At 37.4% G+C, this 57671-nt stretch carries 55 protein-coding genes and 7 pseudogenes (1 of these 62 running past the window's edge); 17 read left to right on the top strand and 45 right to left on the bottom strand.

The window, feature by feature from the left end; translation table 11 throughout:
- The 20 genes and pseudogenes from QZ114_RS08875 to QZ114_RS08780 all read right to left on the bottom strand — a co-directional run.
- Positions 1-329: the start of an ABC transporter ATP-binding protein gene (locus QZ114_RS08875; RefSeq protein ID WP_295502384.1), read on the bottom strand. 391 nt of this gene lie to the left of the window's left edge; only the first 329 of its 720 coding nucleotides appear in the window; the start codon lies at positions 327-329; the stop codon falls past the left edge of the window.
- A 134-nt stretch (positions 330-463) separates the two neighbouring features.
- Complete coding sequence (locus QZ114_RS08870) at positions 464-1204, bottom strand: ABC transporter permease (protein WP_295502382.1); 741 nt, start codon at positions 1202-1204, stop codon at positions 464-466.
- A gap of 170 nt (positions 1205-1374) precedes the next feature.
- The gene (locus tag QZ114_RS08865; RefSeq protein ID WP_295502380.1) at positions 1375-2010 is read right to left on the bottom strand and encodes a TetR/AcrR family transcriptional regulator; all 636 of its coding nucleotides are present in this window, start codon (positions 2008-2010) and stop codon (positions 1375-1377) included.
- A 156-nt stretch (positions 2011-2166) separates the two neighbouring features.
- Positions 2167-2508, bottom strand: a complete 342-nt coding sequence (locus tag QZ114_RS08860; RefSeq protein ID WP_295502378.1) for a GntR family transcriptional regulator — start codon at positions 2506-2508, stop codon at positions 2167-2169.
- Positions 2505-2726, bottom strand: a complete 222-nt coding sequence (locus QZ114_RS08855) for a DUF1648 domain-containing protein (protein ID WP_261041967.1) — start codon at positions 2724-2726, stop codon at positions 2505-2507. Before QZ114_RS08855 ends, QZ114_RS08860 begins: the two co-directional genes overlap by 4 nt.
- Before the next feature lie 18 nt (positions 2727-2744).
- Complete coding sequence (locus tag QZ114_RS08850; RefSeq protein WP_295502374.1) at positions 2745-4313, bottom strand: hypothetical protein; 1569 nt, start codon at positions 4311-4313, stop codon at positions 2745-2747.
- Entirely contained in the window at positions 4306-5016 is a 711-nt protein-coding gene (locus QZ114_RS08845; protein ID WP_295502373.1) for an ABC transporter ATP-binding protein, read from the bottom strand. The genes QZ114_RS08850 and QZ114_RS08845 overlap by 8 nt, the downstream gene beginning before the upstream one ends.
- Before the next feature lie 109 nt (positions 5017-5125).
- Positions 5126-5743 carry a TetR/AcrR family transcriptional regulator gene (locus QZ114_RS08840; protein ID WP_001205792.1) on the bottom strand — a complete coding sequence of 206 codons (618 nt, stop codon included), beginning with the start codon at positions 5741-5743 and terminating at the stop codon, positions 5126-5128.
- Positions 5744-5889: 146 nt separating this feature from the next.
- On the bottom strand, positions 5890-6669 hold the full coding sequence (locus tag QZ114_RS08835) for an alpha/beta fold hydrolase (RefSeq protein ID WP_295502370.1): 780 nt from the start codon (positions 6667-6669) through the stop codon (positions 5890-5892).
- 197 nt (positions 6670-6866) lie between these two features.
- Positions 6867-7496: a DUF6037 family protein gene (locus QZ114_RS08830; protein WP_295502368.1), complete on the bottom strand. Its 630-nt coding sequence runs from the start codon at positions 7494-7496 to the stop codon at positions 6867-6869.
- A gap of 149 nt (positions 7497-7645) precedes the next feature.
- Entirely contained in the window at positions 7646-7954 is a 309-nt protein-coding gene (locus tag QZ114_RS08825; RefSeq protein ID WP_295502366.1) for a phage head closure protein, read from the bottom strand.
- Positions 7954-8232 (bottom strand): head-tail connector protein, encoded by a 279-nt coding sequence (locus QZ114_RS08820; protein WP_295502364.1) that lies wholly within the window; start codon positions 8230-8232, stop codon positions 7954-7956. The genes QZ114_RS08825 and QZ114_RS08820 overlap by 1 nt, the downstream gene beginning before the upstream one ends.
- Before the next feature lie 21 nt (positions 8233-8253).
- Positions 8254-9430: pseudogene (locus tag QZ114_RS08815) on the bottom strand (phage major capsid protein).
- A 4-nt stretch (positions 9431-9434) separates the two neighbouring features.
- Positions 9435-10118, bottom strand: coding sequence for a head maturation protease, ClpP-related (locus tag QZ114_RS08810; RefSeq protein ID WP_295502362.1), 684 nt, complete (start codon positions 10116-10118; stop codon positions 9435-9437).
- A gap of 7 nt (positions 10119-10125) precedes the next feature.
- Positions 10126-11418 (bottom strand): annotated as a pseudogene (locus QZ114_RS08805) (phage portal protein).
- Between the two features lie 110 nt (positions 11419-11528).
- Positions 11529-12362: a nucleotidyl transferase AbiEii/AbiGii toxin family protein gene (locus QZ114_RS08800; RefSeq protein WP_295502360.1), complete on the bottom strand. Its 834-nt coding sequence runs from the start codon at positions 12360-12362 to the stop codon at positions 11529-11531.
- Positions 12355-12951, bottom strand: a complete 597-nt coding sequence (locus QZ114_RS08795) for a type IV toxin-antitoxin system AbiEi family antitoxin domain-containing protein (protein ID WP_295502358.1) — start codon at positions 12949-12951, stop codon at positions 12355-12357. Before QZ114_RS08795 ends, QZ114_RS08800 begins: the two co-directional genes overlap by 8 nt.
- Before the next feature lie 63 nt (positions 12952-13014).
- Positions 13015-13323: pseudogene (locus QZ114_RS08790) on the bottom strand (terminase TerL endonuclease subunit); the annotation flags it as partial.
- The gene (locus QZ114_RS08785) at positions 13280-13804 is read right to left on the bottom strand and encodes a hypothetical protein (RefSeq protein ID WP_295502356.1); all 525 of its coding nucleotides are present in this window, start codon (positions 13802-13804) and stop codon (positions 13280-13282) included. The gene QZ114_RS08785 and the pseudogene QZ114_RS08790, both read right to left, overlap by 44 nt.
- A 12-nt stretch (positions 13805-13816) precedes the next feature.
- On the bottom strand, positions 13817-14041 hold the full coding sequence (locus QZ114_RS08780) for a hypothetical protein (protein WP_295502354.1): 225 nt from the start codon (positions 14039-14041) through the stop codon (positions 13817-13819).
- Positions 14042-14427: 386 nt separating this feature from the next.
- Between QZ114_RS08780 and QZ114_RS08775 the strand changes: the two are divergent.
- The 11 genes and pseudogenes from QZ114_RS08775 to QZ114_RS08725 form a co-directional block, all read left to right on the top strand.
- A pseudogene (locus tag QZ114_RS08775) lies at positions 14428-14721 on the top strand (conjugal transfer protein); the annotation flags it as partial.
- Positions 14705-17152, top strand: coding sequence for an ATP-binding protein (locus QZ114_RS08770; protein WP_000331160.1), 2448 nt, complete (start codon positions 14705-14707; stop codon positions 17150-17152). The pseudogene QZ114_RS08775 and the gene QZ114_RS08770, both read left to right, overlap by 17 nt.
- Positions 17153-17154: 2 nt before the next feature.
- Positions 17155-19338: pseudogene (locus QZ114_RS08765) on the top strand (CD3337/EF1877 family mobilome membrane protein).
- The gene (locus tag QZ114_RS08760) at positions 19335-20336 is read left to right on the top strand and encodes a lysozyme family protein (protein ID WP_295502352.1); all 1002 of its coding nucleotides are present in this window, start codon (positions 19335-19337) and stop codon (positions 20334-20336) included. Before QZ114_RS08765 ends, QZ114_RS08760 begins: the two are co-directional and overlap by 4 nt.
- Positions 20333-21265 carry a conjugal transfer protein gene (locus tag QZ114_RS08755; RefSeq protein WP_001224318.1) on the top strand — a complete coding sequence of 311 codons (933 nt, stop codon included), beginning with the start codon at positions 20333-20335 and terminating at the stop codon, positions 21263-21265. Before QZ114_RS08760 ends, QZ114_RS08755 begins: the two co-directional genes overlap by 4 nt.
- Positions 21266-21578: 313 nt before the next feature.
- Positions 21579-21626 (top strand): annotated as a pseudogene (locus QZ114_RS09865) (hypothetical protein); the annotation flags it as partial.
- A gap of 15 nt (positions 21627-21641) precedes the next feature.
- A complete protein-coding gene (gene tet(M) / locus QZ114_RS08745) occupies positions 21642-23561 on the top strand; it encodes a tetracycline resistance ribosomal protection protein Tet(M) (protein ID WP_061364406.1) in 1920 nt (639 codons plus the stop codon).
- Between the two features lie 363 nt (positions 23562-23924).
- The gene (locus QZ114_RS08740; RefSeq protein ID WP_001813542.1) at positions 23925-24170 is read left to right on the top strand and encodes a hypothetical protein; all 246 of its coding nucleotides are present in this window, start codon (positions 23925-23927) and stop codon (positions 24168-24170) included.
- On the top strand, positions 24167-24502 hold the full coding sequence (locus tag QZ114_RS08735; protein ID WP_000806926.1) for a hypothetical protein: 336 nt from the start codon (positions 24167-24169) through the stop codon (positions 24500-24502). The genes QZ114_RS08740 and QZ114_RS08735 overlap by 4 nt, the downstream gene beginning before the upstream one ends.
- A gap of 12 nt (positions 24503-24514) precedes the next feature.
- Positions 24515-24883 carry a hypothetical protein gene (locus tag QZ114_RS08730; RefSeq protein WP_000567222.1) on the top strand — a complete coding sequence of 123 codons (369 nt, stop codon included), beginning with the start codon at positions 24515-24517 and terminating at the stop codon, positions 24881-24883.
- Positions 24870-25169, top strand: coding sequence for a DUF5960 family protein (locus tag QZ114_RS08725; protein ID WP_001072467.1), 300 nt, complete (start codon positions 24870-24872; stop codon positions 25167-25169). Before QZ114_RS08730 ends, QZ114_RS08725 begins: the two co-directional genes overlap by 14 nt.
- Before the next feature lie 117 nt (positions 25170-25286).
- Here the strand turns inward: QZ114_RS08725 and msr(D) are convergent, their stop codons facing one another.
- The 3 genes from msr(D) to QZ114_RS08710 all read right to left on the bottom strand — a co-directional run bounded on the left by msr(D) (position 25287) and on the right by QZ114_RS08710 (position 28643).
- Positions 25287-26750: an ABC-F type ribosomal protection protein Msr(D) gene (msr(D), locus tag QZ114_RS08720; protein WP_000420313.1), complete on the bottom strand. Its 1464-nt coding sequence runs from the start codon at positions 26748-26750 to the stop codon at positions 25287-25289.
- A 119-nt stretch (positions 26751-26869) separates the two neighbouring features.
- On the bottom strand, positions 26870-28087 hold the full coding sequence (gene mef(A), locus QZ114_RS08715) for a macrolide efflux MFS transporter Mef(A) (protein WP_000417519.1): 1218 nt from the start codon (positions 28085-28087) through the stop codon (positions 26870-26872).
- 385 nt (positions 28088-28472) lie between these two features.
- Positions 28473-28643 (bottom strand): hypothetical protein, encoded by a 171-nt coding sequence (locus QZ114_RS08710; protein ID WP_000873143.1) that lies wholly within the window; start codon positions 28641-28643, stop codon positions 28473-28475.
- A 521-nt stretch (positions 28644-29164) separates the two neighbouring features.
- Here QZ114_RS08710 and QZ114_RS08705 point away from each other — a divergent pair.
- Complete coding sequence (locus QZ114_RS08705; RefSeq protein WP_001860868.1) at positions 29165-29356, top strand: cysteine-rich KTR domain-containing protein; 192 nt, start codon at positions 29165-29167, stop codon at positions 29354-29356.
- 59 nt (positions 29357-29415) lie between these two features.
- Here QZ114_RS08705 and QZ114_RS08700 read toward each other — a convergent pair whose 3' ends face one another.
- Complete coding sequence (locus tag QZ114_RS08700) at positions 29416-29769, bottom strand: helix-turn-helix transcriptional regulator (RefSeq protein ID WP_001227347.1); 354 nt, start codon at positions 29767-29769, stop codon at positions 29416-29418.
- Between the two features lie 504 nt (positions 29770-30273).
- On the opposite strand from QZ114_RS08700, the gene QZ114_RS08695 reads away from it, so the two are divergent.
- Positions 30274-30696 carry a sigma-70 family RNA polymerase sigma factor gene (locus QZ114_RS08695; protein WP_000804885.1) on the top strand — a complete coding sequence of 141 codons (423 nt, stop codon included), beginning with the start codon at positions 30274-30276 and terminating at the stop codon, positions 30694-30696.
- Complete coding sequence (locus QZ114_RS08690) at positions 30693-30923, top strand: helix-turn-helix domain-containing protein (protein WP_000857133.1); 231 nt, start codon at positions 30693-30695, stop codon at positions 30921-30923. Before QZ114_RS08695 ends, QZ114_RS08690 begins: the two co-directional genes overlap by 4 nt.
- Positions 30924-31148: 225 nt before the next feature.
- Here the strand turns inward: QZ114_RS08690 and QZ114_RS08685 are convergent, their stop codons facing one another.
- Positions 31149-31400, bottom strand: coding sequence for a hypothetical protein (locus QZ114_RS08685; RefSeq protein WP_001845478.1), 252 nt, complete (start codon positions 31398-31400; stop codon positions 31149-31151).
- On the opposite strand from QZ114_RS08685, the gene QZ114_RS08680 reads away from it, so the two are divergent.
- Together QZ114_RS08680 and QZ114_RS08675 are read left to right on the top strand one after the other, a co-directional pair.
- Complete coding sequence (locus QZ114_RS08680; protein ID WP_000814511.1) at positions 31384-31587, top strand: excisionase; 204 nt, start codon at positions 31384-31386, stop codon at positions 31585-31587. The genes QZ114_RS08685 and QZ114_RS08680 overlap by 17 nt on opposite strands.
- 81 nt (positions 31588-31668) lie before the next feature.
- The gene (locus tag QZ114_RS08675; protein ID WP_001291561.1) at positions 31669-32886 is read left to right on the top strand and encodes a tyrosine-type recombinase/integrase; all 1218 of its coding nucleotides are present in this window, start codon (positions 31669-31671) and stop codon (positions 32884-32886) included.
- A 161-nt stretch (positions 32887-33047) separates the two neighbouring features.
- On the opposite strand, the gene QZ114_RS08670 is transcribed toward QZ114_RS08675, so the two are convergent.
- The 7 genes and pseudogenes from QZ114_RS08670 to eno all read right to left on the bottom strand — a co-directional run bounded on the left by QZ114_RS08670 (position 33048) and on the right by eno (position 38734).
- Positions 33048-33650, bottom strand: coding sequence for a CPBP family intramembrane glutamic endopeptidase (locus tag QZ114_RS08670; protein ID WP_000821271.1), 603 nt, complete (start codon positions 33648-33650; stop codon positions 33048-33050).
- Positions 33651-33652: 2 nt separating this feature from the next.
- Positions 33653-33886, bottom strand: a complete 234-nt coding sequence (locus tag QZ114_RS08665; RefSeq protein ID WP_000840776.1) for a hypothetical protein — start codon at positions 33884-33886, stop codon at positions 33653-33655.
- A 65-nt stretch (positions 33887-33951) separates the two neighbouring features.
- A pseudogene (locus QZ114_RS08660) lies at positions 33952-34257 on the bottom strand (replication initiator protein A); the annotation flags it as partial.
- Positions 34254-34427 (bottom strand): hypothetical protein, encoded by a 174-nt coding sequence (locus QZ114_RS08655; protein ID WP_295502314.1) that lies wholly within the window; start codon positions 34425-34427, stop codon positions 34254-34256. The gene QZ114_RS08655 and the pseudogene QZ114_RS08660, both read right to left, overlap by 4 nt.
- 207 nt (positions 34428-34634) lie before the next feature.
- Positions 34635-35996: a 23S rRNA (uracil(1939)-C(5))-methyltransferase RlmD gene (rlmD, locus tag QZ114_RS08650; protein ID WP_295502307.1), complete on the bottom strand. Its 1362-nt coding sequence runs from the start codon at positions 35994-35996 to the stop codon at positions 34635-34637.
- A 74-nt stretch (positions 35997-36070) separates the two neighbouring features.
- Positions 36071-37045 (bottom strand): DUF1002 domain-containing protein, encoded by a 975-nt coding sequence (locus QZ114_RS08645; RefSeq protein WP_295502300.1) that lies wholly within the window; start codon positions 37043-37045, stop codon positions 36071-36073.
- 384 nt (positions 37046-37429) lie between these two features.
- On the bottom strand, positions 37430-38734 hold the full coding sequence (gene eno, locus QZ114_RS08640; protein WP_000022813.1) for a surface-displayed alpha-enolase: 1305 nt from the start codon (positions 38732-38734) through the stop codon (positions 37430-37432).
- 163 nt (positions 38735-38897) lie between these two features.
- On the opposite strand from eno, the gene QZ114_RS08635 reads away from it, so the two are divergent.
- Positions 38898-39344: a DUF1694 domain-containing protein gene (locus QZ114_RS08635; protein ID WP_295502293.1), complete on the top strand. Its 447-nt coding sequence runs from the start codon at positions 38898-38900 to the stop codon at positions 39342-39344.
- Here QZ114_RS08635 and QZ114_RS08630 read toward each other — a convergent pair.
- From QZ114_RS08630 to QZ114_RS08570, 13 genes are all read right to left on the bottom strand, one after another.
- Complete coding sequence (locus QZ114_RS08630) at positions 39341-40456, bottom strand: glycerate kinase (RefSeq protein WP_295502289.1); 1116 nt, start codon at positions 40454-40456, stop codon at positions 39341-39343. The two genes, QZ114_RS08635 and QZ114_RS08630, sit on opposite strands and share 4 nt — an antisense overlap.
- A gap of 8 nt (positions 40457-40464) precedes the next feature.
- On the bottom strand, positions 40465-41109 hold the full coding sequence (gene serB, locus QZ114_RS08625; RefSeq protein ID WP_295502282.1) for a phosphoserine phosphatase SerB: 645 nt from the start codon (positions 41107-41109) through the stop codon (positions 40465-40467).
- A 58-nt stretch (positions 41110-41167) separates the two neighbouring features.
- Positions 41168-42601, bottom strand: a complete 1434-nt coding sequence (gene glgA / locus QZ114_RS08620) for a glycogen synthase GlgA (RefSeq protein ID WP_295502276.1) — start codon at positions 42599-42601, stop codon at positions 41168-41170.
- Positions 42598-43737 carry a glucose-1-phosphate adenylyltransferase subunit GlgD gene (glgD, locus tag QZ114_RS08615; protein WP_295502270.1) on the bottom strand — a complete coding sequence of 380 codons (1140 nt, stop codon included), beginning with the start codon at positions 43735-43737 and terminating at the stop codon, positions 42598-42600. The genes glgA and glgD overlap by 4 nt, the downstream gene beginning before the upstream one ends.
- On the bottom strand, positions 43727-44869 hold the full coding sequence (locus QZ114_RS08610) for a glucose-1-phosphate adenylyltransferase (RefSeq protein ID WP_295502264.1): 1143 nt from the start codon (positions 44867-44869) through the stop codon (positions 43727-43729). The genes glgD and QZ114_RS08610 overlap by 11 nt, the downstream gene beginning before the upstream one ends.
- Entirely contained in the window at positions 44859-46787 is a 1929-nt protein-coding gene (gene glgB / locus QZ114_RS08605) for a 1,4-alpha-glucan branching protein GlgB (protein WP_295502258.1), read from the bottom strand. The genes QZ114_RS08610 and glgB overlap by 11 nt, the downstream gene beginning before the upstream one ends.
- Before the next feature lie 319 nt (positions 46788-47106).
- Positions 47107-49386 carry a type I pullulanase gene (gene pulA / locus QZ114_RS08600; RefSeq protein ID WP_295502405.1) on the bottom strand — a complete coding sequence of 760 codons (2280 nt, stop codon included), beginning with the start codon at positions 49384-49386 and terminating at the stop codon, positions 47107-47109.
- 66 nt (positions 49387-49452) lie between these two features.
- The gene (gene ligA, locus QZ114_RS08595; protein WP_295502252.1) at positions 49453-51411 is read right to left on the bottom strand and encodes an NAD-dependent DNA ligase LigA; all 1959 of its coding nucleotides are present in this window, start codon (positions 51409-51411) and stop codon (positions 49453-49455) included.
- A gap of 91 nt (positions 51412-51502) precedes the next feature.
- Positions 51503-52681, bottom strand: coding sequence for an MFS transporter (locus QZ114_RS08590; RefSeq protein ID WP_295502244.1), 1179 nt, complete (start codon positions 52679-52681; stop codon positions 51503-51505).
- A 79-nt stretch (positions 52682-52760) separates the two neighbouring features.
- Entirely contained in the window at positions 52761-53624 is an 864-nt protein-coding gene (locus QZ114_RS08585) for a MutR family transcriptional regulator (protein WP_295502229.1), read from the bottom strand.
- A gap of 1 nt (position 53625) precedes the next feature.
- Positions 53626-55527: an ABC-F family ATP-binding cassette domain-containing protein gene (locus QZ114_RS08580; protein WP_295502222.1), complete on the bottom strand. Its 1902-nt coding sequence runs from the start codon at positions 55525-55527 to the stop codon at positions 53626-53628.
- A gap of 161 nt (positions 55528-55688) precedes the next feature.
- Entirely contained in the window at positions 55689-56624 is a 936-nt protein-coding gene (locus QZ114_RS08575) for an Rpn family recombination-promoting nuclease/putative transposase (RefSeq protein WP_295502216.1), read from the bottom strand.
- A 402-nt stretch (positions 56625-57026) separates the two neighbouring features.
- Positions 57027-57671 (bottom strand): LPXTG cell wall anchor domain-containing protein (locus QZ114_RS08570; protein ID WP_295502209.1); only part of this gene is annotated, 645 nt, incomplete at its 5' end.

The following is a 57671-nucleotide window of genomic DNA, read 5'->3' as shown; positions in this document are numbered from 1 at the left end:
ATAATATTTTTCCCCATATACTGAGCGTGAATTTCTAAAATTTCTTTTCCTGTGAGGTTTTCATAAAAAATTGGTGTTTCAATAACACTTCCAACTTGACTTAGAATCTCCTCTCTGTGATCTTGTAAATTTTTTCCAAAGATTTCAATACTACCAGATGTAACAGTTGATAAGGATAACATGCATTTCATTAAAGTTGTTTTCCCTGCGCCATTTGGTCCTAAAAATCCATAGATTTCTCCTTCAGCAATTTGAAGGTTGATACCACTTAAAATTTCTTCTTTATCAATTGTTTTAAAAACTTCTTTTACTTCAACAATATTTTTCATTTCTATCTCTCTTTCTATATCTAGCTTTAAATGCAAGAATTTTTCTTCAGGAGCATAACTACCAACTTATACAACTCTTCTTTTAAAGTAATCATCAAAGAATTATCACTTTCCTTCCATTAAATTCAACTATACTACTTGATACTAATATCTGATTTTGAAATAGTATAAATTGAAAACGAAACAATCATTAAACTTATGAAACTTGCAAATATCAAAAAGAATAAGTTATCAGCAATATTATTAGATAAACTTCCTGGACTTACATTTGAAAGTAATGCTGCTAAACCAAGTCCTGTAAGCATTGTTATAGCTGTTGAATGCTTAATCATGCCTAAAACAAATGGTAGTATTCCGATTAATACCGTCCCAAACGTAATTCCAGCTAAGTCAATCATTTGATTAGCTACTGGGATATAATTTGATTCGGTTAAAACTGCTACTAATTTAATTAATAATTGAATCACTAAATGTGCAGTAAAATGAGCAATAAATGATATCAGAATTACTGTAAGCACTTTTCCCCATAGTAACTTTATTTTAGAAACAGGGTAGGAAAACAGCTGAAAAATTGTTCTTCGTTTAAATTCATCAATAATAATCGTAGACAATAAATAAGATTCAAAAATCAAAAATGCTGCTTTTGTAAATAAAGATGAAAACAATGAAGCTACAATCGCCCAACCTTCCCATTTACCAGTAACTCTAATAACATTAGAATCCTGTCCAGTGAATTCTCCTAGTTTATTGTCAGTACCTAATCCCATAATAATGATTGCTGTAATACCTAACACTATCAATATAGTACACAACCAGGCTAAAAATAATTTTGATTTTGAAACTTTATTTAATTCAATTTTAATAAGCGACAACATAGATTTTTCCTCCAAAAAATTTTGTTAATATTAATGACGCTAGTCAAAAAGCACTTTACATACTTATGGTATGTAAAAACTAAAAAAGAAACATACTAAAGGTATGTATAATAGTATTTTTAATACCATATCTAGAGTATGGTATTTTTTAAAATATCAATACTTAAAATTTATTTGGCACTTTTTAAGTGATCAAATAAGTTGAAAATTACTTCCATCATTTCATCAGAAATCAACTGCACCCCTAGTCCTTCAAAAGTAAGTTTAATGAAATTCATTTTACGCTTTAATTCTTCTACTGAATAAATAGAAATTTGGAACCCAATCCAAATATTCAATGTTAAAACAATCAAATCAGCTAGCTCTTCTGGATATTCTGTTTTAATTGATTTATCTTCAACACCTTCGAAAACTTTTTCTCTAATCCCTGGTAAAAAATCAGAAAATAAATTTAGATACTGTTCACCTAATAAACGTGGGCTTCTTAACATAATTGAAGCTGAGTATACAAGCCTTTGTTGTTCAAAATCAGAGAAAGCATCCATCAAAGAATTTTGTATTTTTTCTAATGCAGTATCTCCTCTCCAATTATAATTTAGAATTTCTTGATTATTTTCGCTAAGGATTGATTGCAATATTTCATCTTTAGAGTCAAAATGATGATAAATAACACCTTTTGTCAACCCACCTAACCCAGCTATTATATCTTGTATTGAGGTATTATCAAATCCTTTTTCTAAAAATAAATCTTTCGAAACTTCTAATATTTTCCTTCTTGTTTCTTCCGGATTTCTATTCCTTGCCATTTTAGTCCCTTTCTATCATACCGATGGTATGTATTGTATTATAATGTATTAAACTCATAATGTCAAGTTCTTTGTTGGAAAATGCAAAAAAGCCTTAAAATCAAGGCTTTTCTATACTTTCACAAATAATCCTAATAAATTTCCATTCAATTTCTTCTAAGCATCTTTTCTAAAAAATAAATTGACAATCTCATCTTCTGAAAAGCCTAACTCACCTAGTTTTTCAAACAAAATTTTCACTAGCTTGTTAGATTCTTGATATCTTAACTCCTTTATTTCTTGCTCGCTTGCTATGACAAAATATCCTAATGTTCCACAGCTAATAATCAAATTCTGTTCTTCGAGAACTTTCATTGCTTTTTGAACAGTTGCCGGATTACACTTCTCGTTTTCTGCTAATCTCCTTATTGAAGGAATTTGTTGTTCAGGTGCATAATCACCTCTTAAAATAGTCGTTCTTAATTTTGATGCAATTTGTAAATATAGATGTTGTTTCATTTAATCTTTTTATTATCACTTTCCCTAACAAACTTCCAATATGCAGAATAAGGGATGACTGTAGCTAGTAGAAGATAGTATTTATTTGCAAATATATCTGCTTCTCCTTTTGCATTGAAATGAATCGGAACTTTTTCTGGGAGAAATCTACAAATAACAACTATTATAGCTAGCATTACTAATAACACCAAAATATCTTTTATCAGTCTGTTTTTCATCTTATTTTTCTCCTTTAACTAGATAAAATTTGACTTGGTCATTTTTATATAAACTCTAAACGAAATAGCCAGTAAAATTACTGATACTGCTTGCAAAATAAATATAATCGGAAGATTAAACAACCAATTAAGCAAAATAGGCGTAATAAGCGTAATAAGCGTAATCATACCAATAATTCCAGTTACAATAACAGGAAGACTTTGTTTGACAACTATCATCTCACTGTCCCAATCATAGTTAGGATATTTTTTATTTAATGAAATTCCGATTACCGTTATAAAAAGGGAGTAGCATATAGGAACAATAACTAGATTCATAACTTGAATAGGATTCATATCAAGTTTCAGCATAAATACAGATACAGAAATCATATATCCAATCAAATGAAGTGTAAGGTTGACAGCTATCTTAGCATTTAAAATCATTCTTACTTCAACCGGAGAACTTTTCAAAATCCAAATATTTTTACCTTCTAAAGATATAGATGAAGCTGCTGGACAACTGAGTGAAAGCATAGATGCAATAAAGACGGGAGCTAAATTTGAAAGATACTCATTTATATTTACAATTCCTGCAGAATTTCCTATTTGACCTACAGAATTAAACAGGAAACATATACTAAAGACACATAAAAGAATCACTCCAAGCCCAGCATTCAAGACTGCCATATAAGAACTTAAAAATCGTCCAAGCTCTTTTTGATACAAGGCAAAAAATACCGATTTTCTTTCATAAGATACTTTGTCATTAGCATATCTTAATTTTGTATTGGCAAGTGTATTAAGTAGTCCATACTTCAACGAAGCAATTTTGACAAATAGATAAAAGACGACTATTGAAAGAACTATATAAAATCCCATCCCATAGTACATTGGAAAATTGTAGTATGACATAAATAGTCTAGAAATTGGATACAGTCCAGTAATTTGCTTAGCCAGAGTAACCCCAATACTACTTTCAACACCTGATTGCAAAGCTGATAATGCAAAATATCCAATTATACCTAACATCGCAAATGAAAAAATAAGAGAGATAACATTTTTCCTTTTAAAAAAAGATGAAGCGACAACAATAATGAGTCCCATGCATGCTGCTATACACATGGGGATCAAAGGGGCAAAAATTATAGAAGTAAAATACAATATAATCTGTAGGAGGTTTAAACTTCCGTTCAAGCCCCATACAATTCCACCCGGAAGCATAAACATCAAGCCTATTAAAAAATTCAATAAGTACATAAACATGAACTTGCTGGTGATAATATACGAACTTTTAACAGGTAAGGATAGGAGAATTTCCATATCTCGACTGCCAAATAAAATGCCATTCGAATAAAAGACAGTCAAAAATAATATTGAAAAACTTGATATAGAGACCATATATGCCGGTATCAATCCCCGCTGTCCAACTTGTACCAGTGTTTTGGCTGTCATAATATTATAGACACAGAAAAATATAGCAAGAGTTATTATGCCAAAACTCGCAATAGCCATTGAACTTTGTTTTTTATTTCCTGAATCTCTAATCTCGTTAATAGGAAAGAAATTAATCAATTGCGCTTTAAGCAGTATCCAAATGTTACTCATTGTCCTGCACCTCCATGAAAAATGCCTCCAATGATTCATCACCTTTGACGTCTCCTGTATTGCCACTTGCAATTAACTTTCCATTTTTGATAATGGCAACCTTATTACATAATTTTTCAGCAACATCCAATACATGGGTTGAAAAGAAAATAGCACCTCCATCTGAAACACACTCATGCATAATTTTCTTTAGTAGGAAAGTTGCTTTGGGATCTAGCCCAACAAAAGGTTCATCTAAAATCAACAGTTTGGGAGAATGTACAAGTGCAGAAATAATGGCTGTTCGTTGCTTCATTCCATATGAATATGAGGAAATAATCCCCGAAAGATGCTCAGTCATATCAAATAAATCACCGTATTTTTGGATTCTCTCCCTGCGTATTTCTGTAGGAATTTCAAACAAGTCAGCAATGAAATTAATATATTGAAATCCTGTCATATGTTCATACAAATCTGGATTATCTGGGATATACGCCATCATTTTTTTATAAATAACAGGTTCTTCTTTAATAGAATGACCGTTGATAATTATACTTCCGTCTTCAAAATCATGGATACCGACAACTGCCTTTATCGTTGACGTTTTTCCCGCACCATTTGCTCCAATAAAACCATAAATATCTCCAGGCTGTACTGAAATAGATAGGTTATCCACAACCTTCTTATCCCCATAACTTTTACTAAAATTCTTTATCTCTAACATATTTTCGTCTACATTGACAATTTGTCAGTCATATTTTGAAATAATACCGATAGCTTGTTTTGATTTAGCTATCGGTACATAGTTCTCTTTACAAACATTCTATCTTTTTTTAATTGCTAAAGAGTCCTTTTGTATTTAGATTTTGTTCCAGCATTATCTTAAATGCATTCAAGTAATCTTTGACAGGTTCTTTCTTTGAAGTTATTATACCTATGTTATTTGAAACAAAAACATAGGCTGTCATCAGAAATTCTGCTGTTTCTGATGGATATTTTACAGAAAATACTTTTTCTGAGATGCCTTGATTTATTATCCTATCAAAATATATAGTCAGTTTTTCAATGAGCTTATGAGATAACTTATCTAACATATAACGATTTTCTTCAAGATCAACCGTCTTTTGTAACTCAGTTCCTTCCGCTGAAACGTTATCTGTAGAGATTATTGTGGCATCTATAAAGGCTCTTATTTTTTCAATAGCAGTTTTGTCGTCATCATTGACAATCACATAAATATCTCTCAATAATTTCTCTGAATAACGTTCCACAAGACAATACAGAATATCTTCTTTGTTCTTAAAGTGATAGTATAACAAACCTCGTGATATATTTACCTTATCGACTATATCCTGAGTTGTTGTGTTCGCATATCCTTTCTCCATAAAGAGGAGCATAGCAGCATCCATAATCTCAGCCCGTCGAATTTCCGGATCTTTTACATCTCGCATTTTATTCCTCCTGATTACAAATTATACTACTCTACTGACAAATTGTCAATTGTAAAATTACCTTTTTGAGGATACCAAAAAATCCTTGACACCAAGGCTTTTTCGTCAACATTTTTTTCTAAGCTCGTACAAGCAGTACGACCGCTTCAACGTTGATTGCTCTTTAAAAACGGCTCAACTAAATCAATCCACTCCTGATGTAGGTAAGATGATAAATAACCGTGATTATAACCCTTTGCTTCATACAAAATTGTATTTGAATGTAGCTGATGAAATAATTTCGCTGATTCTTTCACACAGTTCAATTCTTTTTCACCATAGATATACAGAACCTGAGCCTTGCTAGCAGAAATCATATCTTTCAGCTTGTAATGCCCCATATAGGTTTGGTAAATGGTCACCAATGTTTTAACAGGCGTCCTTGGAAGATCCTCCAAATAATAAGCTTTTATTTCCTCTGGATAAGCCAGTTTAGGATAGAGTTTGTTCATCATGCTTAACTGAAGTTTGCAAGAGAATTTATTGAACATCAGTTTACCAAATAGAGACACTAGAAAGATGCTGGTTTTTGATAACCTTGGTTGAGGAATACAGAGGCTTCCGTCTATGATGGCCTTCTCAGCAATTTCACTATCTAAAGACAAAAGCTCCATGGCAATTTGACCACCAAGTGAAACACCACCGATTGCAAACAATTTCCCACCACAGTTTGCTTTGATATAGTCTAGAATCTCCAATGCAGAATCTTCAGTAGAAACATAATCAAGTTGATGTTCCTCGCCGTGTCCATTCAAAGTGGGTAGAATAATACGGTATTTTTCTGACAAGATACGTGCTTGACGAAGATAATTCCACCAAGAACTGCCACCACCGTGTATTAGTAAGATAGGAGGTAAATTCTTATCCCCAAATTCATGGAATTTCATGTTTAAACTCCTTACTGTAGGACTTTCACTAGCTAATTTTCCTTGTTCGATCAGCTCTTAAAAGCAGTACCACACACTCCACATGAAACGAGTGAACACTATGTATGTCAAGTGAACATGTATGTGGGAACATGTCTATAAACCTTTTGACAATAGCATAAGGTTATCGTTAAAAGGTTTAATCCATATATAACAAATCAGTGTCTAGCAGCAACTTGCTTTAGTATTTCCTCATCAGTTCTTTCATCTTCTAATTTATCAGAAAAGAAGAAACTAAGATTTTTATCCTCTTTATATTTTTCATACAAACTTCTTCTTAGAGTATACGCCTTATTACTATTCGCCTTTGATCTGGTATTCTTTCTTCCATTAATCTCTCCACTTCTTCTTACATCATAACAGTATATTGCGTTAGGATTGTTTCCCTCACATCTTGAACCTTGGAGCTGTTTAATTAAACCTTGCTTTTCCTCATACTTTTTATCTGGTATAAATTTTGAAAAAATTTCAGAGAAGTCTACAAATAAATTTCTATTTTCACTACCTTTATTTATATTAAAAAAATCCGCAAATTCATTTAAAGAATTGAAGTGAACCTCGAAAAAATCCGCATATGCTTGTATAGATTCATTAATATTATTAGCCCTAATGAATTCTAATTTTACCTTAGCATATTCAGATGGCTTTCTTTCTGTATCACTATATAACTTTAATATTACAACATAATCCTCATTTTTGTAATTGAATAAAAAGCTATCAATAATCCATTCTTTTTTCTCCATACTACTTAACAACTTAGGTAGATTTTTAAATCTAATTTCAGCCATATAATCACCTCATATTATTTTTATATTCTTTCCATTCTTTATTCTATTATCTACTGGTTTCTATACATCTTTTTTGTATAGCCAGTACAATGTATTATCGCGACAAACAGGAATGTATATAACTAAATGTTCCAAATACCTTCTTGACCTTAGGTCAATCTAAATTTATCAAACTTCTTTCTGCTTAATCTTATTATACCATAAATAGAATTATGAAAGATTACTCTAAAACCTATTGATAAAATATCAGCTACCTCTCTACTGTAGCGAATAGTAAAATCAATCTTGCTTTCATCCCACACAGCACCACTACTTGTTTCCTCCTGCGGACTTTCACTGCTAATGGTTGCATAGCAAGAATAGTATTTACTCCACACATTTTTATGATTTCCTATTTTATCCACTTCAATTTTGCTTTTTTCTATAGTAATGCGTTCATTTAATAGTAAAATTTTCATTAAAATCCCACCTTTCTTGCTCCAAATAGCATAGATCTAAGTGTAATTGTTAACTCATGATGGTCGGCTTCTTCTCTATGTTCATAAAGATAGGCAGCCCCATATAGAACCGCCACCTTATATTCTTCAAAGTTTTCTCTGATGATTTCTTCTTCATTTTTTCTTGCAATAGCAAGGCACATCTTCTCTGCGGACTGGATAAGGGTGCTAATAAGATTATCATCTTCACTGGTATCCACCCTAAGATAGTTTTTCATTTCTTCTAGACTTACAACCATAATCAGCACCCTTTCCATTAATTATGATGTAGCCTTAATTGGTAGAATCTGAACAGCCTCTTTTAATACCAGCTTCCCATAGACTCTCTCCTTAGCCACAAAACCAATCATTCCATTACCTGCAAATAGTTCAGTAAGTTCTTTAAAAGAACGAGCTCCTCTATCACCAATGTTGTAATAGCTAAAGTCAGCGAATGCGATTGCATTTTCTGGTGCAAAGGCAGAAGTCTTAACTGGATAACCAAGAATTCTATCAGGCTCACTATCCTGATAAGATGGCTGCCAAATATATGCACCATTGTTATCTTTAAGCTTTATCACCTGTGCGATTGTCTTATCATTCATGATAAAAGTAGCATTCTTTCTATATGAACGTTTTAATGCATGGATAAGGTCAATCAAATCATCAGATTTTACTGCTGTGACGTCCTTTAGATAAGTTCCTCCATTAGTTTTATTAAAAATACCAGTTGGTTTGCCAGTACCATCACCGTTTAGGAAAGCATCTTCCTCTGCGTTTGCCAGTGCTTTACCAAAAGCAGTCAAGATTATGGTCCTCTAGTTTAAATGCATTATCGTATAATAGCTCTTCTGTTACTTTGATTGCTACATGAAGTTTATGTGCATCAAGAAGCACCTGTGCAAACTTAGAATCTCTAAAGTTAAGTGCTCCACCTTCTTCAATCCAAGCTGCTGCAGGATCTGACATAGCAATATTGATTTTATGCTGACCACTTGTTGTGATAGTTGTTCCAAGAGAACGCATGATATTTTCTTCTTCAAGCGTCTCAATCAATCTGTCATCGTACTCGTCTGGAACCAAATACCCACCATCTGCATCAACACCTTCTTGAAGAACATTTTCTACTCTCTTAAAGTTCGTACGCAGAGCATTTAGCATCGCATTTTTATACTCATCTCTTGCTCTGCCTTCCTTCTCCTCTTTTTCATCTACTTTCATAGGTTTTGTTACAATAGCATTTAATGTAGGTTTGGATAATTCTTTATCTAGTTCTTCCATCTTCTGTAGACGCTCAATCTCTAGGCTAAAATTATGGACCTTCTTTTCCGTTTTGTCATAGACCAAAGCATCTTCTTCAGAAATAAGGCCGTCCTTCTCTCTCTTACTATCAAGGAATGCCTTAGCACCTTCCCAAGCTTTATTACGTTTTTCAATCATCTCTAAAATCTTACTCATTTTTCTACCTCCAATTTTTCATTAAAAAAAGACGGTCCATTAATTCGTCCGCCTTGATGCCTTTGTTTGTTTCTTTATTTTCTATCTTGCATTTAGCAGCTAGCTTATCCATCAGTGAATTTACTACTTGTGCCTCCTGATACATCATTGAAACCTGTGGAATTTCCATGTCATTAGCTTCACTTCTTTTTAAGATGTCATCTGCAAAACCAAGCTCTACAGCTTTATTAGCATCCATCCATGTTTCTGAATCCATTAGATGAGATAGTTTTGCTCTGGACAGTCCGGTCTTAATTTCATAGGCATTGATGATTGACTCTTTCACTTCATCTAGCATTGAGATTGCTTTTTCCATCTCCCCCTTATTTCCAAAAGCAACAGTCATAGGATTGTGGATCATAAGCATGGATACAGGACTCATTAAAACCTTTGTTCCTGCCATTGCAATAACAGATGCAGCACTTGCTACTATGCCATCAATCTTGACTGTGACACCACCCTTATAGTCGATTAGCATATTGTAGATTTGAGCTGCTGCTACACAGTCGCCTCCTGAAGAGTTAATCCAAACAGTAATGTTTCCATTCCCCTTATTTAACTCATCTTTGAAAAGCTGTGGTGTTACATCATCATCAAACCAAGATTCTTCAGCTATCGTTCCATTAAGGAATAAGATTCGTTCTGTCACTTCCTATTCATTTTGGTTTTTCACTTCGTTCTTCCACTTCCAAAACTTCTTCATTTGGTTCTTCCTCCTTCCCTTCATCACCTGCAAATGCTCCGGCACGGTTTAGTGGGAGCATATTTCCATTTATGAGATACAAATCCCTGCCTTCTTCACTAGGAATACGATCAAGGTTTTCTAATTCTCTAATATCATTGGCAGACATCCATCCGTTTTGTCTTCCGATAGCATAGCCATTCATTCTTGATTGGTAATCTCCACGAAGGATTCCATCAACATTGAATTTGATATAGTACTTTTTCTTTTCCTCCTTAGTAAAAAGCCTTCGAACAATGGATTGCTCCCATCTTGCTACCCAATGATCAAGAGTGTACTTCACAAACTCTAGAGATTGCTGCTCGATATTAGAAAAACCAGACTTCTCAAGGTCACCTACCATATGAGGTGGTACTCTGAAAATCCTAGCTATCTCATTGATTTGAAATTTTCTTGTTTCTAAAAACTGTGCTTCATTTGGAGAAATGGAAATCGGCGTGTACTTCATTCCTTCTTCCAAAATCGCTATCTTATGGCTATTTCTTTCCGAAAAACCCTTAGACCAGCTTTCCCTCATAGCCTCAGGATCTTTTACTGTTCCAGGATATTCTAAAATTCCACTTGGTGTTGCCCCATTAGCAAAAAACTTAGCTCCATATTCTTCTGTTGCAATTGCCATGCCTATAGCATTTTTAGCCATTGCAATAGGTGAATAGCCAACAAGACCATCAAAACCAAGTCCTGGAATATGAAGAACATCTGACCCGTTTAACTTAACAATCCCTTGTTTTTATGTTCCTGCATCTGAATCACTTACAAAGTATTCATAACAAATTTGGCCCTTATCATCTCTATCCACTTTCATCCTATCCGATATAAGCGGATAAAGTCCTAAAACTTCACCCTTACCATTTCTGATAATCTGGGCATAAGCATTACCCCAAAGGAGTAAATGTGTCATCATAGTTTCTCTAAAAACGAAACTTGTCATTTCAGGGTTTGGTTCATCGTGCAGCACCTTATATAACGGATGCTCTATTGCTTTTTCAGTTCCTGTATCGCTTCTAAGGTATACATGAAGTGGCAAACTTGCAACTGCTTCAGATAAAATACGAACACAACTATATACTGCGGTCATCTGCATAGCCGAGCATTCATCTACTCTTCTACCAGATGAAGAACCATCCATTAAAAAACTATATGCACTTCCATTTGTTCTATTTGTTGGCTTATCACGACTTTTGAATAATCCACTTAATATTCCCATTCAAATTCCTCCTATTTATTTGCATAGAAAAAGCACCTCCTAAGAGATGCTTTGCTTTAATTTTATCCCTTAAAACAATGGTTGATTTACGGGATTTTTATTTTCATTATTTACATAGACATTTCGACTAAAACGTTTAGACTTTCAGTTATTTCACTAAACTCAATTCCTTTAGAATATGGATTTTTCTTTTGATATCTTATCCATCGTTCTTTAATCAAAGAATCCTCATTAATATGACTAATAATAACTTTTGCTTCATCCTTAGAAATCACAGTCTTTCTATACCTAAATGTCATAGAAACTGCTACTTTAAGTTCTTTCACATTGATATCTTCTATTTTATTTTTCAAAATAGCATAGATATCGTAAAAATCTTTACTTCTACTATTATTTTCCGCTCTTGCAAGTACTGTTTGTAGTTTCTCTGATAGCACAGATTCTAGAGGATAAATCTTCAACTCAATATTATCACCCAAAATTGTGCTATATCTTTCTATCCTTGGGAAAGGATAAATTGGATCACCTGTAGCAATATCAATACTAAACGGAATTTTAATATTAGCTAAGTGACCAATTATGTGAAATCTCAGTCCACCATATTCATCCTCCGCTCTAATGTCTTCAGCATCACCCTTTAATTCAAACCAGATATCTGATTGTTTACCATCTTCAATAATTTCTGCTAAAACTTTTCTCATTTTTACGGGCTCTAATGGACATCCCTTAACTAAAAAATCAATGTCCTGTGTAGCTCTATTTTGAACCCCTAAAGAATACGTTAATAGCATTCCGCCCTTAAGCATAAAATTTTCTCGATGCACACTGTCAGAAAGTAATTTTAGAAATTCATCAAAGAAAAATTTACTCAACACCAAATTATAATTTAAATCAAGTTCCTTTGCTTTATTCCTTAGTTTTTGTGTTATGCTATCTTTATTCATGTACAATCACCTCAAGTATTTCCTCTATTTGCTGTGCTATTCCAAATTCCTTGGCATATTTTCTTAGTTTCCATATATTCTTAGAATCTTTCTTGATATATAGATTCCAAGCCTTTGAAAATATCTCTGTGTCTTGATTTTTTCTATCTCTCACTAAATCACAAATAGTTCTTTCCATATCATATGCATACACAGTATTTCCCATATCAGTTTTGATTTCAGTTTTACCAAGTTCATACCATCCTTTTTTAACTTGATGAACAATCGTAGAATCCTTAATACGCCATGCATTGTAACCTTGCTTTACTGTTACCTCATTAGTAAAAGGCAATCTATCTGTTATTTTATGCAAGTATAGTGCTGTTTGATATGAATAAATACAAGCCTTATTTTGAAGCTGAAAAAAATAAAGTTCATCATAATTTTCAAAATTCGGATCGAAATAAACACCTCTTGCTACTCTTTCAAGTTCTCCTTTTTGCACCATATTTGTAAGATACCAAGAGTCGATTTTATTATATGATACTTCCTTTGCCGTTATTATTCCGTTATTCTGTTTTATAATTTCTCTTATCTTATCCTCATTCATTACTTTTCACTTCCTTTTGTGCTTTATTATATACTAAATAACGCACAAAAGCAAGTCCTATCTTTACATAAATAAAATGCCCCTGCTGTCATATACACTTTCAGTATTAGAATTACCACACCTAATTGCTCTATCAAGTGCCATGATGGTAGCAATCGCACCATCAATTTTTTCTGTGGACTTTTCCTTATCTGCTTTGATATTCCCTGCAGAGTCTGTCCTAATAAATATATTATCCATATTCTATCTAAGAACAGGATTCTCACTGTGGGCTATTTTTTGTTCTAGTGTTAATTTCATAAGTTCTTTCGTTGGTGGTGACATATTCTTAAATCCTTGTCCAAAAGGAACTACGGTAAATCCCATAGACTTTACGCAAGACTTTCTTGAGTTTACGACGCTGGGTTTTACGTTCATCCTTTCCTTTAACGGGTGTCTCCTCAATGTCCTGGTTCAGTTTTTCCAATTCTTCTTCAAGGACTTGAGCGAATGCAAGCAACTGCTCTGAAGAAATTGGTTCTTCTTCATCCAGCTTAATAGCCTGATGGATAAGGGGTGTGATTTCTTCTTGAAAATAGACCTGTATCTGTTCTTGAAGTTTGGCGGAGAATTTCTCTGTCGCTTTCTTCCACACGAAACTATACTTGTTGGCATTGGCTTCAATCCTAGTCCCGTCAATAAACAGACAATCTAAAGTCACTAACTCTTCCATTTTTAAACGAAGATTGAGGTCGATGAAAAGATTACGAATGAGTTCTTCCATCCCTTCAGCGACACGAAACCGATTGATGGTACGGTAGCTGACAACCAACTGTCCTGTTAGGTACTGCATATCCAGATTTTCAATCATCATTTTTTCAATTTTTCAACCAGAGAAAATCCCTTGTGAATAGGCAAATAGAAGAGTAGATACAAGCATTTTGGGGTGATAAGACGGGCGACCACCAAAAGCATGATAGAAGGCGTGGAAATGACTATCCTCCAAGGTATTCACCACTTTTTCAATAGTAAAGACGAGATGGTCTTGTGGCAAGAAGAAACTGATTTCTAGTGGTAAAGTTGTTTGATTTGTGTTATAGTGAATATGCATGGGATAGCCTTTCTAAATGGTTTATTAAGCAATTCTATTTTACCAAGACTATCGTAACCATGCAAAAAAGCAACGGCAAATCCGTTGCTTTTTTTGGAGATAAGAGACTATTGTCCCAGACTCTTCTTAACCCCTTTCGTTACAAGGTTTCTAGACTTTTACCAGCAACACTACACACTAAGCGTCTCGGACTTACCGTATCATTTCGTCGATCCCCCTCCTCACTCTACGAGTCCTATCCCATGGGCGGAGCATCTATTTTTACTTTGCTGATACCTCAGCTCGTACAAGCAGTGCTACCACCTCAACATGATGCGTCTGTGGGATTCAAAAGGTTTGGGGAACCTTTTGAGGATTAACTACGTTTCTCCAACAAGCTTACACATTCGACGTGGTTTGTCGTGTCACTCTTTGCAGTGATGATACTTGGCAACTTGCCCCCTCTTTCCATGATAGAGGGAGCATTTCTCAAATACTTTGGGATTCCTGTGGCTTTCACATGGTTTATGTCTACAAAAACTTTTGATGGTAAAAAGCCTTATGGATTTTTGAAGTCTGTCATTGCTTATGCACTGCGACCAAAGCTGACCTATGCAGGAAAAAAAGTAACGCTTGGCAGAAACCAGCCACAAGAAGCCATTACAGCAGTTAGGAGTGAATTTTATGGCATATCCAATTAAATACATTGAAAACAATCTCGTCTGGAATAAAGACGGGGAATGTTATGCTTACTATGAGCTTGTTCCTTACAATTACTCATTTCTAAGTCCAGAACAGAAAATACAAGTGCATGATTCTTTCAGACAGCTTATCGCACAAAATCGTGATGGCAAAATTCATGCTTTACAAATCAGTACAGAATCCAGCATACGTTCTGCACAAGAGCGTTCCAAAAATGAAGTCACTGGCAAGCTCAAAGCGGTTGCCTATGACAAAATCGACCAACAGACAGACGCTTTAATATCCATGATTGGCGAAAATCAAGTGAACTACCGTTTCTTTATCGGCTTTAAGTTGCTTCTCAACGATCAGGAGTTTTCTATGAAAAGTCTTACCGTTGAAGCAAAAAATGCTTTGTCTGATTTTGTCTATGATGTGAACCATAAGCTGATGGGCGATTTTGTTAGTATGAGTAATGATGAAATCCTGCGTTTTCAGAAGATGGAAAAGCTCTTAGAAAATAAAATCTCTCGTCGTTTCAAAATCCGCAGGTTAGATAAGGACGACTTCGGCTATCTGATTGAACACCTTTACGGACAGACAGGCACTGCCTATGAAGAGTATGAGTACCATCTATCAAAGAAAAAGCTGGATAATGAAACGCTGATTAAATACTATGACTTGATTAAGCCTACTCGCTGTTTGGTGGAAGAAAAACAGCGATATTTGAAAATCCAGCAGGAAGATGAAACCGTCTATGTAGCTTACTTTACCATTAACAGCATTGTCGGAGAACTGGACTTCCCGTCCTCTGAAATCTTCTACTACCAGCAACAGCAATTTACATTCCCGATTGATACGTCAATGAATGTGGAAATTGTAGCGAATCGTAAAGCCCTATCTACTGTCCGCAATAAAAAGAAAGAACTGAAAGACTTGGATAACCACGCTTGGCAAAGTGATAATGAAACCAGCTCCAATGTGGCGGAAGCTCTGGAAAGTGTGAATGAGCTGGAAACCAATTTAGACCAAAGCAAGGAATCTATGTACAAGCTGTCTTATGTGGTAAGGGTATCAGCAAATGATCTTGACGAACTCAAACGTCGTTGTAATGAAGTGAAAGATTTTTATGACGATTTAAGCGTAAAACTGGTACGACCATTTGGGGATATGCTCGGCTTACATGAAGAATTTTTACCTGCCAGCAAGCGTTATATGAATGATTATATTCAATACGTGACCTCTGATTTCCTCGCTGGTTTAGGTTTTGGTGCTACTCAAATGCTGGGGGAAAATGAGGGGATTTATGTTGGCTACAGCTTAGATACTGGACGCAATGTCTATCTGAAACCTGCTCTTGCCAGTCAAGGGGTTAAGGGTTCAGTAACCAATGCGTTAGCGTCGGCTTTTGTTGGTTCGCTGGGTGGTGGTAAATCCTTTGCGAATAACCTTATCGTCTATTATGCGGTGCTTTATGGGGCACAAGCAGTGATTGTAGACCCAAAAGCAGAACGTGGCAGATGGAAAGAAACCTTGCCAGAGATTTCCCATGAAATCAATATCGTCACTCTGACTTCTGATGAGAAAAACAAAGGCTTACTTGACCCTTATGTGATTATGAAAAATCCCAAAGATTCTGAATCACTGGCTATTGATATTCTGACATTCCTTACGGGGATTTCCTCTCGTGATGGGGAACGCTTCCCAATCCTTAGAAAAGCCATTCGTGCAGTAACCAATAGTGAAGTACGAGGGTTGATGAAAGTGATTGAGGAATTACGGGTTGAGAATACGCCACTAAGTACCAGTATAGCCGACCATATCGAAAGTTTTACAGACTATGACTTTGCACATTTATTATTCAGTAATGGTTATGTGGAGCAGTCTATCAGCTTAGAAAAACAACTGAACATTATACAGGTTGCGGACTTGGTACTTCCCGACAAGGAAACTTCCTTTGAGGAATATACCACTATGGAGCTTTTATCCGTTGCTATGCTGATTGTCATTAGTACCTTTGCTTTAGACTTTATCCATACAGACCGAAGCATTTTCAAGATTGTAGATTTAGACGAAGCATGGAGCTTTTTACAGGTAGCACAAGGAAAAACACTATCTATGAAGCTGGTTCGGGCTGGTCGTGCTATGAACGCTGGGGTATATTTCGTGACCCAAAATACAGACGACCTCTTAGATGAAAAACTGAAAAATAACCTCGGCTTAAAATTTGCATTTCGTTCCACTGACCTTAACGAGATTAAAAAGACCTTAGCCTTTTTTGGTGTAGACCCAGAGGACGAAAACAATCAGAAGCGATTGCGTGATTTGGAAAACGGGCAATGCCTTATCAGTGATTTATATGGTCGTGTCGGTGTGATACAGTTCCACCCTGTATTTGAAGAACTGCTCCATGCCTTTGATACCAGACCACCTGTGCGAAAAGAGGTGTAAATGTGAAACCATCAATAGTAAACAGAATAAAATCAAACTGGACGCTGAAACGTCTAGGTAAAGTGGCAATGACAGTGGCTTTCACACTTGTGATTGCCATTTTTCTTTTAGCCATGCTGGGAACGGTGGTTCAAGCTGCGGGCTTGGTAGATGATACGGTCAATGTGGCAAATGAATACAGCCGATACCCACTTGAAAACTATCAACTGGATTTTTATGTGGATAATAGCTGGGGCTGGCTTCCGTGGAACTGGTAGGACGGGATTGGAAAACAGGTCATGTATGGACTATATGCCATTACCAATTTTATTTGGACAATCAGTTTGTATGTTTCCAATGCGACAGGTTACTTAGTACAGGAAGCCTATTCCTTAGACTTCATTTCCGCTACAGCAGATTCCATTGGTAAGAATATGCAGACCTTAGCTGGTGTGAGTGCAAACGGATTTTCAACAGAGGGTTTCTATGTTGGATTCCTCTTACTCTTGATTTTGGTTCTTGGGGTTTATGTTGCCTATACGGGACTGATAAAGAGAGAAACCACAAAGGCAATTCATGCCATTATGAATTTTGTGCTGGTGTTTATCCTATCGGCTTCCTTTATTGCCTACGCTCCCGACTACATTAAAAAAATCAATGACTTTTCATCAGACATCAGTAATGCCAGTTTATCACTTGGCACGAAGATTGTCATGCCCCATTCCGATAGTCAAGGCAAGGACAGCGTGGACTTAATCAGAGATAGCCTGTTTTCCATACAGGTTCAGCAACCGTGGCTACTGCTTCAATATAACAGTTCAGACATTGAAAGTATTGGTATTGACCGTGTGGAAAGCCTGCTCTCAACCAGTCCAGATTCCAACAATGGGGAAGACAGAGAAAAAATTGTTGCGGAAGAAATTGAAGATAGAAGCAATACCAATCTAACCATTACAAAGACGATTAACCGTTTAGGTACAGTCTTCTTCCTATTTGTCTTCAATATTGGGATTTCCATATTTGTATTCCTATTAACAGGAATCATGATTTTCTCGCAGGTACTTTTTATCATCTATGCTATGTTTCTGCCTGTGAGCTTTATTTTAAGCATGATTCCATCATTTGATGGTATGTCAAAACGAGCCATAACAAAGCTCTTTAATACCATTTTGACACGAGCTGGAATCACATTGATTATTACGACAGCATTTAGTATTTCAACCATGCTCTATACCTTATCGGCTGGTTATCCGTTCTTTTTGATTGCTTTTCTACAGATTGTGACCTTTGCAGGAATCTACTTTAAGCTGGGCGATTTAATGAGTATGTTTTCTCTACAGAGTAACGATTCTCAAAGTGTGGGAAGTCGTATGATGAGAAAACCTCGTATGCTTATGCACGCTCACATGCACCGTCTACAGCGGAAACTTGGACGCTCCGTGACTGCTTTAGGGGCTGGGTCTGCCATTGCCAGTGCTACGGGTAAAAAAGGACAGTCGGGTTCGGGAAGTTCTGCGAGTACACAAGCAGATCACTCTCGACCAAACGGGCAGGAAAAATCAACACTAGGAAAGCGTATCGGTCAAACCATCGGTACAGTAGCTGATACCAAAGACAGAATGGTAGATACTGCTGGTAATTTGAAAGAACAGGTTAAGGATTTGCCGACCAATGCAAGATATGCAGTATATCAAGGAAAATCCAAAGTAAAAGAGAATGTCCGTGATTTAACCAGTAGTATTTCTCAAACCAAAGCGGACAGAGCCAGTGGACGCAAGGAACAGCAGGAACAAAGGCGAAAAACCATTGCGAAGCGTCGCTCTGAAATGGAACAGGTCAAACAGAAAAAACAGCCTGCTTCTTCTGTTCATGAAAGACCGACTACAAGACAAGAACAATATCATGATGAACAGACCTCAAAACAGTCTAATATTCAGACTTCATATAAGGAATCTCAACAAGCCAAACAAGAGCGTCCAGCAGTTAAGTCCGATTTTTCAAGTCCAAAAGTGGAACGCCAAGGCAATACCGTTCAAGAAAAAACCGTTCAAAAGCCAGCAACTTCAACCACTACAGCAGATAGAACTTCACAACGTCCAATCACAAAAGAACGTCAGTCTACTGTTCAAAGAGTACCACTACAAAATACAAAAAGTAGACCACCAATCAAAACCGCCACCATTAAGAAAGGCAGTAAGAAACCATGAAGCTGAAAACTTTAGTGATTGGTGGTTCTGGATTATTCTTGATGGTCTTCTCACTGCTTCTGTTTGTTGCCATTTTATTTTCAGATGAACAGGACAGCGGAATTTCCAATATTCATTATGGAGGTGTGAATGTTTCCGCAGAAGTGCTGGCTCATAAGCCTATGGTAGAAAAATATGCCAAAGAATATGGCGTTGAAGAATATGTCAACATACTTCTTGCGATTATACAGGTGGAATCGGGCGGTACTGCGGAAGATGTTATGCAGTCCTCGGAATCCCTCGGTCTTCCACCTAATTCATTGAGTACAGAAGAATCCATTAAGCAAGGTGTGAAGTATTTCAGTGAATTATTAGCCAGTAGCGAAAGGCTCAGTGTAGATTTAGAATCGGTTATCCAGTCCTACAATTATGGTGGTGGTTTCTTAGGGTATGTGGCTAATCGTGGAAATAAATATACCTTTGAACTGGCTCAAAGTTTCTCAAAAGAGTATTCAGGTGGCGAAAAAGTGTCTTACCCCAATCCCATAGCCATACCTATCAATGGGGGCTGGCGATACAACTATGGCAATATGTTTTATGTGCAACTGGTAACGCAGTATCTTGTCACAACAGAGTTTGATGATGATACGGTACAAGCCATCATGGACGAAGCACTGAAATATGAGGGCTGGCGATACGTTTACGGTGGAGCTTCCCCGACTACTTCTTTTGATTGTAGCGGACTGACACAATGGACGTATGGAAAAGCTGGAATTAACTTACCACGAACCGCACAACAGCAATATGATGTGACCCAGCATATCCCACTATCGGAAGCACAAGCTGGCGATTTGGTTTTCTTTCATTCTACCTATAACGCTGGCTCTTATATTACTCATATCGGGATTTATTTAGGCGATAACCGTATGTTTCATGCAGGCGACCCAATCGGTTATGCCGACTTAACAAGCCCCTACTGGCAACAGCATTTAGTGGGAGCAGGACGAATCAAACAATGAGAAAGGAAGATTTAATGATGAAATTTAGAAAAAATCAGAATAAAGAAAAACAGATACCAAAGGAAAAGAAACCTCGTGTCTATAAGGTCAATCCTCATAAAAAGGTTGTGATTGCCTTGTGGGTACTTTTAGGGCTTAGTTTCAGCTTTGCGATATTCAAGCACTTTACAGCTATAGATACTCATACTATTCACGAAACAACTATCATAGAAAAGGAATACGTTGATACTCATCATGTAGAAAATTTTGTAGAGAACTTTGCGAAAGTCTACTATTCATGGGAGCAATCCGATAAGTCCATTGATAATCGAATGGAAAGTCTAAAAGGCTATCTGACAGATGAACTTCAAGCTCTCAATGTTGATACAGTACGCAAAGATATTCCTGTATCGTCTTCTGTAAGAGGATTTCAGATATGGACAGTAGAGCCAACTGGCGACAATGAGTTTAATGTAACCTACAGTGTAGACCAGCTCATTACAGAGGGAGAAAATACAAAGACCGTCCACTCTGCTTATATAGTGAGTGTCTATGTAGATGGTTCTGGAAATATGGTACTGGTTAAGAATCCGACCATTACCAACATACCTAAGAAATCAAGTTATAAACCAAAAGCCATTGAAAGTGAGGGGACGGTTGATTCCATTACAACCAATGAAATCAATGAGTTTTTAACGACGTTCTTCAAGCTCTATCCTACAGCGACAGCCAGTGAACTTTCCTACTATGTGAATGACGGGATATTAAAACCAATCGGAAAAGAGTACATCTTTCAAGAACTGGTAAATCCTATTCACAATCGTAAGGATAATCAAGTCACGGTATCGCTGACAGTGGAGTATATCGACCAGCAGACCAAAGCAACGCAGGTATCTCAATTTGATTTGGTACTTGAAAAGAACGGGAGTAATTGGAAGATTATAGAATAACAAATATTGGTACATTATTACAGCTATTTTGTAATCACGTACTCTCTTTGATAAAAAATTGGAGATTCCTTGACAAATATGCTCTTACGTGCTATTATTTAAGTATCTATTTAAAAGGAGTTAATAAATATGCGGCAAGGTATTCTTAAATAAACTGTCAATTTGATAGTGGGAACAAATAATTGGATGTCCTTTTTTAGGAGGGCTTAGTTTTTTGTACCCAGTTTAAGAATACCTTTATCATGTGATTCTAAAGTATCCGGAGAATATCTGTATGCTTTGTATGCCTATGGTTATGCATAAAAATCCCAGTGATAAGAGTATTTATCACTGGGATTTTTATGCCCTTTTGGGCTTTTGAATGGAGGAAAATCACATGAAAATTATTAATATTGGAGTTTTAGCTCATGTTGATGCAGGAAAAACTACCTTAACAGAAAGCTTATTATATAACAGTGGAGCGATTACAGAATTAGGAAGCGTGGACAAAGGTACAACGAGGACGGATAATACGCTTTTAGAACGTCAGAGAGGAATTACAATTCAGACAGGAATAACCTCTTTTCAGTGGGAAAATACGAAGGTGAACATCATAGACACGCCAGGACATATGGATTTCTTAGCAGAAGTATATCGTTCATTATCAGTTTTAGATGGGGCAATTCTACTGATTTCTGCAAAAGATGGCGTACAAGCACAAACTCGTATATTATTTCATGCACTTAGGAAAATGGGGATTCCCACAATCTTTTTTATCAATAAGATTGACCAAAATGGAATTGATTTATCAACGGTTTATCAGGATATTAAAGAGAAACTTTCTGCCGAAATTGTAATCAAACAGAAGGTAGAACTGTATCCTAATATGTGTGTGACGAACTTTACCGAATCTGAACAATGGGATACGGTAATAGAGGGAAACGATGACCTTTTAGAGAAATATATGTCCGGTAAATCATTAGAAGCATTGGAACTCGAACAAGAGGAAAGCATAAGATTTCAGAATTGTTCCCTGTTCCCTGTTTATCACGGAAGTGCAAAAAACAATATAGGGATTGATAACCTTATAGAAGTGATTACGAATAAATTTTATTCATCAACACATCGAGGTCAGTCTGAACTTTGCGGAAAAGTTTTCAAAATTGAGTATTCGGAAAAAAGACAGCGTCTTGCATATATACGTCTTTATAGTGGCGTACTGCATTTGCGAGATTCGGTTAGAATATCGGAAAAGGAAAAAATAAAAATTACAGAAATGTATACTTCAATAAATGGTGAATTATGTAAAATCGATAAGGCTTATTCCGGGGAAATTGTTATTTTGCAGAATGAGTTTTTGAAGTTAAATAGTGTTCTTGGAGATACAAAGCTATTGCCACAGAGAGAGAGAATTGAAAATCCCCTCCCTCTGCTGCAAACGACTGTTGAACCGAGCAAACCTCAACAAAGGGAAATGTTACTTGATGCACTTTTAGAAATCTCCGACAGTGACCCGCTTCTGCGATATTATGTGGATTCTGCGACACATGAAATCATACTTTCTTTCTTAGGGAAAGTACAAATGGAAGTGACTTGTGCTCTGCTGCAAGAAAAGTATCATGTGGAGATAGAAATAAAAGAGCCTACAGTCATTTATATGGAAAGACCGTTAAAAAAAGCAGAGTATACCATTCACATCGAAGTTCCACCGAATCCTTTCTGGGCTTCCATTGGTCTATCTGTAGCACCGCTTCCATTAGGGAGCGGAGTACAGTATGAGAGCTCGGTTTCTCTTGGATACTTAAATCAATCGTTTCAAAATGCAGTTATGGAGGGGATACGCTATGGCTGTGAACAAGGATTGTATGGTTGGAATGTGACGGACTGTAAAATCTGTTTTAAGTATGGCTTATACTATAGCCCTGTTAGTACCCCAGCAGATTTTCGGATGCTTGCTCCTATTGTATTGGAACAAGTCTTAAAAAAAGCTGGAACAGAATTGTTAGAGCCATATCTTAGTTTTAAAATTTATGCGCCACAGGAATATCTTTCACGAGCATACAACGATGCTCCTAAATATTGTGTGAACATCGTAGACACTCAATTGAAAAATAATGAGGTCATTCTTAGTGGAGAAATCCCTGCTCGGTGTATTCAAGAATATCGTAGTGATTTAACTTTCTTTACAAATGGACGTAGTGTTTGTTTAACAGAGTTAAAAGGGTACCATGTTACTACCGGTGAACCTGTTTGCCAGCCCCGTCGTCCAAATAGTCGGATAGATAAAGTACGATATATGTTCAATAAAATAACTTAGTGTATTTTATGTTGTTATATAAATATGGTTTCTTGTTAAATAAGATGAAATATTTTTTAATAAAGATTTGAATTAAAGTGTAAAGGAGGAGATAGTTATTATAAACTACAAGTGGATATTGTGTGCTGAGAGCTTTCTTCTATACTAATAGACGAAAGGGTGTGAAAATGATTTTTAAATGATACTGTGGAACGGAACAGTAGCCCTAGTATTGACTACTGTCGTTTCTATTCATATTGGCTATTCTAGGACTGAGATGAAAAAATCTATAAATGCTCAGAATAAAATTGAACCCGCAAATCTCCCCAAAACAATGGTGAGTCATGTACTTGTATTATTCCGAAAAAATACACCTCTGGTGCAGTGAGACAAATTGGTGTATCTTATAGTGGCTTCGTAGATGAAAGCTATACTCTACTATCACTCTTTGATGATGTAGAACAAATTGAAAAAGATAATAGACTTCAGACAGCTATTGATGTTGTCAGAGAACAGTTTGGTTTTTTAGCCATACAAAAAGGAACCGTCCTAACTGAAGGTTCCAGAAATATTGAACGCAGTAAACTTATCGGTGGTCATTCCGCGGGTGGATTGGAGGGATTAAAATGAAACAAGAAAAAAATACAGTACAATTTTCAGAAATCCGTAGCAAAGGATGTAATGATATTGAAATGCTTGAAAGATTTTTACATGGAATCGTTGAAACAGCAACTTCAAAACTTCGTCAGAGAAAACTCAAAACAACTGAAATATCGATACGACTAGTACATGCTAAATCTGAAAACCGATTACCATTGGAATTTACATTTAGCATTAAGCCAACAAGCTCATCTGTGATAATCTATACTGAGGTAATCAATCGCTTTAAAGAATGTTACACAGGTGGGGGAATTCAAGGTTTTACGATTCAATTTGATAAAAATACCCTTGCCTCTGCATAGAAAGGATTTGATATGATTGACCGTTCATATTTACCATTTCAATCAGCAAGAGAGTACCAGGATACAAAGATGCAAAAATGGATGGGCTTTTTCCTATCTGAACATGCATCAGCACTCTCTGATGATACAAACAAAGTAACGTACATGTCTGACTTATCACTAGAGAAGAAATTATTACTCCTCAGTCAAGTATACGCCGGGCAGCTACGCACACGCATTCAAGTGATTGAAAAAAACAAGCGTGTTTCCTACACTGGAACAATACCAAGTCTGACCAAAGATTTCATTTTGATAAAAACTACAACAGGTCACATCAATTTGAAATTAAAAGACATTATTAGTATTGAACTTGTCGAGGAGGTGCTCTATGAATCAGCTTGAGTTTCAGCGTAATCACCTACAAATGGACTATTATAGCGAGAGCTACCAAGATTTTGAACGTGACTTCTACCGCTACTCTAACATGAATATTCCATTGACCTTCCTAACTGATGATATCCTAAAAACAATGGCGACTTCACGTAAGAATTACTTTGTCCTCAATAAGGAAAAGTCCAGAGATAACCGCGATCACTTCTTCATATTTGAAGTAAGTACCGTAGATGAGAATCCGCTAATCTATCATTATACATATAAGAAAACTACAATATATTTAGCAGAAAAATAGGAGCAGTTCAATTGACTGTTCCTATTTTTAATATTCATAAAATCTAAAGTCTTTATACTCTTTAACAATGGAGTCGCCAACCAGAACAGACTATACTGATCAGCGACTACCTTAAATTTAATGTTTCAGATTTATTTTCTTATCTCTAATTTCATAAACTACATCTGCTACATTTTCGAGTAATCGTTTATCGTGGGTGATAAACACGATAGTTCCGGTGTACTCCTTCATTAGTATTTCCAAAGCCTCTAAACTTGGTATGTCAAGGAAGTTACTGGGTTCATCCATTATTAGGATGTTATATCTACCCATGAGCATTTTAGCAAGCAACAATTTTATAATTTCTCCACCGCTTAAAACAGATAAACTTTTTCCAATATCGTTCTGTTTGAACCCCATAGATGCTAGCACTGAACGAATTTCTGATATATTGTAGTCACAATCCTTCTGCATAAACTCCATAACATTCTGATTACTGTTGTACTTGTAACCATTCTGTGCAAAGTAACCTATTTTTGCCTTAGGCGAAATAGAAATTCCTTCTTCATGGTTTAAGATCATTTGGATTAAAGTTGTTTTTCCGATTCCATTACCACCAGTTAACGCCACTTTTGCTCCTAACGGAATTTGAAAAGATGCATTTTCAAACAGAGCCTTATCCCCAAATACTTTATTAATTTCTGCACCGACTATAGGGTATGGATTATGGAGCTCCAATGCTTTACTTTGCCTGAAACGAATTCTGCGAATGCCTTCCGGAGCTTCTACTTTTCCTAAGGCCGCAATCCTGTGCTCTAGGGTTTTAGCAGCATTATACATCTTTTTTTCCTTACTTCCTATTGATTTTTGATGAGCTAAACGCCCTCCGTCTTCAGTACTTTTTTTCTTTGAAGAACCTTTTGCCTTCTGTTCTATTTTACGAGCCTGTTTTCGCTTTTCCTCCGCAGCCCTTTCCAATCGGGCACGTTCCGCAATAAATTGTTCGTATTCTGCAGCTTGGCTCTTACGTTCTTCCTCTTTCTGACGAAGATAATCAGAATAGTTTCCCCAATACTCAGTGATTTTGCCATCTTTCAGTTCCCATATTTTATCTACTATTTCATCAAGAAAATAGCGGTCATGGCTAATAACTAACAGTGCACCTGTAAAATATTTTAGCTGTCCTATTAGAAAATCAATTCCTTCACGGTCTAAATGGCTCGTAGGTTCATCCGCTAAAATACCATGAACCTGTGCCGATAAGGCCTGTGCTATTTTAAGCCTTGTTTCTTCACCACCGCTCATAGTCTGTATATTTAATTGCTCAACACCTAGCTTGCCTACAAGTGCAAAATCTTTTTCCTCCTGCAGAGTTACTTCGTCCAACTGGGGAATATAGGCAAGTTCACCCAGACGATTCATTTTACATCCTGGGGGAGTTAATTCTCCTAAAAGTACCCTGAGTAAAGTGCTTTTTCCAGCACCATTTGCTCCTACTAAACCAATACGGTCATAATCATATACTTCTAATTCATTTATATCTAAAACATCGCGTCCTTTGAATTCCACACGAATGTCTTTTGCTTTTAATATTAATTCCATAACATTTCCTCCTGTCTATAATCGCATGCTTTCATTTGCTTGTATGCAGGGAAAACCCTGCGATTTTAGCAGGAAGAGTTACATGAAAATAAGATACATAAATATTCCTCCAATATTGTTTATTTTAAATCTAATTTTCTAACCTCAGTTATCATTTGGCAAACTATAGCAATGCCAATAATTAAAATACCTGATAGTAAAAACCAATGATTTACACCGATTTTATCAGCAAAGAATCCAGAAAGAATTAACCCAATTGGCATAGCAAGTGACATGATACTTCCGATCAAAGAAAATACACGTCCTAAATATTCAGGCTTAATTTTCTCCTGAAAAAGAGCTGTTTGCACACCGCTATAAAATGGCACCGAAAGCCCCATTATTGCACAGCAAACTACGAATATTACAAATCCATTTGGAGGAAGTATTCCCGAAACGGCTAAACTGGTCCCCATTATAAAAAATGAACTTGTTATTAGTAATACATGCTTTTCGAAGCCCCCTAATCTTCCTAATAATAAGCCTCCTGCTAGCATCCCAAATGCAAAGGAAATTTCCGTAATAGAAATATGCACAGGCGTTCCATTAAAGTGTTCCATGCTTATTAAAGGAAATAGTGCATTGATTGGCATATAAACAAAAGTATATAGTGTTCCTAAGAGTAATAAGGCAAACAATCCTTTGTTTTGTCTCAGAACCACAACTCCTTCTTTCATCTCCCTTATGAAATTTGGTTCTAAACTTTGCACTTGATTACCCAGCTTAGGTATACGTACAATTGCTACCGTAATAGATGCAATCACAGCACCCAATACGTCGATGGCAATAATAGCATTTAAATCCCAAACGGAGTATAAGAGTGCTGCAACTGCCGGACTAACAATATAGCTTATAGACTGCAAAGACTGACTATAGCCTGCGCATTTCGTTAGCTGTTCTTCTGGTACTAAAAGTGGTGTAACCGCATTGAGTGCTGGGGTATGAAAAGCTGTTCCAATGCTACGGATAAACAATACTATCATAATCATCCAGACAGGTAGCTCCATACAGAATGCAACAATAGCAAGCACTGCACCAGCTGCTGCGATAATTAAATCGGCACCAATCATTATCTTCTTCCTATCATGACGATCCACTAGCACACCAATGGCAGGTCCCAAAATCGCATAGGGTAAAAAACCTACTAATGAAGCCATAGACAAGACCATCGCAGATCCTGTTTTTTCTGTAAGGTAAAAAATAATCGCCATTTGCAGGATGGCACTAGTGATTAATGATACTGCTTGCCCTGCCCATATTGCATAAAATTTTCGTTTCCAATTGTTGTATTTTTCCATTTATATTATCTCCTGCATATTATTTTGCTTGAATTTCTATTTTGAATAGCATTCTAGGCAATAAAAAATGCAGGCCAAACCCCACAATGTGGCTTTTGGTCTGCATACATACAATTTGGAAACATTCATATTAAAGACATAGTTAAATAAAGGTATAGTTAAATAACCAATATCCTCACCGTAACTAATGAATGCTCAATATCGTATAAATAAGCACAACAAAAAAGCCTATCATCGGGTATAGATTCTGCTTTTTTTATTGCCAGCTTATCTTAAACGCATTGAGGCTGTCATAGTTTCGGTTCCTCCTACATCTTTGTTTATATCAATTTATAGTATAACACAAAAAGATGATATGTTCAATATAAAAGTTATGGAATGAGACTCATACTTCCAATTCGATGCCAGATTTAAAGGATATGACGAAGTTTTCTTCATAGACTGTAACGCTCTGGATTATCTTCCTTAGTAGCAAGCGATTAGCTTTCACAAAATCTTCTGTTTGTAGTTTTAAAAATTCATCAGGATTTTCTAACTCAACCTCAAAATATTTCATTTTACATTCCCTCATTTCATTTATTGATAAATTGAGTTTGCAAAAAAGAGTGGACAATTTTTGTCTACTCTTAACCTTTAAAATAGTTTTTTTTAATCGATTTGAAGTTGCCTAAATTATTACTTATTCGGTAAAATGAAGTATTGCTTTCAACAGATTTCCTTCAACTACACTTCACTTGATTCAAACAAGGTGGGTACATTTCTATTCCCACAAACTCCTTGTCAATGGAAACAAACACGTACCCACAGGGTAAATGGAAATAGAAACTGATAATTTCTAGCTATCACTTCTACTCATTCCAAAAATTTTCTCACTCTGATACTTACCCACCATAAAGCAAAAAGCCTTGCAATCAAGGCTTTCATTATCCCTTTCGTTCAAAGGTTTCTAAGCTTTTACGAGCAGAGCGACACACTCAGCGGTTCGCTATCTCCGTTCTGTCTGCGTGCTAGCACTTGTCAATCACGGACAGCTATCGCATGGGCGGAAGTAAATGCTAATCTTCGTCGTTTTACTCCTTGACTAGCAAACTTACCGCCTCAACATGTCCTGTATGTGGAAATAAAACACGATTAAAGATAAGGGAAGATACTGAATTAAAAAAATTCCCCCTCTATTGTCCGAAATGCAGACAAGAAAATTTAATTGAAATAAAGCAGTTCAAAGTAACTGTGATTACAGAGCCAGACGCAAAGACGCAGAGCCGATAAAATGAGATTAATACAATCTCATTTTATCGGCTCTTTCCGTTATGTATGGATTCTTTTAATTAGTCTTCGATGTTTCTTGCTTCGTTGATACCGCTGGCTAAAGATTCCATTAAGGATAGTTCTTTGTCTGTAAAGCTATCCATGTATTTCTCTATCTGTAATCGTCGGGTGCTTTTTACCAAGTTATTAGCAGGTAAGAAAAATTCATCAACGGAAACATGAAGTAACGATACAAGGTCATAAAGAACTTGTATGCTGGGGTGTTGCCCTTTATTTTCAATATTAGTTAAGTACCGTGGGTCAATTTCAATCAATGCTCCCACTTGTTCACGAGTTAAACCTCGTTTCAATCGAGCTTCTTTAATGGCTAAACCAAAGGCTCTAAAATCATATTTATCTTCTTTTTTACGCATAGTAGACCACCTCTATACATTTTATTGTTCCTACTGAATTAAAAACAGGTATAGAAAAACGTGTTATATGGTTTATAGGTTTATATTTAATAAAAAGCACTACTAAACGCCAATAAAAAAAACCGTTATATGGTAGTGCTATTTACGCTGTTAAAATATTGTATCTTACTTCCAAATGGCGGTTTGTTGGAGGTCAAAGTCGCCATGAAGTATATCACATACAATCAAGTTCCCCACATTGAGTATTTATCAAAAAAAGTCGTCTATCTGCAATAGATAAGTACGTCCACCAATGTGGTTTTATAAATCATATAGATAGAATAACAGAAGCATGTAAACAGAGAAATAAATCTGTTTATATGCTTTTTTGGCTATTCAGAACTTTTTTACAAAGTTTATTTATCAGTAATGCAACAAATCCCCCTTTCACATTGGGACTAAGAGTGAAAGGAGATAAACGAGCAAGGCTCACTTCCTTTCCTAGACAGAAAGGGGGTGAGAAACATGAAACCATCTTCTTTTCAGACCACAATAGAAAATCAGTTTGACTATATCTGTAAACGTGCTATGGAAGACGAGCGAAAGAATTATATGCTTTATCTTTCAAGGATTGCAAAGCGTGAGGTGTCCTTTTCGGATGTTGGCGATTATCTTGTTAGCCAGTTTGCGACAACAGATAACTATTCAACTGACTTTCAGATTTTTACACTCAATGGGTTATCAGTAGGCGTTGAAAATGATTTGTTGAGTGAAGCATTACGTGAGTTGCCAGACAAGAAACGTGAAATTCTACTGCTGTTTTACTTTATGGACATGAGCGATTCAGAAATTGCAGACCTGTTGAAATTGAACCGTTCTACTGTCTATCGGCATAGAACCAGTGGACTAGCCTTAATTAAAAAGTTTATGGAGGAATTTGAAGAATGAAAACACAATATCCTATGATTCCCTTTCCTCTCATTGTAAAGGCAACAGATGGCGATACCGAAGCGATTAACCAGATTCTACATCATTACAGAGGGTACATAACGAAGCGTTCCCTACGACTTATGAAAGATGAATATGGCAATCAAAGTATGGTCGTTGATGAAGTCTTACGTGGAAGAATGGAAACCAGACTGATTACAAAGATTTTGTCATTTGAAATTAAGTAATATCCTCTCTCCTTTCGTGGAAGCGTGCTAAACCATTCCACGCTTCCCGAACAGGGAGGTTTGTTATTCCACCAAAGCATATTGAGCTTTCAATGTGTTTTGATAGGCTAACGAGCCATTGTTCTTTGAAAACTGAATAAAAGTAATCGAATACGTTTCGATAAGAAAAGAGCCAACGGAACTAACCGCCATGACCTATCTTATAAAGATAGCGAGCGATTCATGTTAGTGATCCGAGAAGCAATCTTTAGCAGGATTGCCTGCAACGACATTCTTATCGTGATAATGATACTCCCATACAGTCAATAGTCCGAGCGTGATAAAACCGTCGCAGGCAATGAGTATGGCTACATGAGAACCATGCAGGGGTGGAACTCCCGTGAGCTTTGCTAAAGCTGTTCGATTGCTGGTAAAACAACTTTTATGAAATCCAAATAAGTGATTTGGAAAGGAGGATTTTATGAAGCAGACTGACATTCCTATTTGGGAACGTTATACCCTAACCATTGAAGAAGCGTCAAAATATTTTCGTATTGGCGAAAACAAGCTACGACGCTTGGCAGAGGAAAATAAAAATGCAAATTGGCTGATTATGAATGGCAATCGTATTCAGATTAAACGAAAACAATTTGAAAAAATTATAGATACATTGGACGCAATCTAGCGTCGCCAAAGGGTCTTGTATATGATAAAATAGTATTAAGTCGTATCAAGGCTCTTTCCATAAAGGAAAGGAGCAAATGCCATGTCAGAAAAAAGACGTGACAATAAAGGTCGAATCTTAAAGACTGGAGAGAGCCAACGAAAAGACGGAAGATACTTATACAAATATATAGATTCATTTGGAGAACCGCAATTTGTTTACTCGTGGAAACTTGTGGCTACAGACCGAGTACCAGCAGGAAAGCGTGATTGTATCTCACTTAGAGAGAAAATCGCAGAGTTACAGAAAGACATTCATGATGGTATTGATGTTGTAGGAAAGAAAATGACACTCTGCCAGCTTTACGCAAAACAGAACGCTCAAAGACCAAAGGTTAGAAAAAACACTGAAACTGGACGCAAATATCTTATGGATATTTTGAAGAAAGACAAGTTAGGTGTAAGAAGTATTGACAGTATTAAGCCATCAGACGCTAAAGAATGGGCTATTAGAATGAGTGAAAATGGTTATGCTTATCAAACCATCAATAACTACAAACGTTCTTTAAAGGCTTCATTCTATATTGCTATACAAGATGATTGTGTTCGGAAGAATCCATTTGACTTTCAACTGAAAGCAGTTCTTGATGATGATACTGTCCCTAAGACCGTACTAACAGAAGAACAGGAAGAAAAACTGTTAGCCTTTGCAAAAGCTGATAAAACCTACAGCAAAAATTATGATGAAATTCTGATACTCTTAAAAACAGGTCTTCGTATTTCAGAGTTTGGTGGTTTGACACTTCCAGATTTAGATTTTGAGAATCGTCTTGTCAATATAGACCATCAGCTATTGAGAGATACTGAAATTGGGTACTACATTGAAACACCAAAGACCAAAAGTGGCGAACGTCAAGTTCCTATGGTTGAAGAAGCCTATCAAGCATTTAAGCGAGTGTTAGCGAATCGAAAGAATGATAAGCGTGTTGAGATTGATGGATATAGTGATTTCCTCTTTCTTAATAGAAAGAACTATCCAAAAGTGGCAAGTGATTACAACGGCATGATGAAAGGTCTTGTTAAGAAATACAATAAGTATAACGAGGATAAATTGCCACACATCACTCCACATAGTTTGCGACATACATTCTGTACCAACTATGCAAATGCAGGAATGAATCCAAAGGCATTACAGTACATTATGGGACATGCTAATATAGCCATGACGCTGAACTATTACGCACATGCAACATTCGATTCTGCAATGGCAGAAATGAAACGCTTGAATAAAGAGAAGCAACAGGAGCGTCTTGTTGCTTAGTAGTACAAATGAATTTACTACTTATTTACCACTTCTGACAGCTAAGACATGAGGAAATATGCAAAGAAACGTGAAGTATCTTCCTACAGTAAAAATACTCGAAAGCACATAGAATAAGGCTTTACGAGCATTTAAGAAAATATAAAAAGATAATTAGAAATTTATACTTTGTTTTTATTAAAAAGCAGCAAACTATAAACTAGTAGGTTCCACACTAAATGTAGCCCCATACTGCCCCACAAGTCCGATTTATAGCGTACCATCCCTAAAAACATTCCCAATGAAACATATAAACACCAAGCTAGAATGGTTCCTGGATGATGAGCTAAGGCAAATAAAACACTTGTCAAAGCAACTCGAATATCTAATTTTCTAACCAAGTTCCATAAAATTTCTCTATACAAAAATTCTTCAACCATACTCGCATTGATTAAGAACAATAAAAATGAAAACCAAGGAACTTGATGTTGAAGCCCAATTAAGTTTGCTTGATTTGTGCTTTCTTGAGCATGAATCAGACTAAAATATAGACTGATAATCAGTAGGCTAACGAATCCAATACCAATCCACTTTATCCTAGTTTCCATATTGACCTTGGCCACTTGTTTTCGTTGACCATACATCCATAAAAAAGAAATGAGCGACGCTCCATAGATAATCTGTAGTATAGTTAACTCACCGATACAAAGAAATTTCAGTAAGTATAAGGATACCAATAGGACATTTACTTGTTGGAATATATAAACTGGAATTATTCTTTTCATAGTTACCTCCGAAATAAATCTTCATAATCTAAATCTAATACCTGCACAATCCTCTCTACCCATGGACTTTGAGGCATTCGTTGTTCCATCTTGTAGTGACGAATCTTTTGATACAAACGATTCAATTCACTTGGATAGTGAAACTCTCCCGCAAACATTTTTCTGGTTAACTCAATCCAGCTGATATTTCTTTCAGCCAAAATAATGGACAAGTTCTCCCAAAATCGTTCAGCCATATTGCTTCTCCTTTAGTTAGATAAATAATGTGTTTGTTCCATGTAAATCAATTGTTTCGTATCCCACTTGAAGACTGTTGGACTTCATCAATTAAGTCATATTCTTTAAGAATTTTTTTGATGGTCAGTAATTTCGACTTCGAACAACCTAACAGCTTCATCAGTTTAGAATTGGAAAACACTAAATAGACTGCTCCCTCTTCATCTATCCAACCACGACTGAGAGATCATTCTAAACGATCTTTTAAAATAGAATAAGCCACCTTTACTTCTAGTTTCATATCCATATATTTCTCATCCTCAAAAAGAATTTTAGGTAATTTGTAATACCGTTCTGAAGTTTGGTATTGATTTGCGGTAATTCGTTTCATAGCGCTCCTCCAAGTTCTTTGACTATTAAATCTCCACTTGATTCCAAGCGAACCAAGCCACTTTTTTCTAATTCAGCCATAAGAGAGATGGCTTCAACAATGTCAATTCCTATTTCACGTACTAAATATGAAATGACAATATAGCGTGATGATTGTAATTCTTTTGTCATTTTCCCTCCTGAAAATAAAAAAAGAGAACAATATTCAACTGTTCTCTCGTTAGTTAAATATTTATTGTTGTATTCATTTTTCCGATGCGCAAACGACATCTACAAATACATATACATCTATGTGCCTTTTTAGGACTTTTCTGACGTCAAAATTGCCTTTATCTACAAAGACAAAATGCTTGTAAAATAGCTTAAAATCAAGGATTTTCACCCTATTTTTCGTTGTAGCAACACTACACACTCCACGTGGTGCGTTTGAGGAAAAAGATCAACCGGCTGTACTTTCTTCAATTCATATCCTAATTCTTGGTAGAGTTTGATATCACGCGCCATAGTAGCGACATTGCATGAGATATAGGCAATGCGGTCTGCTCCTGTTTGGCTACTTGCCTTGATAAAGCTTTCTGTGAGACCCTTTCTTGGTGGGTCCACTAGGATAAGGCTTGGTTGAATTCCATCTTTAAGCCAGCTTTTCATGGCATTTTCAGCTGTGTCACAGACATAGTTGGCATTTGTAATATTGTTTAATACAGCATTCTTCTGACTATTCTCAACCGCTTCTGGAATGACTTCAACACCGTAGACTTCCTTGACATGTTTCGCAACAGAGAGGCCAATCGTCCCGATACCAGAATAGGCATCAATGACCACATCATCTGATTTTAATGCAGCAAAGTCAATGGCTGTTTGATAAAGTTTTTCAGCCATTTCTGTATTGACTTGGTAAAAGGCTGGTCCAGAGATTTGGTAGTCATTCCCAAACATCTGGTCAGTAATAAAATCTTGTCCATAAAGAGTGCGCCAATCCTTACCAAAAATTGCATTAGTGTTCTGGTCGTTGATATTTTGCATGACAGACACAATTTCTGGGAACTGCTTGATTAGTTGTTCAATCAATTGCTCTACACGAAAAATCTTCGGACGAGTGGTCACCAAAATAACCATAATTTGACCTGAATAGTGTCCGCGACGCACCACAAGATTACGGATCAAACCAGCTTGCTCTTTCTCATCATAGGGTTTCAAATCATAACGGCGGAGCAAGTCGCGTAGGGCTATAACTACCTCATCAATCACAGGATTTTGGATAAAGAAATCTTCCAAAGGCATGAGGTCGTGGGAATTCTTACGGAAAAAGCCAGTTTCCAAGACACCATTCACTCGACGAACAGGCACCTGCGCCTTATTGCGGTACTTGACTGGATTTTCCATACCAAGCGTTTCTGCTACTTCAATATCAGATATACCAGCCATCTTGTATAGACTGTCCTTGACTTGTTTGGTTTTGAATTTGAGCTGTTCTGGATAGGCAAGGTGTCCTAAATCAGCAATTCCTGAACGCAGATAAGCTAAATCTAGATCTTGATTACGGTGCGGTGACTGGATAAGGTATTCTTCAACTTTACCAAATCCAATCTTTTTATTGACCTTGAGGACTCGCATAAGGATTTTTTCACTCGGTAAGGCATTTTCCACAAAAAATACCAAACCATCTACCTTAGCAACTCCTGCGCCTTCATGGGTCAAATCAACAATTTCAACTTCTACAATATCATTTTTCTTTAACATGTCTTTCTCTTTCTATTGGCCGACAAAAAAAGACGGCAACGTTACGGTTACCATCTATTATACCATGAAATTTCTTAAGAACCAAAACTCTTAAAGAAGTTGACAATGGTTTGCCAGAGGGAGCTTAAGAAATTGCCGCCGTCCTCTAGCGCCTTATCAGCATCAAAGTTAAGGTTGATATTTTTAAAACTGTCGCCAGCTTGTGAAACAATGCTTTGTTTAAGGTCATTCAGGGTTTTAGTGAAGTCTGTATTACTAAGAATATCACTTTTTGATAGATTCAAAGCAAAATTGATGATGATATTGATTTGGTTTCCTGTTATAACCTGATCAAGTTTGTAATTTTTCAAGGTATCTTCAACAATTTTACGGACATCTTCTTCTGTCAGAGCTCCCTTAGATTCTTTAGCTTTAGCAAGGCCTGACTTGATATCAGCTAGTGCAACGTTTAGTTTATTAGCATCAAAACCAGTCTTATCCTTGTTTTCAGCATTAATATCTGATAAAGCTTTGAGCTCTTCTTGCGCCAGGTCTTTATTAGCTTGTGGTACCTTTGCACCATTAGCTTCTAAAGAGTAGTAAATCCCAGCAAGAGCGCTCTCACCTGTTACTGGAATTGGAGCTGCAACTGTAATTTTAGCATGCTCTACACCTAAGGTAACAGCTGCATTTCGATACATATCCTGAGTCACTTTTGTAATATTTTCAGGAGTCTCGATCTTAACCTCTAGTGGCGATTTGTCACCAAGCTTTTGAATCTTGGCTGATGAAAATAGTTGAAGGCTTAAATCATTAGCTACATTCATAATTTTCGAATAGATATTAGGCGTCATTGTTTTGAGCTCTTTTGTATCTGTAGAAGAATTATAGCCAAGTTTTTTCAAGGTTTGATTTTTCTGTTCTTCATTTAGGGAAGAACCAAGAACGTATTCTGGTTGAACATAGGTTTCATCAATTACTTTTTGAACATCAGTTGCTGCATGGACACTAGATATGGCTGTAAAAGCCAACAAAACTGCAGCACTTGTCAGAAAGATTTTCTTTCTCATGGGGGATACCCTCCTTTACATATCTAGAGTAATATAAGTAACTTAAAGAAAACTTATAATTAACTTTCATTCTAAAATGCGGTTGTATAAACTTGTTTCAGAAGAATTTTGGGGTTAGAATTCATACTGTTTCCTCAATTTAATTGCTTAGAGTAAACTACTTTCATTGACTTTTCTATTTTAGCTATCAAAAATAGATATTTTTAAAACCTATAAGTTCATTTTAAACTAGTCTCCCAAATAGATAATACTTATGCCCCTTTTATGCCCCCTGAACACAAAAATAGCCCTTCGGATAAAATCCGAGGGGCTAGAAACGTTGTTAAATCAACGGCCGAACTTTTGAATTTCAAGGTTCGGGATAAAATAGTTCACTGAACTATTTTATTTTTTCAAGTTGTAGAATGATTTCAATCCACGGTATTCAGCTACTTCACCAAGTTGGTCTTCGATGCGAAGCAATTGGTTGTATTTAGCGATACGGTCTGTACGTGAAAGTGAACCAGTCTTGATTTGTCCTGCGTTAGTTGCAACTGCGATATCAGCAATTGTTGAATCTTCAGTTTCACCTGAACGGTGTGATACAACGGCAGTGTAACCAGCTTCTTTAGCCATTTCGATAGCTTCGAAAGTTTCAGTAAGAGTACCGATTTGGTTAACTTTGATAAGGATTGAGTTAGCAGCACCTTCTTGGATACCACGTGCAAGGTAGTCAGTGTTTGTTACGAAGAAGTCGTCACCAACCAATTGAACTTTCTTACCAAGACGTTCAGTAAGAGCTTTCCATCCATCCCAGTCGTTTTCATCCATACCATCTTCGATAGTGATGATTGGGTATTTGTTAACCAATTCTTCAAGGTAGTCGATTTGTTCTGCAGATGTACGAACAGCAGCGCCTTCACCTTCAAATTTAGTGTAGTCGTAAACTTTACGTTCTTTATCGTAGAATTCTGATGAAGCACAGTCAAATCCGATAAATACGTCTTTACCTGGAACATATCCAGCAGCTTCAATCGCAGCAAGGATAGTTTCAACACCATCTTCAGTTCCTTCGAAACGAGGAGCGAATCCACCTTCGTCACCTACGGCAGTTTCCAAACCACGAGATTTAAGGATTTTCTTAAGAGCGTGGAAGATTTCAGCACCGTAACGAAGAGCTTCTTTAAATGTTGGTGCACCAACTGGCAAGATCATGAACTCTTGGAATGCAATTGGAGCGTCAGAGTGAGAACCACCGTTGATGATGTTCATCATTGGAGTTGGAAGAACTTTAGTGTTGAATCCACCAAGGTAGCTGTAAAGTGGGATTTCAAGGTAGTCAGCAGCAGCACGAGCTACAGCAATAGACACACCAAGGATTGCGTTCGCACCCAATTTACCTTTGTTAGGAGTACCGTCAAGAGCAATCATAGCACGGTCGATAGCTTGTTGATCACGTACATCGTAGCCGATAATAGCTTCAGCAATGATGTTGTTTACGTTGTCAACAGCTTTTTGTGTACCAAGACCACCGTAACGAGATTTGTCACCGTCGCGAAGTTCAACTGCTTCGTGTTCACCAGTAGAAGCTCCTGATGGAACCATACCACGTCCGAAAGCACCTGATTCAGTATAAACTTCTACTTCAAGTGTTGGGTTACCGCGTGAGTCTAGGACTTCGCGAGCGTAAACATCAGTAATAATTGACATTTTTTACTCTCCTTTGAGTTAAATTATTTTACACCTCTATGATACCTTAAAAATAAGCGTTTTTCAAGAAAAAACGTTATCTTTGTGCAAATTTTCCTTAACTTTATAAAGTAATCGCTTTCTTATTTGTCTTTTCTAGTTGCTTTTATGATATACTATTTTCATGACAGATTTATCAAAACAACTACTAGAAAAAGCTCAGGGTGGAGCTAAGTTAAACCCCGATGAACAACGTCGGTATCTTGGAACATTTGAAGAAAGAGTTCTTGGTTTTGCTGATATGGAGACAGCCAATAGCCCAGAATTACAAAAAGATTTTCTTTCTGTTTTAGAAAACTTTCAAGAGCAAGAGCAGCCTCTTTTTCTAAAAATTAATCCTAAAATAGAATTTGACAAACAAGTTTTTTATCTGAAACAAGCTAAGGAAGCAGATTGTCAGGCGACTATAGTATCTGATGATCTCACTTCTTCTCCTTTTGGGCTGATTTTCCATACTGATCATGTTAGTCAAATTAATGAAAAAGATATAAAGATTGCATTTTCAAATCTCTGGGAAAGTAAAAAAGAAGAGTCAGCAAAAAAATCTATCTGGAAAAAATGGTTTGGTTAAATTTTTCCAAGGTTCAACAAGCGACCTATATTTGCAGCAGTGTTCTCTATATACCGACTTGCATTGTTTAAACTATCTTCAAGTGGTTCGCTTTTCTCTAATATTGAAAAAGCCGCTAAGATATTTTCAAATGCTAGGGGAGGGAAATCCTCTGATAGACTGCCACAAATAGCAATAACAGGAACTCCGGCAGGGGTTCTTTTTGCTACACCAATCGGTGCCTTTCCTACCAAACTTTGACAATCCAGCCTGCCTTCTCCTACGATGACTAAGTCTGCATCTGCCACTTTTTTATCAAAGTCTATCAAATCCAAGCAAGTGTCAATTCCAGAAACGATACGAGCTTGAGCAAAAGTACATAGACCTGCAGCAATACCTCCACCAGCTCCTGCTCCTTGAAGTTTAAGTGTCATAGGAGCATTTTTCTCATAAAAACTCTGAATTGCTAAATCGACGGGTTCAAACAAATGATGCTCAAGCCCCTTCTGTTTTCCAAATGTGTAAGTTGCACCCTCATGTCCACATAAAGGACTTTTCACATCAGCTAGGATACGAATCTCAACATCATCAGGTATTTTAAAAGCTATTTCATTTGATACAGAGTCTAAGACCAGTAATGTTTCCCCTGTTCCTGATAATTCCATTCCGTTCTTATCATAGAACTGATAACCCAAACCAGCAGCAATTCCAATTCCACCATCATTACTGGCCGTGCCACCAACGCCGATATAGATATCTTTAATCCCTTGAGCAATGAGATGACGAATCAACTCTCCAATACCACAAGTTTGGATTTTCAGTGGATTTCGTTTCTCTAGCGGAATCTTTCCAAGGCCAACTAAATCAGCAACTTCAAATAGTGCCAGTCCCCCTTTTTGAAAATAGCTCATGGCTTCTTTTTGGCCAAAAGGGCCTGTCACTTGGATCCATTTTTCTTCTAGGTCAAGAGAATGTCGGATAGCATCTACAGTACCTTCTCCCCCATCACCAACAGGGCAGAGGAGACAGTCTACATCTGCTATCGATTGTTGGAAGCCTCTTTTTATTGATTCAGCCACCTCTTCAGCGCTCAAGCTTTCCTTAAATGAATCTGGTGCAATTACAATCTTCATATTTTCCCTCATTCTAAACAGTCAATCAAAGGAAGAACTTCTAAAAAATCTCTCTTGTCAATATGATGTGGTATTTCTTTTTTCAGCACATCTTTTGCACAAAAGGCGATTCCCAGTCCTGATGACTTCAACATTAATAGGTCATTGGCCCCATCACCGATTGCAACTGTTCTTTCTCTAGGAAGTTTGAGTTCCTTTCTCCATTGTTCTAGAGTCTCTTTTTTAACCTCAGGACTTATAATTTGTCCAACTAATTTTCCTGTTAGAAGACCATCTTTGACTTCAAGTTGGTTGGCAGAAAAATAGGCGATTCCAAGTGATTTTGCTAATCTCTCAACTATTGGTGTAAATCCACCAGACACCAGACCAACTAGGATGCCATTCTTTTGGAGAATAGAAATGAATTCCTGGACATTTGGTGATAGATGAATAGAACTGAAGACTGTATCAAAGACCGAAATAGGACGGCCTTCCAATAAGGAAACTCTGTCTCTTAAACTGCTTTCAAAGTCCAACTCTCCTCGCATTGCCCGACTTGTAATCTGCGAAATTTCCTCCTCACGACCTGCCTCTCTTCCCAAAAGATCAATCACTTCTTCTAGGATTAATGTTCCATCAACATCCATAACACACAATCCTTTTACTTGAGACATCACTCCTCCTATCTAAACAGCCTAAAAATCGTATGAAGTCATCATACGATTTTATCTATTAATTAACTAAACTATGGTACAAGTCAAGGTATGACCTGCAGGCTGTATCCCATGAGAAATCACACTCCATAGCTTGTTTTTGTAAGTTTCTCCAAACGTCAGGATGATTTCTATACAAGTCCAAAGCTGTTTGGAAAGTCCAATTCAACCAATATGGTGACAAATTGTCAAAACTAAATCCTGTACCAGAACCTTCAATTGGATTAAAGGCTTGAACGGTATCTCGCAAACCTCCAACTTCATGTACCAACGGTAAGGTTCCATAACGCATGGCCATCATTTGAGATAAACCACATGGTTCAAAACGACTTGGCATGAGGAAAAGATCACTCGCTGCATAAATTTCTTGAGCTAGCTTGACATCAAAGGTAATATTGGCAGATAGTTTTTCTGGATAAACTTGTGCAAACCAAGAAAATGCTTGTTCAAATGCTGGATCCCCAGTTCCCAAAAGAACAATTTGCACATCTTCTTGCAGGAATCGATGCAAGCTCTCAACAACGATGTCAAATCCTTTTTGACGTGTTAAACGAGAAACAATTCCAACTAAAGGAACATCTGCTCGAACTGGCAAGCCAACTCTTTCTTGCAATTTTGCCTTATTTTGAGCTTTTCCAGATAAGTCTTCTTTGTCAAAATGATAGTCTAAAAGTGCATCTGTCTCCGGATTATAAATATCTGTATCGATACCATTTACGATACCAGATACTTTACCGGATTCCATACGAAGAATTTGATCCAAACCACAGCCAAATTGACTTGTCATAATTTCATGAGCATAGCTAGGGGAAACGGTTGTTACACGGTCTGCGTATAGGATTCCTGCCTTCATCCAGTTGAGACAATCTTTCCAACGAAGAGTCCCATCAGCATAACGTTCAAAGCCAACTCCAAATAGATCCCAAAGCATTCCTTCAGAAAACTGACCTTGGAACTCCAAGTTATGAATGGTTAAAACAGTTTTAATACCACGGTAAGCTTGAATCCAATTGTACTTTTCCTTTAACAAGAAAGGAATCATAGCTGTATGGTAGTCATGAACATGAAGAAGGTCAGGGATAAAGTCAATCCTTTCCATAGCCTCAATGGCAGCAAGTTGGAAGAAAGCAAAGCGTTCTCCGTCATCAAAATCACCGTAAACATGACCACGGAAGAAATAATACTGGTTGTCAATAAAGTAGAAGGTTACACCGTTTAAAACTGCTTTCTTAATTCCACAGTACTGGCTTCTCCACCCAACTCTGACCTCAAAATGGAGAACATCTTCAATCTGATCTCCAAACTTAGCTTCTACCATGTCATAGTAGGGTAGAAAAACTGCAACTTCGTGACCTGCTTTAACTAGTGATTTAGGGAGAGCACCAATGACGTCTCCCAGACCACCTGTTTTTGAAAAGGGTGCACCCTCTGCTGCTACAAATAAAATTTTCATGAATGAATATCCTCTGTTACTTTAGCACCTTTCTTAACGACGACTGGATGTTCTGCAGTTCCACGGATCACAACTCCATCCGCAACTTCAACACCCTTGTCCAAGATAGCATATTCTACCTGAGCACCTTCTCCAATAACAACACGAGGGAATAAGATACTATCTTTAACCAAGCTATCCTTGTGAATATGAATATTACGTGATAGAACAGAATTAGCCACTTGACCTTCAATGATACTACCAGAAGCAAACTGAGAAGTGCTTACCTTAGATGTATTAGCGTAGTAAGTTGGTTCTTCATTCTTAACCTTTGTATAAATCTTTTGGTTTGGTGAGAAAAGAGAGTAGAATTTTTGCGATTCAAGCATATCTTTGTTAGCTTGGTAATAAGACTCTACAGAGTGAATATTTGCAAGGTAGCCTGTGTACTCGTAAGCAAAAGCCCCTTCTTTTGCAGCTAAATCACGTAAAACATAGCGCAATTTCTCTGGATGTTCTTTCTTAGATTCTTCTTCTAAGCGCTCAATCAACCAAGGTGTATCAACAACAAAAATATCTGTAGACATATTGAATATTTCTTCTGTTGATTTTCTATCAAATAGTTTATGAGAACGAACATGGTCTGTTTCATCTACTTCCAAGATTGCGTTCACTTCTGAGATATCTTTCTTAGGAAGTTTCTTATAAACAACTGTAATAGGCCCCTTCGTTGTATTGTGAAGGTGGAACACTTGGTTCAAATCAATATTAATTAGGACATCACAGTTGAGTGATACTGTTTGGTTTGACCCAGAACGTTTTAGATAAGTAAGAAGCTGTTGGTAATATTCTTTTCCTACTGTGCTACTCTCAACGCGTGTATTATAAATTCCTAGATAATAGTGACTAAGAAGAGTTGACAAGCCCCACTCACGCCCTGAACGGATATGGTCAAAAACAGAACTAATATTATCCTGCTGAAAAATACCAAAAACACTGCGAACACCAGCATTGGCAAGACTTGAGAGCGGGAAGTCAATCAAACGATATTTACCGCCAAATGGCAAACTAGCTACTGGACGGTGGTCTGTCAATGTTGACATATCATGAAAACCAACTGTGTTTCCTAAAATGGCAGAATATTTATCAATCTTCATCTGTTGCTACCCCCACTACTTCATTATATCCTACAACTTGTACTTCTTCTGTTCCATCAATTTCGACACCATCAGAAATAACTGCACCTTCACCAATAATAGCACGTTTGATTTTAGCTCCGTGTCCAATAATGGCTCCACTCATGATAACTGAATCTACTACTTCTGCTCCTTCGCGAACTTGCGCACCTGTTGAAAGGATAGAGTGTTTAACCGTTCCATCAACAAAACATCCGTCTACAACCAAGGAATCTTCCACATGAGCATTTGCCCCAAGGAAGTTTGGTGGTGAAATTAAGTTTCTTGAGTAAATCTTCCATTGACGATTACGGCTATCCAAGGCATTTTCTGGAGAAATGTATTCCATGTTGGCTTCCCAAAGTGACTCAATCGTACCCACGTCTTTCCAATAACCATTAAATTCGTAGGCATAGACACTTTCACCTGACTCAAGGTAATTTGGAATGACGTTCTTACCGAAGTCTGACATATCGACATTGCTCTTTTCAGCAGCGACTAACATATTGCGGAGACGTTGCCAATCAAAGATGTAAATCCCCATAGAGGCTTTGATAGATTTTGGTTGGGCTGGTTTCTCTTCAAATTCTACAATACGATTATTAGCATCTGTATTCATGATACCAAAACGACTGGCTTCTTTAAGAGGAACATCAAGAACTGCTACTGTCAAACTAGCATTATTATCCTTGTGAGATTGGAGCATAGCATCATAGTCCATTTTGTAGATGTGGTCCCCAGACAGAATCAAGACATACTCAGGGTTGACACTATCGATATAGTCGATATTTTGATAAATAGCGTGACTAGTTCCTTCAAACCAACGATTTCCTTCACTTGCGGAATAAGGTTGGAGGATAGAGACACCAGAATTAATACCATCTAGACCCCAACTTGAACCATTTCCAATATGATTGTTAAGAGCAAGTGGTTGATACTGTGTGATGACTCCAACATTGTTAATGCCTGAGTTGGCACAGTTTGAAAGAGCAAAGTCAATGATACGGTAGCGCCCACCAAATTGTACAGCTGGTTTAGCAATGCTTTGAGTGAGTTTCCCAAGACGAGTTCCTTGCCCACCAGCAAGAATCAAAGCTAACATTTCATTCTTCATTTTCTACTCCTTTATGTTTTTGATTTTTAATAGTTTTAACAGTTTTCAAGCGACGCTTGATTTTCCAAATACTTGCCCCCATTGCTGGTAAGGTAAAGGTCAAGGTCTGCTCATAATCCTTCCATAGTCCTTCTTGCGTTTGAACAGTTTGATTGTGTTCTTTCCAGACACCGCCCCACTCTTCTAACTCAGTATTCCACACTTCTTCGTAAATACCAGCAACAGGTAGACCAATGGTAAAATCTTGTCTTTCAACAGGTGCCATATTAAAGACACAGACTAACATATCGCCCTTTTTACCCTTACGAATGAAGGACAGAACACTCTGGTCTCTATTATCTGCATCGATGATTTCTATACCATCATAGCTGGTATCGATTTCCCACAGACAGCGATGGTCTTTGTAAAACTGGTTTAACTGAGAAGTGAAATACTTCATCTTCGCATTCATTGGGTCCTCTAGGTTAGACCATTCCAACTGTTCTTCAGATTTCCACTCTAGAAATTGACCGTATTCGCTACCCATGAAAAGCAATTTCTTACCCGGGTGACAAATTTGGTAAGTGTAGAGATTGCGCAAGCCAGCAAATTGATTGTAACGATCTCCCCACATCTTGTGCATCATACTCTTCTTACCATGAACCACTTCATCGTGCGAGAATGGTAAGAGATAATTCTCCTTGAAGACATACATAAAGCTGAAAGTCACCAGGTTAAAGTCGTATTTACGATAGATCGGATCTTCTTCGTAGAATCGGAGGATATCATTCATCCAACCCATGTTCCATTTGTAATCAAAACCAAGACCGTCTGAATCCTTGGTGTCAGTAATCTGAGTAGCTGATGAACTTTCCTCAGCTATCATCATAACATCTGGATGAACAAGTTTAATCACATCATTCAAGCGTTTTAGGAAATAATATCCTTCATAGTTTAGATTGCCACCATCTTTATTGGGTGTCCAGGGAGCATCATCGTAGTCAAGATAGAGAATGTTGCTCACTGCATCCACGCGGATACCGTCCAAATGGTAAAAGTCAATCCAAAACTTAATACTAGAAATCAAGAAAGACTGGACTTCATTTTTTCCAAGGTCAAAATTGAGAGCTCCCCAACCGTAGTTATGAGCCTTATTATGGTCTTGGTATTCGAAAGTTGGTGTACCATCATAATATGCTAAGGCATCATCATTAATAGTAAAGTGTCCAGGAACCCAATCTACAATAACTCCGATATTATTTAAATGGCATTCCTCAACAAAATCTTGAAATTCTTCAGGACTTCCATAAGTATGCTCTAAAGCAAAGTAACCCATTAGCTGATAACCCCAACTCAAACCAAGTGGGTGGGACATTAAAGGCATGAATTCTATGTGTGTATAATTCATATCAACTAAATAAGGAATCAGTTCGTCTTTTAGTTGACTGAAACGATAAGGACTTCCGTCAGGATTTCTCTTCCAAGATCCAGCGTGAACTTCGTAGATATTAATAGGACGTTGTGCAAACCCATTTCGTTTTCTACGGGCCAACCAAAGGCCATCCTTCCATTTCTTTTCAGGAATATCTGTTAAAATAGCTCCAGTACCAGGTCGTGCCTCATACCGTACAGCCAAAGGATCAATCTTCATAAGCTGATGACCATTTGCACGTGTGATATGGTACTTGTAAATTTGGCCTTCTTGAGCAAGACTTGTAAAGACTTCCCAAACTCCAAATTCATTCCGTTCCATCGGAATTTGATTTTCAACCCAATTGGTGAAATCCCCTACCAAGTGAACTGCCTGAGCATTGGGTGCCCAAACTCGGAAAGTATAGCCAGACTCACCATCTTTTTCTTCCCTATGCGCTCCCAGATAATGCTGGAGGTGAAAATTCTCACCTGTCATAAAAGTTTCTAAAGCTTTTTTCTTATCCATACACCCTCCTATTTCTGTAAGCGTTTTCTATAAATTTATTATACTACCTTTTTATGGAAGATTCAAGTGTATTACTAAGAAAGATTAAAATTATTTTGAAAGTCTTCAATAAATTAACTTATTTCTTCACTTGTAAATCAAGTATTTTTCAGAAACACTTTGAAAACGAAATGTTTTTTTACAATACTACCATAAAGTTCGTTATTTTACTAACAAAAATTTAATTTCTAATAAAAAAATAAACCAGGAAATGAATTTCCTGATTTTATGGTTTTTAACAGATAAGGTACTGCAAATGAATTTAAATTGTAAATCTATTCTACAAAACTTTAAAGACACTAACACTTATGTCACCAAGTATATCTTCTTCAAGGGAAGTTGTATTTGTAACAAGTAGCTGCAAACTGCCCGCATTTTCAAAACGTTGAGGTTTGCCTTTAGCATTGAATACGACTAGTAAATGCTCTTTTCCATGAACTTCATATACAATCCAACCACTGTGTTCATTCGCCGAATGGACAAAGACATGATGATAGATTTCTTCATAAGTAGGATAAGAAAAGGCATCTGTTTGAGTTTTTAACTGAATAACTTTACGAACAAAGTCTATACTATTTTGGCGTTCATTTAGTAAATCCCAATCAACTTGATTGACCTTATCTGGGGCATTGTAGCTATTCATGGCACGTTCTCTATCATCGTGTGTTAATTCCCCATTTGGACCAGTCGCAACAAGTTTAGTACGACCAAATTCTTGACCAATTTCCATAAAGGTCATGCCTTGCATGAGTAAGTTCATAGCTGTTGCGGTCTCTACCTTACGCATGATCTGCTCAGAACTTTGATCCTGATGTAGGGTTGCTAACAAGTCGTGAAGATTGTAGTTATCATGAGCTTCGACATAGTTGAGTACTTGATTTGGACGAATATATGATCCTAATTCACGACTACCAAGGATGGCTTTTGCAAGAATAGGCTCGGTAGCTGCACCACTGACAAAACCAGATTTGATAGAACCATAGACTTCCCCACCCTTAACTGCATCACGCTGATTGTCGTTAAAGAAGCCAATATTTGGCATTTGATAAGCATTGTCTTTCTTGGCCTTATCATAAGGGGCAAGACCAGTACCCATGTCCCAGCCTTCACCATATAAGATGATATTAGGGTCAATTTCATCCAAACTCTGACGAATCATCTGCATGGTTTTAACATCATGAATTCCCATCAAATCAAAACGGAAACCATCGATGTTGTATTCTGTTACCCAGTAAATGAGGGAGTCAATCATATACTTACGGAACATTTCATGTTCACTTGCTGTCTCGTTACCAACACCTGTTCCATTTTGATAAGTACCATCAGGATTCATTCGATAGTAATAATCAGGAACTGTTGTTTGGAAAGGTGCATCCACTACTGAGAAAGTGTGGTTGTAGACAACGTCCATAATGACACCAATTCCTGCTTCATGATAAGCCTGAACCATAGTCTTCAAATCACGAATGACTTGGGCTGGATCGTCAGGATTTGTTGATAAACTTGTTTCCGGTGCATTATAGTTTTGTGGGTCATAACCCCAGTTATAGGTCACATTACCTTCTGAATCATATTCCTTATGACGATCTGCAATTGGTTGCAGTTGCACATAATTATAACCCATACTCTTGATGTAATCAAAGGCTGTCGCTTGTCCATATTGGTTGACAGTCCCTGTTTGGGCAGCACCTAAGAAAGTTCCACGAAGCTTGTCATCAACTCCAGATGTTGGTGATTGGGTTAAATCTCGAATATGCATTTCACAGATAACTGCCTTACAAGGATTTTCTAATCGCCAGCTCGCTTCTTTTCCATGTTTAACTTCAAAGTTTTCTATTTGCTTCTCAGCATGACCAAGGATTGCAGAACGTTTCCCATCAGGACTGGTCGCGATAGTATAAGGGTCACGAGTAAGACTTTGATGATGTGGAAATTGGACCTGATACTGATAAGCCTTACCTCTTAAATCTTCCTCGACATCTAAAGTCCACACTCCAATCGTATTATCCTTGTGATTATATGAATAGCTATTACCTCTCTTCATATCAAATCTTTTCCAAACTGGAGCATCATTTGCAGTAGATTCATACACGACAACTTGTACTTCTGTTGCCGTTGGCGACCAAAGAGCAAAGCTAGCCTTATCGTCCTCTACTTGGCAGCCTAGCTCACCCTGATAACCCCAATGATGGTCAAAACTAGCGCTATTAATAGCTTTATCGAAAGCGAAAGGATTTTGATTTTTATAAGCAGGACTTGCAATAGCAGGATTTTCTGAATAATAAATCCGATCATCTTCCTCTAAAATCCATACTTCTGTCAAAAGTGGATAATAGTTAAAACGGATAGAGTATTCCTTATTTGTTTGACCTGTATGAACCACAAAATTTAGGGTCTCGACAGCTCTATCACTCGAGTGTTCAAAGGTAAATAAGGCGCCGAAATAATCTTCCTTATAGGTTAATAAATCGATTCTCTGATCTTGACTTTTGACAAAAGAACATGTGTCGTATTCACCATTTTTACGATGGTAATGAATACGCATAGGGTAGTTGTACATCATTTTATATCTTATCTTTCTTTTCTTACTTTTTGATTCTATTTTAAAATACTAAATCTCAGTCTTTTACAGACTTTCTAACCAAGCTTCGTCTCGAACTTCGATACCAAGTTCTTGTGCTTTTTGAAGTTTACTTCCAGCATCTGCTCCTGCAACGACGAGGTCGGTCTTTTTAGAAACACTGCCTGTTACTTTGGCACCCAGACTTTCGAGTTTAGTTTTAGCTTCTGAGCGCTTGAGACGTTCCAATTTTCCGGTCAATACCACTGTCAAACCTGACAAGGCTGCATCCGCTACTACAGTCTGTCCTTTATAGTCCAGATTGACCCCAGTTTCTTTCAATTCTCTGAGGAGAATTTCAGAGCCTTCTGTCGCAAAATATGTCTGAAGACTCTTGGCAACCACACCACCCAAACTTTCAATACTAGCCACTTCCTCTGGATCTGCCTGAGCCAGATTTTCAATCGAATGGAAATGTTGGAGTAAGAGCTGACTGGCCTTGCTTCCTACATGGCGAATTCCCAAACCAAACAAGAGTTTCTCGGCAGAATTTTCCTTAGATGCTTGGATAGCCTGATAAAGTTTACTAGCGGACTTTTCCTTAACACCTTCTAAAAGGAGGAAATCTTCTTCTTTCAAACGGTAAATATCTGCCACATCCTTGACTAGATCTGCAGCAAAGAGTTTCTCAACAATAGATGGACCAAGACCTGTAATATTCATAGCATCACGAGAAGCAAAGTGAATCAAACCTTCCATGATTTGAGCAGGACAACGTGGATTGATACAACGGAGAGCCACTTCATCTTCAAAGTGTAGCAAATCAGAGTCACAACTTGGGCAGTTTGTAGGGATATCTAGTTTTTCTTCAGAAACCCGCTTGGACTCTACCACTCGTAAAACAGCAGGTATGATATCACCAGCCTTATAAACGATAACCGTGTCGTCTTTGCGGATATCTTTTTCAGCAATATAATCCACATTGTGCAGAGTTGCACGGCTAACAGTTGTACCAGCAAGCTGAACAGGGGTCAGATTGGCAGTCGGAGTTACCACACCCGTACGGCCAACTGTCCAATCAACTGAGAGTAGTTGAGCTTCTTTTTCTTCAGCTGGGAACTTGTAGGCTACTGCCCACTTTGGAGCCTTAACGGTAAAGCCGAGTTCTTCTTGGCTTGCTAGGTCGTTGACCTTGATCACCACCCCATCGATATCATAAGGCAGATTCTCCCGTTCCTCTCCTACTTCTTGAATAAAATCCCAAATTTCATCTATGCTTTCAGCCAAGATCCGCTTAGGATTGACTACAAAACCGAGCTGTTCTAGGTGCTTCAAAACTTTTTCTTGGCTGTCACGAGTTAAAGGGCTGGCTTCTTGATAGAGGAAGGTAGCAAGATTGCGCTTGGCAACTACTGCTGTATCCAACTGACGTAGGGTGCCTGCCGCTGCATTACGAGGATTGGCAAATTCAGGCTCTCCATTTTCTTGGCGTGCTTGGTTGACCTGGTCAAAAGAAGCGCGTGGCATATAACATTCCCCACGAACGGTGATATCTAGTTCTTCTGGCAAGGTCAAAGGAATATCCTTAACACGTTTAAGATTTTCTGTGATATTTTCACCAATAGAACCATCTCCACGTGTTGCCCCAGCAACCAAAATCCCCTTTTCATAAGTAAGAGAGATAGATAAGCCATCGATTTTCAGCTCACAAATATAGGTTGGATGGATCACTTCCTTACGAACACGCGCATCAAAAGCTTCAAGCTCCTCACGTGAAAAAGCATCCTGCAAACTATAAAGAGGATACTGATGACTGTATTTTTCAAAACCATCTAAAATCTTGCCACCAACACGATGGGTCGGACTATCTGCTAACACTTGAGCTGGATAGGCAGTCTCCAACTCAACCAACTCACGGTAAAGGCGATCATACTCACTATCTGAAACCGAGGGATTATCGCTGGTATAGTACTCAGTCGCATAGCGATTGAGCAAGGCGACTAACTCATTCATTCTTTTATTCATAAGACCATTTTACCATAAACTAAGCCCTCCTCACAAACGAGAAGGACGGAAAAATACTTAGATTGGAATTATTTTTGAAGTCCAAGCAGACTTATGTCTCTTTTTCAAAATGAGTTCGAACATACACGAGGGATAGACAAGACAGAATGACAACCCCGCTTCCAATTATCAGGAAAGAAGAGAGATGCACACTTGGCAGGACTGTCATAAAGCCTTTGGCAATAGGCATAAATAGAATAGCTAAGGTAAAAATTGTGCTTAATACTCTCCCCAAATATTCCCCCTCAACCTTGGTTTGCACCTGAGTAAAAAAGTGAATATTAAAAATCGTCATAAACAATTCACAAACTAAATTTCCAGAAAAGGAAAGAAAATTTGGAAGTGGTAATCCCATCATAAAAACTCCGACACCTGTCAAAGCCAGTAAAATCAAAAGATTATAAACATTAGCTTTAATTTTACTAGCTAGAAGAGCCCCAATGATGGAACCAATAGCCCCCATAGTTAAAATAGTGGCATAGGCTCCTTCTGACCCATAAAGCTGATTCGAAAAGGGGAGGAGAAATTCAAAAGCGGCAAAAAAGAAATTAACGCTGGAAGCTACCAGCAAAAGGAAGAAAATTTCTTGCTGATGCCAGATATAGTGTAACCCATCCTTGATATCTACAAAAATATCTCTCCCAGTAAAAGCCTTTTTCTCTTGAACTTTTGCTTCCTCTTTTGGAAGGAAAGCCACTAGAACAAAAGCAATGAAAAAAGTCAGCGAGTCTAGCAGTAGCGTCATATGGAGACTTGCAAATTGTAAAACAAGGAAGGAAAGAACAGGAGAGCTAACACCTACAACCTGCAAAACCAGCTCTAAGCGAGAATTATAGATCACAATCTCATCTTTCTCCACCACTTCAGTTATGATAGCTTTATTGGCTGTACGAGAAAAGGCGGAAGCAATAGCCTGCACAATGTTGGCAACAATCAAAGCCCCAATCATCCAGCTATCATTCCTTATGAAAGAAATAGCCAGACAAAGAATCCCACAAACAAGATCCGTCGCCATTAAAATCCTACGACGAGAAAAACGGTCTGAAACGACTCCGCCAAAGGGGTTGACGAGAATAGATGTGACGAGTTCAGAAATCTGATACATTCCTAAAACTGTCTGACCGATAGTCCCCATGGACGCCAACCAGACACTATTTCCATAATCATAGAGCATATTCCCTATTCTGTTAATAGCTCCACGACTAATCAACTGTACTGCATAGCGATTCATATAAAAACTCCTCTCAAATTTTGAAACTATTGTATCAAAACCGAAAGGAGCTTTTTATTTTTTCCCTTATTTGGGAAAATTAATCTTTGACAAATTTTTCGTAGTGTTCCTGATAGTAGGCTACTTGCTCTGGGAGACCTAGCACATCAAAAATATGCATGGCCTCTTGCATTTTGCTACAACCTTCTTTACACTGTCCTTTTTGATATAAGGCAAAGCCTTTTAAATAATGAAAAACATTACGCTCATAAAGCTTGATCCCTTTTCCAATAATCTTCTCTGTATAAGTCTCAAAATAGCTTGCATTGTCAAAAGAAAGATGCTCTAAACAATGCTGGTAACAATTGAGAGCCAAAATCAACACCAATCTCTTATGGCGACCAATCTCTTGGTAAAATTCTTCCCTCTCCATAACTTCTCTACCAATCCGAGTGACATAGTCCACATCGTAGAAACTATAGAGATTCCCGAAAAGAATCAATTCATACATGGTCCATTCTTCTGTTTTGAAGAGATAATCTGCTACCTTATCCAAATCATCCTGCTTCATCTCATAAGTCGCATCTCTTTGACAAATCAGACCTTGCAACAAAATCCAGTTCAGCTCAAAATAGAGGGGATTCGTCGAACTCTTAGCCTTTTCAAGTTGTTCCCTTTGAAGCTTTTGAAAACCTGCAATATCATTTGAGTAGTAAAGAGGTACAATTTGTCCCATCATTGCAACATGTTCATGATTATGAAAATTCCTTGCCTTATCCATGAAATTTTCGATTGTGACATGAATATTATCCAAAATCTCAAAAAAACGTGAGACTGCTAGTTCAGACTCTCCAAGCTCAAAGCGAGATAACTGAGAGGTGGAGCAGGACTCGCCTGCAGCCTCCTTTAAAGAATAATTTCCACTTGTCCGAAATTCACGAAATACTTTTCCAAGATGTTCCATTTTACACCTGCTCTGATAATTCTTCCCATTCAAGCATAGCTTCTTCCTGACGATGGCTGATTTTGTCCAGTTCAGCCTGCAATTCCATGAGTTTACCTGCATCGTTGGTTTCCAACATTTGTTCAGAAATGGCTTGACTTTGACTTTCTAGCTCTTCAATTTCAGCTTCTAGACTTTCGATTTGCCGCATGAGTTTGCGAACTTCTTTTTGACTTTCTTTCTGAGCCTGGTAGTCATTGACTGGACTTGCTTCCTTTGCTTGATTTCTAGTTGAAGCTTCTTCTGTCGGACTGACTTCCATTTCAGCCTTTTTATCGACATAATAGTCGTAATCTCCCAAGTAGAGAGTCGAACCATTCTCAGACAATTCTAGAACATGGGTGGCTACACGATTGATAAAATAACGGTCGTGGCTGACGAATAGAAGGGTTCCATCAAAGTCAATCAAGGCATTTTCCAACACTTCCTTGCTATCAATATCCAAGTGGTTGGTCGGCTCGTCAAGGATCAGGAAGTTGTTGTTTTCCATAGACAATTTAGCCAAAAGCAAACGAGCTTTCTCACCACCTGACAGCATGCCGACTGATTTTTTGACATCATCTCCTGAGAAAAGGAAGGCACCAAGACGGTTGCGGATTTCAACTTCAGGTGTCAATTTGAAATCATTCCAGAGTTCATCCAGCACCGTATTACCTGGTGTCAACTTGCTTTGGGTTTGGTCATAGTAACCAACCTCAACATTAGCGCCAAAGTGCTTTTCTCCCTTGATAAACGGAATTTGATCCACTATAGACTTGATAAAGGTTGACTTGCCGATTCCATTTGGACCAACGATGGCAACAGCATTCATCTTACGAAGGTCTAGGCTGATAGGCTCTGACAATACTTCCCCATCATAACCAATAGCCGCATTTTCAACAGTCAAGACAATATTGCCCGACGTTTTCTCAGACTGGAAGGTCATATTGGCTGATTTCTTACCAGCTTCAGGCTTGTCCAAACGCTCCATTTTTTCCAGTTGTTTACGACGAGATTGGGCACGTTTGGTCGTTGAAGCTCGGACTAGATTGCGGTTGACAAAATCTTCCAGAGCAGCAATTTCCTTCTGTTGCTTTTCATAATTTTTGGCTTCAGTTAGAAGTTTTTGCTCTTTCAACTCGACAAAACGAGAGTAGTTGCCCACATAGCGATCCAAGGAATGCTTGGTCAAATCCAGCGTAATCGTCGCAACCTTGTCCAAGAAATAACGGTCGTGGCTGACAATAATAAGGGCACCGCTATAGTTTACCAAGTAATTCTCTAGCCAGGCAATGGTTTCGATATCCAAGTGGTTGGTTGGCTCATCCAATACCAAGAGATTTGGCTTTTCAAGAAGCATTTTAGCAAGTGCCAAGCGAGTATTTTGACCACCCGAAAGCTCAGCAATTTTCATCTGCCACATAGATTCATCAAATTTGAATCCATTCAAAATCGCTCGTATATCAGCTTCATATGTAAAGCCCCCTGCTTGGCGAAAATTCTCAGATAAGCGGTCGTAATCTGACATCAGTTTCTCTAAATCTTCACCAGACTTTTCACCCATCTCCAACTCCATCTGACGAAGTTGTTTCTCGGTTCGACGCAAGTCATCAAAGACATGAAGCATCTCATCGTAGATGGTATTTTCAGACTCAAAACGGCTATCTTGGGCTAGGTAAGACAGAGAAATATCTTTTTTCTTATTGATTTCTCCACTAGTTGGCTCCTCTTCTCCAACCAAAATCTTCAAAAGAGTAGACTTACCTGCACCATTTTTCCCAACAAGGGCAATACGGTCTCTTTCATCAACTTGCAGATTGATATTATCAAAAAGAACCTCTCCTGCAAAAGAACGTTCAATTTTATTAGCTTGTAAAATAATCATACAAGTAGTATAGCATGTTTCCCTAAGGCATTCAAGATAATGGTAAGTATTAACTCAAATATCCTAGAAAAATCGGCTCTGCTTATTCTCAGTATTCAAAAATATTTTGATTAGAAACTCTATTTATTTTGCAAGATAGCTGGTAAAACATTTTTACTCGTTTACAATAGTGCCTCAAACTCAGATACTGACATACCCAACTGCTGACTGGCTATCTCCGAAGTCAGAAGACCTTGACGAACCATGTCTAGGAAGGCAAAGAGTTTTCCACGTTCAAGTCCCTGTTCAATGCCCTCAGCTCGCCCACGTTCAAGACCACGCTCCAGTCCTTGTTCAATACCTTCTGCTCTAGCTGTTTCCAAGGCATAATCATGTGCTAACAAGGCTTGTTCTTCACGCATACGTAATTGACTAAACATTTTCCTGTCCTCCTCGGACCAGCTTTTATAGTCCAGCAGTTGATCTGCCTGGCTGATGGCTCGCTCAGGTTGTTGAGTAAAGGGCTTGTTGCCAAAAAACTCTAACCAGGGCTTGCGAACGCTATCCTTGCTGGTTTCTCTGTATTTTTTTAGTTCTAAGAACGCCATCTTGACCAGATGATTTTCCTGACCATTGTTGATAATGGTTAAAACATCACCTGTCGTGTCCTCGCGCATGCTAAAACTGTGGAAAGCTAGATCATCTTGGAAATAATTACTATCCACAATAGCTATTGCGTAAACAGGTGCGATATGCTTGTAACTCTGGTGGGTATCACCTTCTCGCTGGCGAATTTTTTCTAGGTTTTGATTGACCTGACTGCACAGATAAGCCCACAAACGATTAATGAAAAAATTCTGATGATGAACTTGGATTTCAATAATTACTTGCGTACCATTGTCCAACTCCGCCAAGACATCTATGCTAGTATAGAAATCCTGGGCCGAGTAGGGTAGGGAAGGCAAGACATGAATATTGCTCCCCTCCAAAATGGTTACATTTTTGGCTGGCAAGTCCAGCATATCGCGAATAAATTGACAAGTAATTTCCGGATTGCTAAAGATTTTCTTAGCAACCAAGTCATTAGTTGGGCTGATGCCCGGATGACGTACAGTCATATTTGCTCTCCTTTCATTATAGCACATTTTTTAATCTAATTTACTAGATTTGATGCTTCTATCTATTTATTCGGAAAAAGAGTAGAAACAACAAAAGAAATCTCAAACTTTATAGCAAAATGAAATAAACTATGAACAAATAGGATAGTAAAGTCGAATCAATTTCTAGCAATGTTTTATAAGTTATAATGCTCTATTCTGAATTTAAGATAACATATAATTTAAAGAAACTGGCCCAAAACTCAACTTCCGGAGAAAATGAAGTAAATCTTCCCACAATAAAACGCATAGTATCAAGTTTTTCAATACCTGATACTATGCGTTTTTCTGATTTGAGAGGCTTTTTTCTCAGCCTCTTCTTAATCTTAGCTTTTCTCAACCTGCTACAGTTGATAAAGAGCTTTATTTCTCATCTTCTTCCTTCTTCTTGAAGAATCCTAATCCTAGACCAGCTAACAAGGTCATGATACCAGCACTAGCCAAGCCAGCATTAGCTTCTGTACCTGTGTTTGGCAATTCCTCTCTTCTATTTGTCTCAGAAGTCGGAGTATTTGCTTCTGGAGTGTTTGGAGTTGGAATTTGACTTTCTGGTGTTGGAATAGTCGGATCTTGTGGAGTTGGAATCGGTGTAGTCGGTTTCTGTGGAACAGGATTATTAGGATCTACCGGTGTTATCTTTTCAAATCTATGAATAGTTACACCATCCTTCGTTACAGTTGTAATATATTTGTATCCAGGAATATTTCCTGGTTCATGAGTTCCAGGTTTTTCTGGTTTCAATGGCTTACCATTTTCATCCACCCAGATTGTAATATGATTACTTTCTGGAGTTGGTTTTACCGGTTCTTCCGGACTAGGTGTATTTGGAACTTTTACATACTCAATCGGTGTATCCTTACCAGGTTCTGTTGGTACCGCTGGTGGAATGTATCCTTGTGTTGGATCATTTGGCACTTTCGGTTGTAATGGTGTTTCACCAATCTTCGGTGTGTATCCTGGTACGTATGGTATTACTGGTACATTTGGTGTATTAGGATCCGTTGGATC

The sequence above is a fragment of the uncultured Streptococcus sp. genome (assembly GCF_901875575.1).
In the GTDB taxonomy this organism is placed as follows: domain Bacteria; phylum Bacillota; class Bacilli; order Lactobacillales; family Streptococcaceae; genus Streptococcus.
This window is presented reverse-complemented; position numbering and strand designations above follow the sequence as displayed.

Bases quoted from the DNA above. Each gene is read 5' to 3' on its own strand.
- QZ114_RS08870 (WP_295502382.1), bottom strand. From the start codon at position 1,204: ATGTTGTCGCTTATTAAAATTGAATTAAATAAAGTTTCAAAATCAAAA.
- QZ114_RS08865 (WP_295502380.1), bottom strand. From the start codon at position 2,010: ATGGCAAGGAATAGAAATCCGGAAGAAACAAGAAGGAAAATATTAGAA.
- QZ114_RS08860 (WP_295502378.1), bottom strand. From the start codon at position 2,508: ATGAAACAACATCTATATTTACAAATTGCATCAAAATTAAGAACGACT.
- QZ114_RS08855 (WP_261041967.1), bottom strand. From the start codon at position 2,726: ATGAAAAACAGACTGATAAAAGATATTTTGGTGTTATTAGTAATGCTA.
- QZ114_RS08850 (WP_295502374.1), bottom strand. From the start codon at position 4,313: ATGAGTAACATTTGGATACTGCTTAAAGCGCAATTGATTAATTTCTTT.
- QZ114_RS08845 (WP_295502373.1), bottom strand. From the start codon at position 5,016: ATGTTAGAGATAAAGAATTTTAGTAAAAGTTATGGGGATAAGAAGGTT.
- QZ114_RS08840 (WP_001205792.1), bottom strand. From the start codon at position 5,743: ATGCGAGATGTAAAAGATCCGGAAATTCGACGGGCTGAGATTATGGAT.
- QZ114_RS08835 (WP_295502370.1), bottom strand. From the start codon at position 6,669: ATGAAATTCCATGAATTTGGGGATAAGAATTTACCTCCTATCTTACTA.
- QZ114_RS08830 (WP_295502368.1), bottom strand. From the start codon at position 7,496: ATGGCTGAAATTAGATTTAAAAATCTACCTAAGTTGTTAAGTAGTATG.
- QZ114_RS08825 (WP_295502366.1), bottom strand. From the start codon at position 7,954: ATGAAAATTTTACTATTAAATGAACGCATTACTATAGAAAAAAGCAAA.
- QZ114_RS08820 (WP_295502364.1), bottom strand. From the start codon at position 8,232: ATGGTTGTAAGTCTAGAAGAAATGAAAAACTATCTTAGGGTGGATACC.
- QZ114_RS08800 (WP_295502360.1), bottom strand. From the start codon at position 12,362: ATGAATAAAGATAGCATAACACAAAAACTAAGGAATAAAGCAAAGGAA.
- QZ114_RS08795 (WP_295502358.1), bottom strand. From the start codon at position 12,951: ATGAATGAGGATAAGATAAGAGAAATTATAAAACAGAATAACGGAATA.
- QZ114_RS08785 (WP_295502356.1), bottom strand. From the start codon at position 13,804: ATGATGATTGAAAATCTGGATATGCAGTACCTAACAGGACAGTTGGTT.
- QZ114_RS08780 (WP_295502354.1), bottom strand. From the start codon at position 14,041: ATGCATATTCACTATAACACAAATCAAACAACTTTACCACTAGAAATC.
- QZ114_RS08770 (WP_000331160.1), top strand. From the start codon at position 14,705: ATGGCATATCCAATTAAATACATTGAAAACAATCTCGTCTGGAATAAA.
- QZ114_RS08760 (WP_295502352.1), top strand. From the start codon at position 19,335: ATGAAGCTGAAAACTTTAGTGATTGGTGGTTCTGGATTATTCTTGATG.
- QZ114_RS08755 (WP_001224318.1), top strand. From the start codon at position 20,333: ATGAGAAAGGAAGATTTAATGATGAAATTTAGAAAAAATCAGAATAAA.
- QZ114_RS08735 (WP_000806926.1), top strand. From the start codon at position 24,167: ATGAAACAAGAAAAAAATACAGTACAATTTTCAGAAATCCGTAGCAAA.
- QZ114_RS08730 (WP_000567222.1), top strand. From the start codon at position 24,515: ATGATTGACCGTTCATATTTACCATTTCAATCAGCAAGAGAGTACCAG.
- QZ114_RS08725 (WP_001072467.1), top strand. From the start codon at position 24,870: ATGAATCAGCTTGAGTTTCAGCGTAATCACCTACAAATGGACTATTAT.
- QZ114_RS08710 (WP_000873143.1), bottom strand. From the start codon at position 28,643: ATGAAATATTTTGAGGTTGAGTTAGAAAATCCTGATGAATTTTTAAAA.
- QZ114_RS08700 (WP_001227347.1), bottom strand. From the start codon at position 29,769: ATGCGTAAAAAAGAAGATAAATATGATTTTAGAGCCTTTGGTTTAGCC.
- QZ114_RS08695 (WP_000804885.1), top strand. From the start codon at position 30,274: ATGAAACCATCTTCTTTTCAGACCACAATAGAAAATCAGTTTGACTAT.
- QZ114_RS08690 (WP_000857133.1), top strand. From the start codon at position 30,693: ATGAAAACACAATATCCTATGATTCCCTTTCCTCTCATTGTAAAGGCA.
- QZ114_RS08680 (WP_000814511.1), top strand. From the start codon at position 31,384: ATGAAGCAGACTGACATTCCTATTTGGGAACGTTATACCCTAACCATT.
- QZ114_RS08685 (WP_001845478.1), bottom strand. From the start codon at position 31,400: ATGTCAGTCTGCTTCATAAAATCCTCCTTTCCAAATCACTTATTTGGA.
- QZ114_RS08675 (WP_001291561.1), top strand. From the start codon at position 31,669: ATGTCAGAAAAAAGACGTGACAATAAAGGTCGAATCTTAAAGACTGGA.
- QZ114_RS08670 (WP_000821271.1), bottom strand. From the start codon at position 33,650: ATGAAAAGAATAATTCCAGTTTATATATTCCAACAAGTAAATGTCCTA.
- QZ114_RS08665 (WP_000840776.1), bottom strand. From the start codon at position 33,886: ATGGCTGAACGATTTTGGGAGAACTTGTCCATTATTTTGGCTGAAAGA.
- QZ114_RS08655 (WP_295502314.1), bottom strand. From the start codon at position 34,427: ATGACAAAAGAATTACAATCATCACGCTATATTGTCATTTCATATTTA.
- rlmD (WP_295502307.1), bottom strand. From the start codon at position 35,996: ATGTTAAAGAAAAATGATATTGTAGAAGTTGAAATTGTTGATTTGACC.
- QZ114_RS08645 (WP_295502300.1), bottom strand. From the start codon at position 37,045: ATGAGAAAGAAAATCTTTCTGACAAGTGCTGCAGTTTTGTTGGCTTTT.
- eno (WP_000022813.1), bottom strand. From the start codon at position 38,734: ATGTCAATTATTACTGATGTTTACGCTCGCGAAGTCCTAGACTCACGC.
- QZ114_RS08635 (WP_295502293.1), top strand. From the start codon at position 38,898: ATGACAGATTTATCAAAACAACTACTAGAAAAAGCTCAGGGTGGAGCT.
- QZ114_RS08630 (WP_295502289.1), bottom strand. From the start codon at position 40,456: ATGAAGATTGTAATTGCACCAGATTCATTTAAGGAAAGCTTGAGCGCT.
- serB (WP_295502282.1), bottom strand. From the start codon at position 41,109: ATGTCTCAAGTAAAAGGATTGTGTGTTATGGATGTTGATGGAACATTA.
- glgA (WP_295502276.1), bottom strand. From the start codon at position 42,601: ATGAAAATTTTATTTGTAGCAGCAGAGGGTGCACCCTTTTCAAAAACA.
- glgD (WP_295502270.1), bottom strand. From the start codon at position 43,737: ATGAAGATTGATAAATATTCTGCCATTTTAGGAAACACAGTTGGTTTT.
- QZ114_RS08610 (WP_295502264.1), bottom strand. From the start codon at position 44,869: ATGAAGAATGAAATGTTAGCTTTGATTCTTGCTGGTGGGCAAGGAACT.
- glgB (WP_295502258.1), bottom strand. From the start codon at position 46,787: ATGGATAAGAAAAAAGCTTTAGAAACTTTTATGACAGGTGAGAATTTT.
- pulA (WP_295502405.1), bottom strand. From the start codon at position 49,386: ATGTACAACTACCCTATGCGTATTCATTACCATCGTAAAAATGGTGAA.
- ligA (WP_295502252.1), bottom strand. From the start codon at position 51,411: ATGAATAAAAGAATGAATGAGTTAGTCGCCTTGCTCAATCGCTATGCG.
- QZ114_RS08590 (WP_295502244.1), bottom strand. From the start codon at position 52,681: ATGAATCGCTATGCAGTACAGTTGATTAGTCGTGGAGCTATTAACAGA.
- QZ114_RS08585 (WP_295502229.1), bottom strand. From the start codon at position 53,624: ATGGAACATCTTGGAAAAGTATTTCGTGAATTTCGGACAAGTGGAAAT.
- QZ114_RS08580 (WP_295502222.1), bottom strand. From the start codon at position 55,527: ATGATTATTTTACAAGCTAATAAAATTGAACGTTCTTTTGCAGGAGAG.
- QZ114_RS08575 (WP_295502216.1), bottom strand. From the start codon at position 56,624: ATGACTGTACGTCATCCGGGCATCAGCCCAACTAATGACTTGGTTGCT.